Origin of the sequence: Vibrio penaeicida (assembly GCF_002933855.1) — a bacterium.
Taxonomy (GTDB): Bacteria; Pseudomonadota; Gammaproteobacteria; order Enterobacterales; family Vibrionaceae; genus Vibrio; species Vibrio penaeicida_A.
On record NZ_BFAQ01000055.1, the window covers coordinates 1 to 57671 of the forward strand.

Consider the following 57671-nt stretch of genomic DNA (forward strand, 5'->3'; position numbering starts at 1 on the left):
CAATTAAAGTAGGAAGATGATTTCATTGGATTAAATAATTAATTGTCCTACCTACAATTAACACTCTATTGGCTCGATTTCCTGTGAATTGAGTTTTAATAGCCTTTTTCTTCATTTAAAACTTATTTCACGAATTATGCCGATTTCATTACTTTAATTTTTCTACGTAAGTGACATCCAACTGTCTCGATACGCTTTCGCGCGCTTTTCTAATTCTGAAGGCTTAATGCCTTTCTTATATAAACCGGACCCTAAACCAAAACCATCTACCCCTACATCTCGGTAGGATTGCATTTGCTTAGAGTCGGCTTCAATACCGCCAGTAGGACAGCAAATCGTTTCGGGTGGTAGTACCGATTTGATCGCTTTTACACCTTGCGGCTGTATTAATTCTGCTGGGAAGAATTTCAGGGCTGTTGCGCCATGCTCTATGGCAGCAAAGGCTTCTGTGGGGGTCTGAATCCCCGAAAATACCACACAATCATGTGCCCGAGCTGTATGAATAACGTCTGGGTTCATATTGGGGGTCACAATTAACTTGGCACCAGTCTCAATAACAGGCATCAATTTATCTACTGTCGTTACTGTTCCTGCACCGATAAACGCTTCTTCTCCAAAGGTTTGCATGAGTTTATTTATGCTTTGAATAGCATTTGGAGAATTCAGTGGTACTTCAATAAATCGGAATCCATGTTTCAATAGAATACGCGTAACTTCAATAACCTCGTTTGGTTCCACGCCACGTAATATTGCGATGAGAGGTAAAGTCTTAAACCATTCGTGCTCTCTTAATTGTTTAGTATTCATAATTGTTTCCACTGTTATAGATTTTAGTCATACCTTTTAAGAAGCATTGGTCACCATCTATTAATTGGTGTTTCATGTTTAAATGATTTAATGCGTCTGAATAAGGTTTACTTAAACTCTTTGAACCAATTAGGTACAATTTTTCTTCTTTTATCAAAGATAATTCGTGGCCAATTAATATTCCTGAGATAAAGGAATGAACATGTTCTTGTTTTATTTCATTTGTTAAACGGAATGTTCTGGCGCTAAATAAAACGTGATTTAACGGGTCGTTTATTCCTACATCAACGCCTTTGTTAAACACATCTTTATTGTCTTTTTGTTTTGGTAAAGCTTTGCCTAGCAAACTATGGTCGACCAGTATCGAATATAATTCTCCAGTCATTACAGTGGAAAACTGGACTAACTTGTTGTCTTTCCATTTGGCGTGTTTGCTGTGCGTGCCGTAGAGAATGGCGCTAAAATCTTGGTTGAGTAATTCACTTAATCCAATCAGTTGGACTTCCTCCCCACGCATAACATCGGGGTAGCCAAATGCATTCTGACAACGGATACCAGGAACGATTTTGGCACTGTCACCAGACAATAACGAAACGGTTTTGATCCCGCTAACCATGTCGCTAACGGATGCGGGCGCAAAGGTGTAAGGCACTTCACACCAACCTTGTTGAGAGCCTACCATTCCAGCCATGAGCACGGGTAGTTGACCTGATTCCTTTACCCAACCACCGATAAGGTGGTCGAATTCAACTGAAAACTGGTTGTCTTTAATGGAAAGCAGCCCTTTCTTGGCATGGATTGAGTCTAGGCATTCGCCAGTTTCTGCCATCAAAAATGCTCTAAAGTTCGTTGTTCCCCAATCTACGGCGATCCAGTTTCCATTCATTACTCACCTCATGTATCACTTTATTGTCAATCTTGTATTACAAGGTGAAGGAAGTAAACACTTGTCTGATCCATTCTAATGATATCTCAGACTAGCGGATCAAATTACTGCCTTTCAGGTTCTTAACTGTCTTGCTTATTGCATCCAAAACAATGTCACGCATTAATTCTCGGGCTTGCTCTGGGTTTCTCATTCGCACCGCGTCCATGACCCGATAATGCTCTTCAAGAGCTGGCTTACTCAGTGTGACGTTTTGTTCTAACGTTTGTGAAAACGATACTGCCATGGTTGTTGTGAGCGCATCGCCTAAAGAAATTAAAAATGGATTTTTAGTTGCCACGAGCAATTGCTTGTGAAACTCCATATCACCAGTATTAATCTGTTCTCTATCACTTTTTTCTACCCCATCTGCCATCATGTTGTAACTTTTTTCAATAGCAGCTAGGTTATCGCCAGTAGCGTTTAATGCTGCAAGCGCTGCTGCATTCGGTTCTACCATTAAGCGAACTTCTAATAGATGGGGGATAAAAGTGTCGGATTCTTTGTACTGTGTAACCCAACGGAGTACGTCATGATCCAACCAATTCCACTTGTCTGGTGTATTCGCTACACTGCCCACTTTTGGGGTTATGGTGATTAGCCCTTTACTCGCCAATGTTTGTAATGCACTTCTTACTGATGTGCGAGACACTCCCATCGTTTGTGCTAATTCATTTTCCCCTTTAAGGAAAGATCCAGCTGGAATATTTTCCCTCAAAACGTCGTAAACAATTTGATCTATCGCTAACGTAGATTTTGATTTTTTCATTTATGAATTCATGATTTCAGTTCTTGTAATACATGATAGGTCAAATAGTAACCATAAACCGTGAGTGGCTTCTCATTACTAATTGTTTTGTTATTAGGTGTTAGATTGAGAAGCGATATCATTCTTACATCTTGATATATATAGAAATATTGAGATTTTTATTTCTGGCTATGTAAAATCTACACTTTCGGTGGAAGCGTTAAAATAACCTCACATGCTTGATGTAACTTGCGTATGAGGTTATTTAACTAATAGATAATAAAGAAGTTATTGAGGAAAGTCGGTTTAGCTCGCAATTGGCGAGAGAGTAATAATTTTGATTTCTTCTGAAATAAGGTCGTTCACATTTTCAATAAGGTGAGCGAAATGGGCGGTTGCCTGATGTTCCTCAAATGCGCTTTGATCAACAAAGCATTCGTTGAAAATAAAATGGCCTTCTTCGCCGTTATCTTCAAACAATTCATATCGTAGACATCCGGGTTCTGCCTTAGTAGGTTCAACCATTGCACTTAGCATTTGTTGAAGTTCTGTTTCTTTTCCCGGTTTGGCTTTAAAGCAAGCAAGTAAATGAATCATAGTGTTTCCTAATGGTTATTGTACGAATAGTTATTGTATGGATGGTTATTGTATAGAAAGTTACCGTGTTGAACGTTGCGTTTCATAAATTATCTAATGATAAATAGAATATAAAAAGAAAAAGGGGCAGTTTAATTTTCCTCGACACATATGAGGGTTGGAGTGTGCCGAGGGGGTCTGAAAACTAAACAGCCAAAGACAAGGATGAGAGATGAACCCTAACTTTTTACGAAGTGAGGCTCTTTATTATTCGCACTTCTGTGTGACCAGAAATGACATTTCTTATTCGAATCGACCGTCCCGCTCTATGAACTCAATCTTGTACCCATCAGGGTCTTGCAAGAAAAAGAACTTAGCCAAACGCTCGTTATTGTGGAAAAACTCTTTAACTGGCGTCGGATCTAATCCAAACTCAGTGACTTTATGATAGTGCTTATCGATGTTTTCCACTGACACTGCTAAATGACCATAACCTGAACCATGAGTATAAGGTTCTTGCTGATCATGATTGTAAGTCAGCTCGAGCTCGAAGCTGGTTTCTTCATTTCTAAGATAGATAAGAGAAAAGCCATCGAAGTCAAAGCGATCTTCAACAGATAAGTCAAGGGCTTTGTTGTAGAAGTCGAGCGATTTTTCTAAATCGAAAACCCGAATCATGGAGTGTATTGCTTTTGTCATGTATCGCTCCTGATCGTTGTTGGGGTGCTATTGCTAGTAACGCTAGGCCGGTATTATTCATGGGTTTTGTGATTAAGTGGTGGTATTGGAATACTACATTTCAAATTTATTGCATGGTTATTGGGATGACGAGTGTATAAAATCAGTTTCATTGAGTTTGAAGCCTCACTCTTGGGTATATGCGACAGTAAACCAAGCACACAAAAATGAGAAAGGAACGTACTATGAAATACATTTGGGTATTGTTTGATGCTGATGAAACTCTGTTTAGTTTTGATGCATACCAGGGCTTACAAACAATGTTTTCCCGCCTTAGTGTTGAATTCGATAGAGAAGATTTTGAAGAATACCAGTTGGTGAACAAGCCACTTTGGGTAAAGTATCAGGATGGGGAAGTTTCTGCACAACAACTTCAAGAGGATCGATTTGTTGTTTGGGGAGAAAGGCTTAACATTCACCCATCTGAATTGAATCGATTATTTCTTGATGCTATGGCTGATATTTGTAAACCACTGCCTTTCGTTGAAGAAGCTTTGGAGCAAATCAGTAAACATGCACGCCTTGGGATCATCACTAATGGGTTTACTCAATTGCAAAGCATTCGCCTAGAACGAACTGGGTTAAGTCATTTCTTCGATCACGTCATCATTTCTGAAGAAGTTGGAACGGCAAAGCCCGATGTCGCTATTTTTAATGCTGCTTTTGAAAAGATGGGGTACCCAGAAAAAGACCGAGTTTTGATGGTGGGGGACAACCCTCATTCAGATGTTTTGGGTGGCCTGAATGCTGGAATAGAGACGTGTTGGTTGAATGTTGACGGAACACCGACACCAGAAGGTATTACTCCGCACTATGAAGTGAAATGCTGGAAAGAGTTACAAGCGCTATTACTGAGCTAAATTTGGATTGCACTTCACGATTTTAAGCCGCGAATAGTCAGTATTCGCTTTCTTTGTTTTGAATCAGTATTTTCAGAAAAGCGCCGAATTACCATAGCCTTAGATTACTAAAGAGGGTTATGTTATGAAGCGCTTTTTTCCTTCGTCTGTCATGCTTACGCCGTTTGTTGTCCGATACTACAATGGCGATAATTCTTTGTTCGAATCGGAACACATCAATTCAGATAACGATGAAATTAATGAAATAGAAGTGGAACGTAGAGAAACCAAAGAGCCAGATCTCTCGGTTTCTTAACCTTTGCAGGCTTCAAAGGCAGAAATGCCGCAGATAAACGCTGCGGCATTATAGATTTCTATAGTTAGGCGTATTAATAAAAGCTAGGTTTATTAACAAAAGTAGGCGAGATTGATTACGCGAATTCTTTCTGGAGATACGCAACGATATCGCCAGATTCATACATCCACTTCGTTTCACCGTCTTTTTCAATACGAAGGCAAGGTACTTTCACTCTGCCTCCGCCATTTTCTAACTCTTCTCTGTGAGTTGCATTATTTTTTGCATCACGCAACTCAATGTTCAGTGATTGTCTTTTCATTTCACGACGAACTTTCACGCAAAATGGGCAAGCATCGAATTGGTAAAGAGACAGCTGCTTGGTTTTTTGGTTGATGATTTGCTGTTCATTCTGATCTCGTTTTACACCCTTTGGTGAGAATACAAAATTCAACCCTAGAATGATCTTACCTAAAAACCAACGTATCAACTTCATTGCTTGCTCCTTACTGCAGGTGTTGCATTGATAATTATATCGAAACGACAACAGAACTTATCCTAAATCCAACTCAATGCCAACCAATTGAGGGGTTAAGTGGTACAGATAACAGCGATCCATTTTCCAGTTTGAGGGGCTAGGAGCTTCTATCTCTTTAGAAAAGCGCAAACGCTTGTGCAAAAAAGTAAATATTGTATCGATGACTAGGATTTTAATTGAGGATGGTATATTTTAAGTCGTTTTTTGAATAAGAATGATTACTATTGGGGTTACAGCCTGCTGTGTTTAAGTTAGTTTTTGTTTTACTTATATTAAGTGCGGGTTCACTGTTTGTTGGTGTAGCCGACTTGAGCTTGCAAAAGTTGCTGGAAGGCGATGAAGCAGCATGGGAAATATTACTGATTAGCCGCATTCCACGTTTGCTGGCAATTTGGCTGGCAGGGGCAGGTTTGAGTATTGCTGGTCTTATTATGCAGCAAATTAGCCAAAACCGTTTTGCTGCACCTTCTACATCGGGCACCATTGAGTGTGCAATGTTGGGGTATTTACTCAGCATCCTAATTTTTGGTCATGGTGAGAATCTATTCCTGATCTTTGGTACATCAATTCTTGGCACGTTACTTTTCGTAAGGTTCATCAACACCATTCAGTTTAAGAATGCGATATACGTTCCCTTAGTGGGTATCATTTTCGGTAATGTCGTGTCGGCTGCCGCTACCTTTATTGCTTACAAATTTAACCTCGTCCAAAGCTTATCGACATGGGCTATAGCGAACTTTTCTACCGTTCTTCAAGGCAATTACGAATTACTCTATATTGCCGTTCCTGTTGCCGTCTTTAGCTATTGGTATGCGGCGAGGTTATCTGCCGCTGGAATGGGCAAGGATTTCGCAACAAACATAGGGCTTAATTACCAGCAGGTTGTAGTTGTGGGCGTTATGTTGGTCTCCGTTACTTCTGCCAGCATTGTAATGATTGTTGGTGAGTTGCCGTTTTTAGGCCTGATAATTCCTAACCTCGTTGCCGCCTATATGGGAGATAACATTCGCCGAAATATTCCATATACGGCACTGTGCGGGGCGATTCTCGTTCTAGTTTGTGATGTTGCTGGCAGGCTTATCATTTTCCCTTATGAAGTCCCCATTTCAATGATCATTAGTATTCTCGGTGGTACGGCTTTCTTGTTCCTCATTTTGAAAGGAAAGCATAATGCGTGACAGAATCGTCTTAACCGGTTTTCTAATCGTCGCTTTGTTATTTGTTTTTCTTTTTATTGGGTTGGGACTTAACGCAGATAACTATGAATACTTTTTATCTCGTCGAACCCCTAAAGTGATGGCGATTGTTATCGCCTCTATTGCGATCGCACAGTCTTCCTTGGTGTTTCAAACCATTACACACAATCGGATATTGACGCCGAGCATCATGGGGTTTGATTCACTGTATGTACTCATTCAAGTGTGTATTTTAGTGGTATTGGGTGGTGTGGGCTCTGTGTTGTTAAGTTCATTCATTAAATTCTCGATATCCGTTGCCGTTATGGTGGGTTTTTCGTTAGCTCTTTTTAGTTTTTACTTTCGTAGAGAAAACCCGAATATCATGACGCTTCTACTTACTGGCGTGATTTTTGGGCAGCTGTTTTCCAATATCGCGGGCTTCTTTATGATGGTAATGGACCCGACAGAATTTTCTTTCCTTCAAGGTGCCATGTTTGCGAGCTTCAATAACGTAAACAGTGACCTAGTCTATTTGTGCTTAATTCCTCTATCCATTGTTATTGGGTGTTTGTATTTCTTACATAACAAACTGGATGTTTTTTGGCTGGATAAAGATAACGCATTAAGCCTAGGTGTAGACGTAAATAAAGTAACGAAACAAGTTTTGGTGTTGGTTTCTATTTTGATTGCCGTTTCAACAGCATTAGTTGGCCCAATTCTTTTCTTTGGTTTGTTGGTGGCTAATTTGACTCGGCAATGCTTTAAAACCTATCGCCATAAGATTTTGATGACGGGTGCCTCGCTAATGGGAGTTTGCATGTTGTTAAGTGGGCAGTGGGTGATAGAGCGCGTATTTGAATTTGAAACAACGTTGAGCGTCATCGTGAATTTTGTTGGTGGTTTGTATTTTCTTTCCTTATTGATTAGGCAGAAAGTGTAAGTGTTCAGGCAGAAAGTGTAGTTGATCAGAAAGAAAGCGTAGTGGTTGCATCATGATTAAAATTGAAAAACTTACCAAAGCATTTGGTAACTATAAAGTCGTCGACCAAGCTAGTGCATCCTTTGTGAAAGGAGAGGTCACGTCAATCATTGGTCCTAATGGTGCAGGTAAAAGCACACTGTTGTCCATGGCGAGTCGCTTGTTGCAAAGAGATGAGGGACAAGTCTTCATCGACACGAAAGAAATCGCAGATTGGGATACGAAGGAATTGGCAAAATGCTTGGCAGTGCTAAGACAATCTAACAATTTGAATATGCGATTTACAATTCGTGAGCTTGTCTCATTTGGTCGTTTTCCCCACAGCGGCGGAAAACTGGGGAAAAATGACCTCGAAGTGATTGATAAAGCGATCAACTACCTAGATCTTAGCGATATACAAGACAAATACCTTGATGAACTGAGTGGCGGACAGAGGCAATTAGCATTCATTGCCATGGTAGTGGCTCAAGATACCGATTACGTATTTCTTGATGAACCTCTTAATAATCTAGATATAAAGCACTCACTTCAGATCATGAAAAATATTCGAACGTTAGCGCATGACTTAAAGAAAGCCGTAGTCATCGTTATTCACGATATCAATTTTGCGTCCTGCTATTCCGACAATATTGTGGCATTAAAAAAAGGAAAAGTGGCTGCTCGTGGAACTGTAAGCGAAGTTATTGACTCCAACGTGTTGGCGGAAATCTATGAAACTGACTTCCAAATACATGAAGTGAATGGTCAGCGTATTTGCATGTATTACCAATAAAGATATATACCCCAAATAAAGGACAAATTAATGACTCAGGTTTTATCTGTTAAATCAAAATCGTTCATTACCCCATCCATGCTTAGAATCACCTTCAGTGGTGATTGTGTTCAGACATTTACTGATGATTTTGCGGGCGCCTACATCAAGCTAGAGTTTACTGAAAAAGGTAAAAGCCATGTTGAAAATGGCTCACTTGGCAACCCAACACTAAGAACGTATTCCATTCGTCGCCTTGATAAAGAAAACAACGAAATCGATGTGGACTTTGTGACGCATGGAAACAGCATTGAAGCCGGTCTTGCTTCTTATTGGGCACAGCAAGCTCAAGTCGGAGAGCGTCTTTCTGTTCGCGGTCCCGGCAGCGTTAAAGCGATAGAACCTAATACCGATTGGTGTTTCATTGTGGCAGACATGACGGGCTTGCCTGGTGCGTCAACCGTGCTTGAGAGCCTAGATCGCAATCTAAAGGGATACGCAATTTTTGAAGTAAATACCCAAGAAGACATACAAGAGATTGATGCCCCCGAAGGTGTAGAGTTTCACTGGGTTATTAAAGGTGATACTGAATCACTGGCTTCTATGGCTGAAAAACAGCAGTGGCTTGAAGGTAAACCTGGCATATGGTGTGCGACTGAGTTCTCAACTATGAGACAGCTTAGGAAATACTTCAGGAACGAGCGTGAAGTTGAAAGAGATGAAATTTATATCAGCAGTTACTGGAAGCACGGGCGTACAGAAGATCAGCATAAAGTCGACAAGAAAAAAGACGCTGAACAGCAAGCAAAATAAAACACAATAATATTAAACAGATCACATTGATTTTGCTTTTTAATAAGATGATAATGATTCTCATTATAGTTAGATTGGATATGGAAATATGTTTGACGCGGTCAATAGTTTTGAGCTTTCATCAGCATTTGAAAGCAGTACCAATGAGAAAGAAATTAACCTGTTATTGGTAGAGGATGACCCAGATCTTAACTCTCAACTCTCGGCATTATTGTCGTCTCAGCAATACAATGTAACAAGCTTTGAATCCGGTTCTTTGGCATTAGAATGCATGAAGACGAGTTCGTTTGATTTGATTGTGTTGGATGTCGATTTACCTGATGTTGATGGCTTTGAGTTATTGAATTTTGTCCGCGAACAGTCAAGCACACCAGTCATTATGCTGACTGCGTATGGAGCAGAGGAGCACAGAATTCGTGGGTTACAATTTGGTGCCGATGATTACATCTCTAAACCATGCAGCTTCACCGAGATATGCTTGCGAATAGAAGCCATTTTAAGACGCACGCAATCGCGTAGTAAGCCCATAAGCAGTTCATCTCAACTCTCCCATGAAGAACTTATCCTAAACAAGTACACCCAAATCGTAACGGTTCAGGCAAAAGAAGAGCCCGCCGATGTTCAACTGACGCCTATTCAGTTCAAACTGCTATGGACGTTAGCTCAAAACAAAGGGCACGTGCAATCTAAGCCTTACCTATATCAAGCCGTACTGGATCGTGACTTTTGCCAATACGATCGAAGCCTAGATATGCACCTGAGTCGAATTCGTAAAAAGCTTGTTGCTGAAGGTATGCCTTCAACCCGCATAAAAACCGTTCACGGTAAAGGTTATTTGTTTGTATGAAGAAAGTGCTTTTTTGGCGACTGTTTATCATCCTTTCATTAGGCGTCGTCATTTTTTTCTCATTACTTCACAGTGTTGCGATTTTATCTGAAGAGAAAATGAGCTACATCAAGCAGTCGCATCGAGATGAAATTCTCGCTTGGGGTAGCAAAGCACAAGATTTAGTAGACGAAAACCGATTAGACGAGTTGGATCTTTGGTTAAAAGAACTGGCCGCTCAAGAAGACACATGGGCGACCCTCGTGCGTTCACAGGTGGATGTAATCGGTGGGAATGCGCTTAACCAACGATTTTTTGAAGGGTATGGGATCGGTCGAAATGTTGATTGGAAAATACACCTTTATTTTCCGGACAATCCCATTATGGAAGTGGCTCTTAAGCAAGGGAACTATCACTTTTTAATCATACTACCTGATCGAATGAGACCGGGTACGTATATGTCTCATGCGTTTTGGTTGTTCCGTTTTGTTATCCCATTTATGGCCTTACTCGCTTTAACGGTTTATATCTACCGCTACGTGATGAAACCACTACAGCGTTTTCACAATGCGACGCAAGAATTTAGCCGAGGGAACTATCAGGAACGAATAGGGAACTCAGAAATAAACAGTAACGACGAGTTTGGTGAAATCGCCAAAACGTTTGATGAAATGGCAGAGCGTACGTCGACGGTTATTGAACACCACCGAAACCTGATTAGCGATATGTCTCACGAGATTCGAACACCAATTAGCCGAATAGAGCTGGCGCTGAGCTGTATCGAGCGTGGTATTGACGTAAAAGGCATGTTCAATCGGATCGAAACTGAAGTGCGCAACGTGCGTCAATTAGCGGAAGATACGCTAACTCTTGCTTGGATAGAGAACGAACGACCTGATCTTCGAAAAGAAACGTTCGACCTAACGGAATTAGTAGACTCAATCATTGAAGACGCATCGTTCGAATACCCAAATGCCAAGATATCAGTATCGCTACCCGATCATTTAGTCCTAAGCCATTCTAGCCAACGCGCCTTAGGGCAAGCAATTGAGAACGTAATCCGTAATGGTCTCCGATATACGCCAGAGCAGGGAAGTTTTCATGTATCTGCGGAAAGAATGGGAAATGAGGTTGTTTTAAAAATTCGGGATTCTGGTCCTGGTGTTCCTGAGTCGATGCTTTCTCAAATCTTTAAGCCGTTTTTCAAAGTAAAACAAAAAAACAACGAAGGGCGTAGCGGATTTGGTGTTGGGCTCGCGCTAGCTAAACGACATATAGAATCTGTTAAAGGAAAAATCATAGCGGTAAACAATGCAACTGATGGTCTAGAAATGATAATTACATTGCCACATGATGCATAAGTGTTTGATATGTAACACTTGTAAAAGTGATTTACTCAATAGGGATGGGTAAGCAGAATTCACGGCGATAATAGTTCTCATTACCAATGGAGTTGTCCGTGAACTCAATTTCTCAATTTAAATTAACACCTATTGCAAGTGCATTGTTACTGGTATCAACCGTAAGCGTTGCACAAGACGATATCGAAGTTATCGAAGTAAAAGGAAGCCAACATCAACCGGTAGATATTTCTATCGATAAAAGTGCGTTGGAAAATGCCCAAGCGAATGATTTAAACGACGTATTTCGTAAAGAATCAGAAGTTAACGTTGGTGGCTCTTCTTCCGTTTCGCAAAAAATTTACGTTCGTGGCTTAGAAGACACGATGTTGAACGTTAGCGTAGATGGTGCTGAACAGTCAGGTAACCTGTTCCACCACCAAGGACGTTTATCCATTGAACCTGAGCTCTTAAAAAGAGTAGAGGTTAATGCAGGCGCTGGTCGTGCGACAGATGGCCCTGGAGCACTGGGTGGTGCGATTAAATTTGAAACCAAAGATGCTCAAGACCTACTTAATGGTGGAGAGCAATTCGGCGGTAACGTTAAAGCAGGTTATTACAGCAATAATAGCGCATATAAAACGTCTGCAAGCCTTTATGGAAATGTAACTGAAGACTGGGGTGTGTTAGCAAGCTTTAGCTATAAAGATTCTAAGAACATTGTTGACGGCAATGGTGATGAGCAAGATTACAGTGGCTCAAAACAAAAAGTAGCGTTGGTAAAACTTTCAGGAAAGCTAACGGATACACAGAAACTTTCTATTAGTTACGATTTCAGTGACGACAGTGGTGAAAAACTAAATCGACCACATTGGGTTCCTAGTAAGAAAAATGCTGCATTGGAGCAAGAAACGGGTCGTCAGACTTTGACTTTGAAGCACCAACTTGCGATGAGCGATTACGTCAACGTTGATACAACGATATACACCAACGAACAAACGCTAACTCACAAAAATCATCCGCGTTGGGGAACCAGTGCAGGAAGCATGAATACGTTCGGCGGTAAGGTGTTTAACACTAGCCTCTTAGGTAATCATTCACTCGTGGTTGGCGCAGATTTTAGGCAAGACAATGCAAAACTAAGTTCTGGCGGTAAAGATGGTACTGAGAAAGGTACGGTTTATGGTTTGTTTGTACAAAATGACTGGCAAGCAACAGAGCTGTTATTGCTAACAGCAGGTGCTCGATACGACACCTACAAACTTACCGATAGCAAAGATGTTGAATTCGACTCCAATGGTTTTAGCCCAAATGTAGGGGCAACATATACCGTTATTGATGGGCTGGATGTATTTGCAAGTTACGCCAAAGCCTTTAGAGGACAACAAACCAAAGAGTTGTTTGTTTTGGATGACAGATACAACGATCCGAACCGTAAGCCAGAGAAAGCAACGAATGCTGAAGTTGGCGCAAAATACTACAACAATGGTTTTAGCGCCGGTATCACCTTATTTGATAGTGAAATCGAAGATGTCGTGAGCAACAAAGGCAAAGAGATGACCAATGTTGGCAAATTAACCAATAAGGGTGCGAATGCTTTTGCAGGCTACGAAGTGGGCGACCTATCGACAAGACTTAGCTACAGCCAATCCAGCCCTAAGTTAGATGGTGAACCACTGACTGACGAAAACATGACTATCGGAACATCTGTCGGTGATACATGGATTTTAGATTTCATTTATCAGCCACAAGACACGATGGAATTTGGCTGGAATACGAAGATCGTAGAGCGCTTAACTGAAACAGGTAACACGGCTACTGAAAACGAAAAAGCAGGCTACAGTGTGCATGATCTTTACGCTCGCTGGATGCCGCTAACGGATGAAGAATTAGCATTAACATTGTCGGTGAAGAACGTGTTCAATGAATACTACTTTGACCATGCGTCTTACTACATTTATGGCGATAGTACCGTTGCACGTGGCTTCGCGAATGCTGGAAGAGACATCAGATTCAACGTGAGTTGGTCATTCTAACCAACTTTTTTAAGGCAAAACTAGAATTAGTGAATTAAGGAAAGACAATGAAAACATCGCAAACCTTGCTGAAAAGTGCACTTATTGGATTAAGTGTACTGTTTGCCAGCGTCGCAACGGCAAAGTCCATTACGGTTGAGCATCAAATGGGTAAGACGACCTTAGAGTCTAAACCTCAAAATGTTGTGGTTTTAGGTCAAGATAGCCTCGATGTTCTTGATGCAATTGGTATTGAACCAGTAGGGGTTGTGAAGGGGCATTTGCCAACTTATCTGAGTAAGTATAAAGACGATAAGTATAAGGCTGCAGGGTCATTGTTCGAGCCTAATTTTGAAGCTATTTACAGCATGAAGCCTGACCTGATTATTGTTAGTAACCGTAGTTCAGGTTCTATGGAAGAGCTTTCTAAAATTGCACCTACAATCCTTTTCTTAGCCGATTCAAAAGACTACTGGGGTTCAACAAAGAAAGCTTGGCGTATGCTAGGAGATGTTTTTGAAAAACAAGATGTCATAGAAGCACTTATCCAAGACAAACAAAGACAAATCGAAGGGCTTCAAGAGTTATCAAAGAATTCTGGTTCTAAAGCGTTAGCTATCATTACTAGTGGCGGTAAAATTGGTGCATTTGGCTTAGAGTCTCGTTATGGTTACATTCATACGTTGTTTGGCTTCCAGCAGGCTGTCGAAGACATCAAAGCTAAGTCACACGGCGACAACATTAGCTATGAGTTCATTGCGAAGGCGAACCCTGATGTACTTATTGTTTTAGATCGTGATGAAGCTATCGGTGCATCGAAAGGTGACGCTAGGAAGCAACTTGATAACGCTCTTATCAAGAAAACCAATGCGTTCAAAAACAACAATATTACTTATGTTAGTGCACCTGTCTGGTACATTTCGGCAAGTGGTGTGACAGCAACTCAAATCATGATCGATGATATGAAGAAAGCGCACAATTAGCAGTTTTGATTTAAATAGTCGTTATTAATTCGATGCAGAAAAGTATAAAAAGACCGCAAAATGCGGTCTTTTTTTATGTCCTTTGATTTTGCCCTAATTTTGAAATGATTGATTTAGTTAGTATGAATTCTATATCGGTAAATTGAAGGTGCATGAATGTCCACTGAAAAAGAAAAGATGCTGGCGGGTGAATTATATGAGCCTTGGGATGATGAAATTCACAGCGAGCGCATTGCTTGTCGACGTTGGCTGCAAAAGTTAAATCAGAGCCTGCCAAATAGCAAAGAGTGGCAAGATGCTATTGCAGCACTGCTACCTGAAGCAAAGGGCGAGGTTTATTTAGAACCCCCTTTTTACTGTGATTATGGAAGTAATATTGTGGTGGGGGAGAACTTTTACGCAAACTTCGGCTGTACGATCTTGGACGCCAATTCAGTCGAAATTGGTGACAACGTTATGTTTGCGCCAAGCGTACAAGTGTATACCGCGACACACCCTTTAGACGTGAAAACACGCATAACCGAGGGCTTAGAGTATGCGAAGCCAATTCGTATTGGCGACAATGTATGGGTAGGGGGAGGCAGCATTATTTGCCCTGGCGTTACGATTGGAGATAACTCTGTTATTGGGGCTGGAAGCGTCGTAACGAAAGATATTCCTAGCAATGTTGTTGCTGCAGGTAACCCTTGTCGGGTTATTCGAAATATTGAACAATAACTGTTTATGTCTGTAGCGGAATAGCGCTGTGGAACGGTATAGTTTTTTGTTCTTTCTATCTTGAACACAGAAACAGAAAGGGAGCGTTTGCTCCCTTTAGATTTCTCATGGCAAATTGGAATGTTTACGTTGGCGTAAACTCACGTTACCCAGTTACCCAGTTACCCAAAGGTTTTCGAGAACCAAGAAGAAACCTTGGAAAATACCGAATGTTTCGCAACCGCCGAATTGTGAGACTTACCTATGTAGAAAGCTTTCATCAAATCGGTACGTGTTTTCTCCGTATTGGAGCCCTCTATCTTTGTTAGCACTTCACTGGTCTGAGTGGCGTGATCATTGGCTAGGCTGAAATCCATTTGCAGATAGCCTTGCAGCAACAGCCATAATCGCGTACAGCAAAGTAGATCTTTCGGCAGTTCAACACTGAATTTATTGGAATGCTCATTACCCAAGGTATTTTGAATAATGTCCCCCATACTTTTTAGTGTATCGGCTTGTGTTTCAATATTAACCATTAGCTCCATCTGAGCTTTTGTTAGCGTCCCAAGAGCCATATCAAAAGGGCTTTTCTCTGGGTTATTTTGACAAGCCTGGCTGAATATTGCGTCGCATGTTTTGATGATACTACGGCTTCTGACTTGGTCTTCATCTGACAGTGTTAACTCATTCATGCCAGCAGACGATAAAATCTCAGTTAGATTGGTCATTAGGATGCGTCTTTTAGCGTTTCCCAAACAATCTCGCAATCACCGTTATCTGCGGTAACAAACACAGAGTTACCTGTTAGCATTACCGATAAGTCCATAGTGCGAGTGACCAAAGAGGCGAGTTGTTCAATGCCATCCCAATCGAGTCGGGTGACAGAGGCATCTAACATACCAATCTTGCCTTGGTTTTGATTCCACCAAACATTCGACTTGGTGTTAAAGCTGTATACGTGCACTTTTTTTGCCAAGCGTGTGGATTTTTTGATTCGATCTACGTCTGGTTCGCCGACATCTATCCAAAGTTGGATTTGGTCATCTAAGCTTTTTTGCCAGATATCCGGTTCCTCAATACTTGATAGACCTTTGGTAAATTCAAGCCCTTCCTGAGCATTCAAACAAAACGCGACGACTCTAGCCATCATGCGCTGTTCATTTTCAGAAGGGTGTTGAGCAATCGTTAGGTTTAAAGAGTCGTAATAATCTCTGTTCATATCCGTTAACGTGATACGAAATTTGTAAATGGTAGGTTTAAGAGCCACAGTTTTTGTCTTTAAGAGAGGGTATGAAGGTATTGTACTCTAATATCTATGCTTTAACGCGTAAAAATGGTCGTCAGTTGATTTTGCTAACGTTTACCAAAATAGTATTCAATACTGAGGTTGAAAGAGCTAACTAATGTGCGATACCAATGAGTTAACCGGAATTTATGGGTAGTGTGATTATGAATGTTGTGCCCTGACCAATTTTACTTTCTACATCAATATTGCCTTTATGATTTTTTATAATGCCATAAGATACGGATAGACCTAGACCGGTTCCATCTCCAACGGGCTTTGTCGTGAAAAAAGGATCAAATATTTTGGAAATAATCTGATTTGGGATACCGTTTCCATTGTCGGAAATGGAGATTTTTACGTTATCATTTTTCTTTTGAACTTTAATTGATATTTTTCCTACATCATCAATCGCTTGGCTAGCATTCATTAGGATGTTGAGAATGACCTGATTGACTTGCATTGGCTGGCAATACACCTTGGGGAGATCGCAGTCGTAGTCTGTTTGAACTTCGATATTATATTTTATTTGGTTGTTCATGATTTTCAGCGTTGCTTCAATGCCTTCTTTGATACACGACTCTGTCCATTCAGCTTTGTCCACATGTGAAAAATCTTTCAAATTCTTAACTATCGACATCACTCTCGATGCTCCTTCAAGGGACTCACTAAGTAAGTCGGAGACATCGTCTTTTATAAAGTCGACTTGATAGTCATTTAATATGGACTGTATCTTTGTATGCAAATTTGGTGTTGAAGTGGCTAGGGTTTCAATTTTGCCTAATGCTGAAAGTAAGTCATCAGTGTACGTTTTTAGTGTTTGTAGGTTGGAATTAACAAACCCTACTGGATTGTTAATTTCATGGGCAATCCCTGCGGATAACTGACCAATTGAAGCCATTTTCTCTGATTGAATCAATTGGGTCTGCGTCTCTTCAAGCTTTTTAATCAAATGCACTTGCTCTTCGTGCTCTTGCTTTATCTTATTTTTTGCAGAAACAAGTTGATGTTGCTGACTTGCCTGAATTGTGGCGTCGTGGACGCATATACAAACATGGTCAATTTCACCATTGTCACTGTGAAATGGAATGACTTCGATGTTTTGGAACATTTTGTCTTCTTGACCCGAAACTGGTCTAGAACTTTTAAAAGGGAGCACATGTGGTTTTTGTTCCCACGAAGAAAAACTTGGGCTTTCAATAACAAGGGCTGTATCTATTTTTCTTTTTAAAAACTGCGCAGCATCAGGAAATATTTTAAGGATATCTGACCCTGCCAACTGAAGCGAGTCGTAAACCGCTTGCGTCGAAAAGTAGTCATTAGCTTTTACTATTTTGTATTGTCGATTCACTATGCATATGGCAAATGAAAATTGATCAATTAAATCTGATAGTAACAATTTTCCTTTCATTGCAACTCTCCTTACATTAACTCATCAAGTTGCTCTATAACATTTTCTAAATCGTTATCTGCAAAACATACGACAGTCTTTGCCTCAAATGATGCTTCTTCTACGATAAAAGAAATCTCCATAATTAAAGCGAGATGCCAATCTGAAAGGGGGAGGGGTTGTTTAGATGGTTCAAAAATAACAGGAGAATGAATTTTCGTAGTGAGTTCCATCTGTTGACTTAACCCTTTCAAGCTAGCTCCAGATAAAATGTTTGAAACATCTAAGATGGAGTCGGCAATGAGATCGACGCTGGCGCTTTCCGTCTCTTCATTTAATGACAACACCACTTTGTGGCAACCTTCTTTCGAAAGGAGTGTTATCAATTCACCATCTATACCACCAAAGAAAGATTGACGTGTAAAATAGTGTGTGGACTCTAGCTTCTCGATTTCTAACAAATCGTCATCGTTTGCTACACGAATATTGGGAATAGAAAGAGTGACATGAAGGTCAATTAGTGTTGCAAGCTTGCTAGCGGCTCTTCCCATTGAGATATTCATGAGCTCTTGAAGCGCGTCTTTGTGATCGGGCGTAAATTCACTGTTCATAATAAGCCCACCTCATGTAAAGCTTCGTCAAGAAGATTCTTATCAATCGGTTTTTTCAAAAACTTTGCAGCACCGAGTCGATTCACTCGCTCTTGAGCTTTGGGTTGGATATCTGCACTAACGACAAATATAATGCTTTTTGCGTCTTGTTCATGAAGATATTCGAGAACTTCAAAGCCATCCATTTCAGGCATAGTGAGGTCAAGGAACAGTATATCCGCCTTTCCTTGTTCATATAACTCTATTGCTTCTCTGCCATTAACGCCTTCACTTATATTGTCAGTCCAATGTTCGGGGAGTACACGTATCACAGATTTTCGGGATAACTTTGAATCATCGACTACGGAAACTTTCATAGCCTACCTCCATATTTCGAGAGATTTGTTAATGGCTTTATACTAATGTTAATGTTTTATATGCTATTTTTTTCAATTTTAAATTATCAATTGTCATTAGAAATTTTGATGCATCGTTCTTTTCCATCTGAAATATTTTTTGTGAGATATACAATATGTTGCTTAAGGTGCAATTGCGATCATTTGTGTCTCTATATTTGTCGCAACGTATAAGGGTGTCACTGATTTCCAATTGCATTCCCCATAAAGTTGACAGGTAAGATGAAACTAAAGCGGTGGTCGTATAGCCAGAAATTTTTTCATCTTGTTGCTTAAGAAAATCAGAGTGATTACAAACGATTACACCTAGTGAATGCATAAGAGCTGCTGTAAACAAGTTGCTTTGAGTGTCTACTGGCAAAGCCATATTACTAGCGATAGATTTTGCTAATGTTGCGATTTGAAAGGCTTTGTCGGCTTCCTCTTTGTGATCAGCTCTGTTTATCAAATAGGAACCTTTAAACTCACATAAAAGTGTCATTGCTATATCGATTAAATTATCGGTTCCAATGCGGGCAATGGCTTCACTTAGATCGGATGTGGAAACGCGAAAACCAAGATAGGCTGAATTTGCAACTTGGACGATGCGAGCCGCAAGGCTTGGTTCTGCTGCAACAATGGAAGCAGCATCTTGAATGGTACAACCTTTTTTAAGTTTAGTTTTGAGGCGCCTAACGGACTCTGTGAGTATGGGCAAATCAATTTTTCCCAGATGTGCTCGGAAGTCGTCATTTATAGGAAGTTGAAAAAGTCTTTCCGTACATTCCAGTAATTTTAGGTAATCATCATCTTGGCAAGGCTTCGAGAGTACAAAGTGAGAGTATTTGTGGGCAAGTTGATAGGTCTTTGTATCAACGTCACCTGTTAGTAATGCACGAATACAATGGGAGTGATTCGCTTTAAAATGGTTTAGGACTGTTTCTCCATTTGTGTGGGGCATCAGCATATCTGTTAACACAACATGTATTGGCAGCGCTTGCTCCCTATGCGCTAACACCGCTTTTGAATCGACCTCGGAGTATATCTTCCATTCTGGGCGTAGCCTTCTTAGAGTTCTTACGGTTGCTCTTAGGGAAAGCTGGTCGTCATCAATGCATAATATGTTCAATTGAGTCATTGCATTTCCTAAATATTTCTGAAAATAACTGAATTTCTTGCTTGTCCACTAGATGAAAAACGCTAATTGGATTCCAGCTTGATTCTCAATATCGCGAAGTCTAGCTATGGTTGCCTGATTTATTTCGCTGCCTGCAGTAAGCACTGTTGTACCATTTTGGAGCGTAAGATCTTGCTTCAATATGTCACCATCTTTTAATTCATTGGAACTGACACAATACTCTATTTCATGCATATCATCTTGAGGTCTTACCTTCATTACTTCACTAAACGCCTTAACAACGTTACGGTCATACACCTTCCCACAGTGATTTTCTAAATATTTAGCAGCCGCAAACGGTGACTTTTTTGAAAGATTGTTTTCACCAGCAATCATATATTCATAGTCTTTTACTACTCTTATTATCCGAGAGGAAAGCGGGATATCTTCGCCTTTCAAATGGTCTGGAAAACCAGTTCCATCGTAATTTTCATCTTGAAATCTTATAACGGGTGCTAGGCTTTGAAATTTTTTCAAACTGGTTAGAATTTCTGCACCGAGCTCAGGATTGTTAGAGGGCGCTATGTGAGTGTGCTGGAAGTTTTGAGTCGATTGATTGTTGTCTTTTCCTATTAGTCCCAGCTTATGCATAATTGCACCGAGATAAGTTTGATTGATTTGTGTTTCATTGCTATCAAGAAAAATTGCGACTTGTTTACTTAGATAAGCGATTCGATCTAAAGACTGAGAAGTTGTTCCAACTCTATGCCCAACAAGCGATGTAACTAGAGAAAGCACATCTTTGAGTAATGTTGATCTGGTTTTCACCGAAAGTTCTAATTTCTTGTGTGAGTCTTTTAATGCGGCTGTTCTGGCTTGAACTTTTTCTTCTAAAGATGAATTTGCCTTGTTTAGCTCTTCATTTTTCTCTTCTAACTCAGATGCAAGCCTTAATCGCTCCTCTTGAAGCTCGTAAAACTCATGCGAACGAATCAAAGTTAGCTTAAGGTTTTCATTATCCCAAGGTTTGCAAAGGTAATTATTCACACCACCTTCGTTGATTGCCCGCATTGTTGCATCAATGTCGGCATAACCGGTTAGAAGTACCCTTACGCTATTGGGCTGCATTTTTTTTGCCTGTGCAAAGAAGTCGGCACCATCCATTTCGGGCATTCTCATATCAGAAACCATTAAGGGAACTGGATGGTCTTCTAAGTGAGCTAGAGCATGGTGAGGGTCTGTAAAAGAGATGACATCAAAATCTCGTCGCAAAACTCTAGTTAGAGCTCTAATAATATCTTCTTCATCATCTAACAGAAGTAGTTTGGGCTTTTTCTTAAATGTTTCAGCATTTATTCCATCCATGGTGATCTCCACTACTTGTTAATTTTTCATTACTTTAAGAGTAGTTGATATATAGTGACTGGCAAAGAAAACGGTATTTTCTTGAGCTGAATTTGATATGACTATTTGAATACTGCAGATCTAGAACAGTCCCTTAGGTATAAGCAAAAGTACAACTCGTCTTACATCCCTGGAAGCAAAATAGTAAAAGTCGTACCTATGCCAACTTCACTCGCTACTTCTATAGAACCTTTGTGATTTTTTATTATTTCATAACTTATTGATAAGCCCAGCCCAGTACCTTTTCCTACTTCTTTTGTTGTGAAAAACGGTTCAAAGATATGAGCAAGATCTTCTGCCTTTATGCCTTTTCCTGTGTCTTTAATACTTATTTTTACCCAATCTTTGTCACCCATATCTATGGGTTCTGTTGTGATAGTGAATACTCCTTTATCTGGTGTCGCGTGTTTTGCATTTACAAAAAGGTTAATGAATACTTGCTGTAGCTGAGAGTATGAGCCTTTAACACTGGGTATATTCTGTATGTTTTTATTTACGGCAATAGAATGTTTGAGTTCGCTATGTACCACATTAAGAGAGTTTTCTAAGCAATCTTGAATATTGACCTCTGCGTATTCGCTAGTACCTTTGTGCGAGGCTTTTTTAAACGTAAGAGAAATTTCTTTTATTCTGTTTAATCCCTGTATCGTTTCGGACAACAACTCTTTTATGTCTACGATAGTTAGGGTAATCTCTGCCGACTGACGATGAGCTAAATAAGCCTGCAAACCTATAGCGCTGTCTTTATTCTGCAAGGCCACCTGATCGAGGTCGATCAAGTCTTGAATGTATGATCTGAGTTGATTCAAATTAGACATGGCGTAGCTAACTGGGTTATTTATTTCATGAGTGATACCAGCTGCTAGCTGTCCAATGGCTGCCATTTTTTCACTGTGGATCATTTGATCTCGTAAATTTTGAACGCTCAGCAGAGTTTCTTGTAGTTTCCCAAGACTTTCATACAGCTCTCTAGACTTAGTTTCTAAGAGTTTTTCAGCTTCTTTGCGTATTTTTTTTTCACGAGAATAAGCGCGCTTGTAATACTCAAGCTCTTCGTTTTTTGGTCCGCTTTTTTCATTCATATCAAATGATTCCTGTGAATTTTATAAAGATGCTTTTGAACGTTAGGACAATCATTTCTTATTGGGCATTCTCCACTTTGATTCAGTTTGTTGAATCAATAAAAGCTAGGGTCAACAAATCTAAGTAACTAAGGAGCATTTGTTCCCGTTTTTAATTCATTTAGTGGGCTCACGTGGTTTGAAGCATCAGCATGCTTAAAAACTTTTGGTAGAGTAATCGTTATGGTTGTACCCCGCTGAAGCTGACTTTCTACCTCAATACTTCCTTTGTGTTGCTCTACTATGTTGTGAGCAAGCGTTAAACCTAGCCCAGTTCCTTCACCGATGTTTCTAGAAGAAAAAAATGGATCAAATATTTGTGTTAGTTGTTTAGGTGCAATTCCAACACCACTATCTCTCACCATAATTTTTACTGATTGATCAACCAATTGTGTTTCTACTAAAACATGTTCTAAGGAATCTCCTTGCATAGATTGAAGCGCGTTTTTTAATACAGCATTGATGGCCTGTTTAAGTTCCGTCTGATTACACAACACAACACTTCTGATCGGAGTCTTCAAATCAATTTTGATTGAACTAGGGTACTCAAATTTGACTTGCTCACAACATTGTTTAAGTACCTCTTCTAGATTGGATTCTGTTTGGGGAGAATCTTTTTGGTACATCGAATAGCTCTTAAGCCCTAGAACTATATCTCTTACTCGGTGGGTATTCGTAATGGCATCCTTTAGTGCTTCTCCTATATCTTGTTCAATAAAATCCATATCTTGATAGTCGATCCATTCTTTCAAGGATACTATTGATTTCTCTCTTTTAATCTCATCTATTTCACTTAAGGCGTTAGACTGTAAGGCAACTAAATTTCTATAGCAGTCTAGGTATTCTCGAATCGTTTGAAGGTTGCTATCAACAGAGCCTATGGGGTTGTTGATTTCGTGGGCGAACCCTGCGGCCATGGTTCCGATTGAAGCCATCTTTTCACTTTGTATTAATTTGCCCTGAGTTTTTTTAAGCTTGTTGTTGGTATCAATTAAGTCTTCATTGTTCTGCTTCAATTCTACTGTTCTTTCTCGGACGGTATCCTCCAGTGAACTGTTAAGAGTTTCCAATTGCTGTTGGTAATTTTGACTGGCATTTTCTGAATTGGTCAGTTTTGTAACCATGGAGTTGAAAGCTTTAGCAAGATGCGATATTTCGTCGCTTCCAGAATCATCCACTTGAATATCTCGGCGCCCTTTTGCTAGCTTTTCAGCTGCTTTCTCTAATAGGGTTAACCGCTTTGTTAAAAAAGCTCCAAGAACATAAGAAAACAAAGCAACTAGAGCCATTTCACCTAGGACAATAAAAAAGCTCCATTTTTTGGCTTCATCTATTTGCTTATTTAAGTAAGTCATATCTAATCCAATACGTACTGATCCGTATTTGATTTCAGATTCTTGTATCGGATACGCTACGTCGAATACACCATCTGTTACATGCTCTGCAGTGAGCTCGGGTGAGGATTTTCCTTGAAGGTTATCGTGACCGAGTTTTGCGAGTGGACTGCCGTTTTCCCCAATTACCTCTACATATACAATGTCTGGATTAGACATGAGTTCCTGAGTGAATGATTCTAATGAAGCAAGATCCCATGATAAGACCGCATCTTTAACTGAACTTGCGAATAGTCTCGCTGTAGTTTCTCCGCGCTTAGTCAACCCCTCGTAGTTTGTTGTTTTGAGGAAATCTAAAGTGAGCGTTATCAGCATCGCAAGTAGTACTGCTTCAATCAATGCGATCCCGAGTATGGTTTTCAGCCGGAGAGACATATTGTTATTGCTCCAAAAAATGGCTCAGTAATTTAATATCAAGTGATCTTACGTCATCCCAATCGCTGTCCTTAGCTTCTGAAATCGCTTTAAAGTTAATGGTTTTCAAAAGTTTTAACCCTTCTGGGCTGTTATTCATCTCGAGTATTACGGAACGTATATCGCTAATCACTTGTGGGTCTAAGGTAGGTAAAGCGGCAAAGGCGTGAGGGGTATACTCTGGAGTATCCCAGAGAACTTTGAGTGACGAGCGAACTTTTGGTGATGTGTTGTTAAATGTTCGATAAACTCCGCCTCCTGCTGGGAATATACCTTTCGATACAGCGAGATAAACAGAATCGTGAGATGAAACATAAGTGGGTTTGAAGTTGATCCCATCTTGTGCCATTTTGGCTCGTGGCAAGACGCTTGCCGCAAAGGCTGCTGGTGATGGAAAAGCAAGATTTTTCTTGTTTAGCTCACTTAACTCTTGTATTGGGCTGTCGTTCTTAACAACAATTATCCCTTTTATTTTTTTGTCTTTCTGTTTTGCGAATGCTTCATAGCCAGGACGTACACTGAAAACGGTGTAGTGATAAGGATTCATGTAAGCGAGATCGTATTGACCTTCAAGTAGGCGCTTTTCAAACGTAGGTATGTCTTTTGCGGTAGCAAACAAAATAGTGTGACCAGTTTTTTCGCTTATGTATTTAAAAATAGGTCCCCATTTGGCGGCTAATTTTTTTGCTGATTGCTGCGGTACTATTCCAAATGTTAACTCTGCAGACCAAATTGATGAAGAGAACAAGAAAGCAATAAGTAGAAAATAAGTGCGAGTTGTATACATGATTGACCTTACGAGTTACCTAAATGTTTAATACTAAAAAGATAGTACATAACTTTTAGATTGGAAATTTGTAGAAGAAATCTGCTTGTAACTATTTCAAGTTTAACTGTGATAATTAATTCTGAAGCTCGACAGTAATCCGCATAGCGTTTTCAGTAGAATCTATTGATATACAGTTAGTTTATTAAAAAAAACGTTCACATGTTTCTTTGATAGAAAACACGTATCTAAGATAATGGGGAACAGCTGCACATGTTTTTGCTCTTAAGAAAGCAGAAAACTCTGGATATTCAAGAGTAAGATCAGCTTGAACACCATCCCAATGGATGCAAATTACATTTATCAAAAGGAAAGGTAATGGGAGAAAAAGGCGGTCAGGGAACTCTATTCCAGTGGCAACGAATTCAACGGTTTAACTTCACTATCTGGACAGTGCTCAGTGGCACTTTACTAGCAAGAACCAGCTACTTCATGGCTTGGCCTTATTTAATTGTATTTCTATATCAAGACTATAATGCGACGGCTTTAGAAGTCGGCGGGATGCTTGCAGCTTCCGGATTAGTTGGTGTGTTCACTGGGCTTTATTCGGGTTACCTTTCTGATAAGTTTGGGCGAAAATGGGTCATGATTGCTGGCAGCGCGATTGCGGCACTAGCGTACAGCGGCATAGGTGTCGCGAATGAAATTTGGCAGTTTTTTGTGTTACTCACTCTGTGTGGGTTAATGCGCCCTATGATTGAAGCGCCAGCCAAAGCGGTAATTGGCGATAACTTGAGTGATGTTAAAGATCGCGAGCTTGCTTTGAATATTCGTTACTTCATTCTCAATCTTGGTGGTGCTATCGGGCCGCTTATTGGCATTACGTTAGCACTCGCTGCTCCGCAGCAACTTTTTATTGTTACAGGGGTGACTTACCTATTATTCGGCGCTTGGTTGTGGTTAAGCTTTTTGCGTTGTCCTGAAACAACAAAAAGTGAAGGTGGTGAGATGCCTGATTTTAAAGCAACGGTGAAAGTCATCGCACGCGACAAAATCTTTCAAATCCTATTAATCGCCAACCTGATCATGATGTTTGTTTATGCTCAGTTAGAATCCTCTTTGCCTCAAGTTTTAGTGCGAAGTTCCTTACCAGATGCGGCAACGCTAATCGCTACTCTAGTGTTAGTGAATACTCTTACGATTATTGTATTTCAGTTCCCCATGCTTAAATTGATGGAGCGTTTTCCATTATTCATGCGAACACGAATCGGCATGCTTTTAATGGGATTGGGTCAAGTTGCTTTTATCTTAACGCCAGAAAACTGGGTGCTTGGTTGGGCTTTAGGTTGTTTCATTGTCAGCCTTGGTGAAGTCATCGCATTCCCAACCTTGAGTGTGCAAATCGATCAGCTCGCGCCGGAGCATTTAAGAGGATCTTACTTTGGGGCGGCAGCCATTTATTCTTTAGGTTTTGCCATCGCGCCACTAGTAGGAGGGGCAATGCTGGATACACTCGATGCCGACTGGCTATGGGCTCTTTGTATTGGTTTGTGTGGTGTTATGATTTGGTTGTACAAACGGGTAGAAGCTCGGTCTTTTGAGCAAGACGCATTAAAAGAATCCTTAGCAAGATCATGAGCAGGTGAACCGAGAGCAAAAATAGCTTGTTCGAAAATCAAAAACGGGGCTTTAAGCCCCGTTTTCATTGTATTTTCAATAAGGTTCTACCTATCCCAATAGGTTTCTTCCAAGCTGTCTTCTCGTTCAGGTAATGCGCGGTTTAAGCGAGGAGAATGTTGGGTAAGCACTTCATAACTCACTCGGTTGGCGTATTTACATATTTGTGAGAGGGAAGAGTAGCTTAAGAAATTTTGCTCATGCTTACTCGAATTGGGCACATTAGACTTGTGATACTGATTAGCAGCCATATCGTGCAACAAAGAAGAAAGTGCAGCATCACCTGCTCCGTTGGTATTCTTGATTTCAAGAGGACCACCGAGGTAAGGCGCAATATGAGAGTACACCTTTAGAGGGTTACGGCATTCTTCTTTTTTAATCGAGCGGCTAAATTCGTATTTATTGAATTCAGCAATATTGCCCGGTAACAACGGGAAAGTTGTTTCGCGTTTGCTTTCATCTTCCGTATATCCCGCCATATATAAGCCCACAGGACCAGCAGTACACAAAACAAGGTCGACCCACTCAAGCGCTTTATCGGCAGCCAGTAGAGGATCTTTTTCGCCAGTTAGTGCTTCACCTTCATCTTCATTCATGGCAACAACAGTGACGTTTTCTTTTAGGTATTCTTGCCACCACGTCTCGTTACCCTCGATGACGTACTTCGTCCCCAAAGTCAGAACGACAGGAATATCATGCTTTTTCGCTAGCTCAACGGCTCGCTGAACTGCTTGTGGCATTGGATCCGTTGGCTCTCCTCTCATCAAGTAAGAAGAAACCACCAACGCGGCTGACTTTTTGAATACTTTTTCAGGAATGCTTTCAGGTGACAACTGATTCATTTGCCCGACGTTTAAGGCAAATGTTCGCTCACCGTCATCTGAGATCAATGTATAGCAGCGACCAATAGGGCCATCTACCGTTTGAAGATAATTCAAATCCATACGAGAAGACGTATTGCATAAGTAGCGATAAGCATAAGAGCCGACTTCGATGTTTTTGCTCATTACGCCTAATAAAACAGATTTGCTATCCGCCAATACAGAGTAATTGTGAAGTGTGTTACCGATAGTGTCGCCAGGGTACTCATGAGTAATCAGGTTTTTCTCGGTCAGTTCACGGTATAAGGCATCCGCCTTTTGTTCTTCCAATACCAGAGAATGACCTTTGCTCAAGTCATACCGTTCAAGAAAGTCATCATCAACTCTCGCTTCGATATCCACAATGGTTTGACCTACGCCAATAATGGTAGGGCGACTTAACTTTGGTGTTTGGCGAATCTGATTAACAAGTGGATCACGAGAATGGGTAGGGAAATAATGTTTGGACTTACGCTGACCGGGAAATTTCATGCTGATACAAGCGACATTTGAAAAACGAAGCGCGGATTCTACACAAATTTAAAACTCAAGTCACCCCAAGTTGAGGAGGTTGAATCCCTACTTGGGGTGACTTCTATATATGGTTGTTTTTATTGCTGAATATCGGTTTTTTCAACAAATGCCTTTGTTCCCCAAAGAGGAACGGTCGATAAACTGTGCTTGAAGCTACCCGTCGTTTCCTTTGTTGAATAGGAAAGGTACATCAAAGTCTGAGTATTTGGATCATAAATACGTCGAATCTTCATGCTTTTAAAAAAGATGCTTTTTGATTTTTTAAATACCACCTCACCAGATTTTGATTTATCAATTTGTGCAATCATTTCCGGTGTAATATCACCCGTTTGGCGACATGAAATCGAGCTGTCACTTGGATCGGATAGGCTCAAATCTGCTTCTATACTCGCAACATGGCAGGTAACACCTGTAACCACAGGGTCCGCCCATGTATTTAGCTTAATGTCTTTCAGGGTGAACCAGCCCAGTCCTACATCACCGACTTCGTCGCTGCTGTCACACGCCGTTAATCCAAAAGCGAGTAGGGGAACAATCGCAAGTTTTTTCAACATATTAGATCCCAATTATTTAACCATTAGTTATCCATCAACCTACAACATTAAGCGGATTCCTGCGAGCAATAAATACCCATAAGGCTAACAAGTATTGCTTTTTGAACACGTTAAAGGAAGCTAGGGTGCATAAGTTATTGTGGTTGCTGGTGGTGGCCTGTATGCTCTCTGCATGTAGTTCATCACTCAATGGCACTTGCAACACGTGCATTTGCGTAATTTGGGGAAAAGGCATAAGCATTTGAGTAATCAAAACGAAGAACATCAAGCACTAGTAGAAAGAAAAAACCAGTGGTTGTACTCGCAAGTCGACGTAAAGTATCCAACAAAAGAAAGTTTGGCTGGGCGTAAACTCTATCAGCATTTTCAATCCAACAAAGCTTATAGCACTGAATCATCGAATCCGTCTTTTACTAGCAACATTGCTGACGACCTTTTTATCGTCGATTTTCACCGCCTGACGATTTGCTTCGCAACGTTATATTCCAACCTCTGGGAAGACAAAGATTCTCAATCTCTCATCATCGAGTTTTTAACTCAAATAATATTAGAACCAGACTTTCCCATTATTATTGGGTTTAAGAATGGTGAACCCATTGGGTGCGCTTTAGGTACGATTTGGGATAAGGAAATATTGATCTCCGACATATATTTGTTGAATGAGAGAAAAGACAGTTATCTTAATTTTGTTCAGCAAATTGTTAATTTTACAGGTAATAATTTTGATGTTGATAAATACATAGTTGAACATCGCGAATCTCGGTTGATTACTTCATAGACAGTACTTTTCATTATGTGATATGTTTCGCATTGTTTTGCAGATATATGCACGATTAGCTTATGAGATGTTCTTTCTTACTGACGTTGTTGACCTATTTAACCTGCTTGGTTTCTGCTCAGCTCTTTGCAAGTGAGCAGATAACCTCGGAGCAGATGAAGCTAGCCGCCGAAAGGGGAGAGCATGCACAGCATGTTCTTATATTGCATTCATACGCTCCCTCTTATGAATGGACAGCAGATATTCAGCAAGGCATCAATACCGCCTTTAAACATAGTGACGCTCTCATTGCTCCTTCCATCGAATATCTAGATTCCAAACGTATTCATGAAAAGTCTTATTATGAATCGTTTAAGCTGTTTCTTAAGCTTAAATATGAAAATTACCACTTTGATGGAATTATCGTAAGCGATGATAGAGCGCTTAGCTTTATTAAAAGCTTTGATGGTGAGCTTTTAAAAAATGTACCGATAGTTGCAATTGGTATTAATAATAAAAATGCATATTTAACTTCACTATCTGAAGCCGGTCATATTGTATACGAAGAAGATAATATATTAGATAATATTAAATTAATTATAAAAATAAGACCAAATATTAAAAAGTTGTATCTTCTTTCTGATAATAGTATGACATCGTCAATTGTTAGAGGCGAAATAAAGGCGCATATTCGACAGTTTAGAAATATTGAGCTAATCGAACTGACTGCGGAAACACTAGAACAAGCACAAAAAGTCCTAATGCACGCGTCTGAAAGTGACGCTGTTCTCTTAACACACTTCAACAGTGAACTAGAAAGTGGTGTGTTTCATAGCTACGATAAAATCGCGAGAAAAATCAGTCGTTCGAGTTCCGCCCCTGTATTTGTTCTTTGGCGACATAACATAAAAGGCGACATTCTAGGTGGTCGCGTCCAAGACCCGTATTCATTGGGTATCTATGCCGTTAAGCTGCTAGGAAAAGAGCTACCGTTGTTACTTTCTCCCTCTCTTCCAGATTCAAAACCGTATCAAGATCTATTCAATTACGACGCTCTCAATAAGTTCAATATTTCAAAATTCATGTTGCCCAAAAATGCTGAAATAGTGAATGAGCCCACTTCATTTGTCGAAGCGAACCTAAGAATACTTTTCATTTCGGGCAGTATCATTACCATTTTAGTCGTCATTATTGCGATGCAGTCTGTTTCAATTAGGCAAAAAAGGGAGCTTGCGAAGAAGAATCGAAAAATTTATGAACTGCAGGACAAAACGCTTAACGTTCAAAAGGACATGATTTATATCTTAGGTGAAGCAATTGAATCTCGTTCAGGGGAAACAGGCAACCACGTAAAGCGTGTTGCCAGCCTTTCTAGTAAGCTTGCCCAACTTTACGGTTTGGATAAATCTGAATGCGATCTAATAGAAGTAATTAGCCCAATGCACGACGTAGGAAAAATAGCCATACCAGAAGCGATTCTAGACAAACCTGGCAAGCTGACGGAGCAAGAATGGCAAGTGATGAAGACTCATACAATAAGTGGGTTTAATTTGCTCAATTCATCTGAGGGAGATGTTATGGCCCTTGCGGCTGTCGTAGCGCTAGAGCATCACGAGCATTGGGATGGTAATGGCTACCCAAATGGCAAGAAGGGGAAGGACATCCATATTTACGCTAGGATCACGGCAATCGCAGATGTATTCGATGCGCTTTTGAGCCAGCGGTGTTATAAAAGTGCATGGCATGCTTCTGACGTAAAAGAGCTGTTTATAGAAAAATGCGGGAAGCAGTTTGATCCGGAGATTTGCATGTTACTTATTGAAAATATAGAAGAATTTATAGAGTTGCGCCGCTACCATCCTGATAATGTTGTTCCTTTAGAGTATGCCATATAGTCTAAAATCACACTTAAACAAGACTTCGAGATACATAATCATAAGCATCGTGATCAAGATGCCACTTTAGATAGAAACTCGCGTTGCTAATAGCAGTTTTTATCAATTGATCTTTTCAAAAAAGAATGTCTGTACAACACTGAAATTTCTCTCAGAGGAGTTGGGTGGAATATGGATAAAATACGTTGCGTTATTTTTGATTGTGAAGGCACCTTGGTTGATAGCGAAACATTATGCTGTCAGGCGATTGTCGATGTATTCGCCCATTTTAACAAGCCTATATCGCTTGAAGATTGCCTCAGTCATTTTCAGGGTGGGAAGCCCGCCGATATCTTGTCTGAAACTTGCCATCGCTTAAACTGCAACTTATCTCTCGACTTACTGGAGCCTTTATATAGAGATAGAAAACAGACTTTGTATGAAGCTAAGCTCAAGTCTGTAAAGGGAGCGAGCTACCTGCTAAAACAGCTCCAACAAATGGGTATAAATGTCTGCATAGCGTCTAATAGCGAAAGTGACAGAATTGCACACGCTCTTGAACTCACAAATTTAGATGGTTTTTTCCACAACGCCATTTACAGCGCATTTGATGCAAACAGCTGGAAACCAGAACCCGATCTACTCCTCTATGCGGCTCTGAATATGGGGGTTTCTCCAAAAGAGTGTATTTATGTTGACGACACACTGAAAGGGGTGGAAGCAGGCATAAAAGCGAGGATGCAAACATACTATTACCGTCCGAGTCAGCCAGAGTATCAAGTTGATCATGCTCTGGTACACACCATATCCAACATAGAAGAACTGCTAAAATCGCTGGAAGAAAAAGACCCTCAATTTAATTTGAATTTTTCAGCACTTTAAATGGTAAATCACATCAGTTCTAATGCTCTGGATTTCAATTTCAACTAATAGCAAAAAGGCACCTTTCGGTGCCTTGTTTAAATCGATCTAACTGATTATTGCATCTTCATTAATGCACTGTTTCAGGGTTTTTCTCTTCGGGTGCTTCTTCCTTCGAAACCTTTCCACACTGCTCGCATATTAACGTTTTACCATTTTCGGAAATCAAATAATCTTCACTGCCACAATTTGGGCAGGAGCAAACAGGTTTAGTCTCATATTGGATTTGAGTGAAGCTTAAAAATTTCAACGGCATATCAACCTCACTATAAACTGGAAGTAACGTCACACAAAAAAGGTTTGGGTTGCATTAACCGCTTGCTGCAACAACGTTTTTGAATATAGCAGTCGAGTTTTTAGAAATCTATTTGCGTTTCCGATATGTTACCAGATTCACTTGGAAGTGCGCCAAGATTCAAATTTTTTGAATGTAGTTTGATAAAATCAGCGATCTAGCTTGCAAAACGAAATCAGTTTGCAAGCGTTTGTGATCGAAATCTATCCAGTGGATGCTAAAAATCCGAAAGAAATTAAAAGTTGTGTCGTGATAATAACGATACCGGCTATCGTACATATAACAAGGCTTAACGAGCCGCCCACTACTTTATATTCAAACTCTTCTGAGTGAATTTTCCTCGCTCTATGAGCCATATTGACAGGAAGGAAAATAGCGAGCACAACGAGTGCAATTGCTGCATAACCTAATGCCATAATGAAACCTTGGGGGTAGTACAAAGCAAATGCCATTGGTGGAATAAATGTAATGGCTGCTGTGCGGGTTCTTGATGCCTTGACGACCGATTTAAGGCTGTCTCCCAAAAACTCAAACAACCCCAAACTGACACCCAAAAATGACGTGAGCAGCGCTAGGTCGGCGAATACGGCAATGGCATTTTTGATGGTTCCCGATTGAGAAGCATTAGTAAGCGAAACCATAAGTGCACTTAACCCACTTTGATTGGCAAGATCACTCTGGCTTAACACACCCAACGTCGAGATTTGCCAGAGTATGTACAAGAGCAAGGGTAAAGATGCACCAATAACCAGCGCTACCCTTAAGCCTTTTATGTCTTTGTTTAGGTATTTTACGATTGCGGGGATACTGCCGTGAAACCCAAATGACGTGAAAATAACTGGGAGAGCAGAAATTAGTAAGCCCTGTTGTAAGGGCATATTCACCAAGTAACCCGTATTTATCCCTGGCGCTAGAACATACAAAGCCACACCCATAGCGATAATTTTCACTGAAAACAACACTCGATTAATTTTATCGACCGACGCCGTGCCCATGGTGACAATCGCCGCTACGATGACAGTAAACAAAACGGTAGATGTTTCTTGGCTGATTGAAAAATTCACATTGGATACTAAGCGTTGATGAAACTGCCCACCACCTCCAGCAATATAGGCCGCACAAAGCGCATAGAACAAAAAGAGCATTGCACAGCTCGCGACCCATTTCCCTTTTTGTCCAAGGAACTGCTCAGCAAGCGTGTGGAGAGTGGCATCATGATCGGCAAATTGATGTACTTCCAGCATAAGAAGAGCGGTGTAGACCATTAATAGCCATATAAAAAGCATGATGACTAACGACGCCAAAAAGCCAATGCCTGCTGATGCAAGGGGCAGGGCTAACATTCCTGCTCCTATTGTTGTTCCAGCAATAATCAAAGTGCTGCCAAAGATCCGAGATTTTTGTGTGTTCATTATTTTTTACAACTTAGTGTTTTTAGGGCAAGTTGAGCAGTCAGAAATGATGAAATAACCAACTTTATTAGATTTTTAGGAATGTGCCAGAACGTGGTTAATGATACAAATATGCATGTAAACTAAAATAAACTTTAGTTGTATTGATATGTTTACAGTGGCTGTTTGAAGGTAATTTCTAGAGGTAAGTCAAAATTTCATTGAAGCAGCAACGAATTTTAATATGAATTTCCGGTCTATTGATATATAGCTGATTGATAGAGGACGATGGTACTACACCTTTGAGACTCACGATGGGTGCAGTAACCGGTTAATGGTCCCTTTCCGAATCCTGTGGCTACGCAGGATATAGGTCTATATTCCCATTCAGAGGAAGATGTATGATTGAAGAACGTAATGAAGAAGAAAGCCTTGAGCTTCTAGATGCAATGGAGATCGGGCTAAACTTGTCAAGCTACTTACTGGAAGAACTATCGGAAGACGAATGCTGATCGCTCAGTAACTTATTTCCTCTTCATGAACTATCTCGCCCATCTTCATATTGCCGATCATTGTAAAAGCAATTTGTTAGGAAACTTATTAGGAGACTTTGTTAAAGGGTCTCCCGAAGGTCGTTATAACAAAGACATTGTTGATGGCATCAAGCTTCACCGATTTGTTGACTCATATACCGACACACACCACCTGGTTAAATCGCTAAAACCACTTTTCCCTTCAGAATTGCGGCGCTATTCTCCCATTGCACTTGATATGTTTTGGGATCATTGCCTAGCAAATCGATGGGAAGAGCATCATAGCCAGTCACTTCAACAATTCTGTTCACACTCGGAGCAGCTCGTTAAACTAAACCAGCCTAGTACGCTGCCTTCGCGTTTTGTCACCATGTCTTCACATATGTGGGAAGGTCGATGGATGGAATCCTATGCTGATCTTGAAAACATCCAGTTTGCGTTATCTCGCATGGCGATGCGCAGACCAAAGCTAGAAAAGCTGAGTCAATGCTCGCAAGTGTTGGCTCAACAATACGATCCACTTATTGAAGCATTTGACACGCTTTACCCTGATGTTCTTGCGCAATCAAAACAGTTTTTCCACCGGCTTATGATCAAAAGCTAGTTGCTGGCATCTTTAGGCAGTTTGGGTATACAATCCGCGCTTCTTGTTACTGCTCCCGGATTTTGTGAACCATGTCTTTCGAACAACTCGGCTTACAGCCAGCCATTCTTTCTCGCCTTTCTAAACTCAACTTCAAAGAGGCCACACCTGTCCAAGAGCGCGCGATACCGCTTGTTCTGCAAGGAAAAGATGTTCTGGCAGGGGCACAGACAGGAACCGGTAAAACGGCCGCTTATGGTTTACCCATCATTCATCGACTCATCGAAAGCCCTAAGCCACTAAAAGACAAACTCGTACGTGGGTTGGTTCTGGTTCCAACGCGAGAGCTCGCGCAGCAAGTACTGGATAACCTAACCGATTACGCAGAAGAGCTCGATATAAAAGTACTCGCTGTTTATGGTGGAACGAGCATGAAAGTGCAAACCGACAATCTAAAGGGTGGAGTAGATATATTGGTTGCCACCCCTGGAAGGCTACTGGATCATGTGTTTACGAAAAACATTCAGCTGGCAGAGACAGAAGTTCTCGTTTTAGATGAAGCTGATCGTATGTTAGATATGGGTTTCATGCCTGATATTCAGCGAATACTCCGCAAGCTGAATGATGCTCGTCAAACATTGTTTTTCTCTGCTACTTTTGCAGGCAACGTAAAAAAAGTTGCCTACAAGATACTAACTGATCCTGAAGAGGTTCAAGTTACGCCAAGCAATTCAACGGCTGAAACTGTAAAACAGATGGTCTACCCAGTAGATAAAAAGCGCAAAGCTGAACTTTTGGCTTATTTGATTGGATCGCGAAACTGGCAACAAGTGTTGGTGTTTACTAAAACCCGAGAGGGATCAGATTCATTGGTGAAAGAGCTTAAATTGGATGGAATCAAAGCGGCATCTATTAATGGAGACAAAAGCCAAGGCGCAAGACAAAAAGCACTGGATGACTTTAAATCGGGAAAAGTCAGAGCGTTGATAGCGACAGATGTAGCCGCAAGAGGTTTAGATATTCACCAGTTAGAGCAAGTCGTGAACTACGATATGCCCTATAAAGCGGAAGACTACATTCACAGAATCGGTAGAACTGGCCGTGCGGGTAGCGATGGATTTGCTATTTCACTGATGAGTAGAGATGAAGAATACTTGCTCAAGGCCATTGAGAACTTGTTGGATAAGCGTTTACCACAGGAGTGGTTAGCGGGTTTTGAGCCTAGTTTGGTTGAAGAGCTTTCAGAAGATAAACCAAGAAAGCGTCAAAGCCGAAGTGCAGAAAAGCGCAAAATGAAAGCAAAAATGAATATTCACAAAGGTCGTGGTAAATCTAAGAAATAGAGCGTTTGATTAAGAATTGGTTTAATACTGAGTTTTTTATCACCTACATAAAAGTGCCATAAGTTATTCACTCGTTTGTCATTTCAGGTAATTAACGTGTCTTCTTCAAAACAAGAAATAGCTGACAGGAGTCACCAAATGAAGAGTTTATTTAAGGCGATTACAGCAGTGGTATTGCTTGGTTCGTCGGTTAATGCCAATGCACACGAAACAGTACAACTTGGACCTCGCCCGTTCTATTTGATAGAGGACATGGACAGCGGAGCGCTTAAGCGTAAGCTACAAAACTGCAGTTCAGGTCCTTTTTACCGCAGTGATTTCTCCATTGGTCACCGCGGAGCGCCAATGCAGTTTCCAGAACACACCAAAGAATCTTATCTTGCCGCCATTCAAATGGGGGCAGGAATACTTGAATGCGATGTTACCTTTACCAAAGATAAAGAATTGGTATGTCGTCATTCACAAAGCGATTTGCACACCACTACCGATGTACTCGCGCACCCAGATCTCGCTAAAAAGTGTACCGTACCATTCCAACCTGCCAACCCAACAACGGGTGAAAAAGCGAAAGCTGAATGCCGCACCTCAGACTTCACGTTAGCTGAATTTAAACGCCTAAAAGGAAAAATGGATGGTGCTAACGCTATGGCGACAACCGTAGAAGAGTACATGAATGGTACAGCCGGCTGGAGAACGGATTTGTATTCCAGTAAGGGTACATTGCTCACACATGCAGAAAGTATCACGTTGTTTAAAAAGCACGGGGTAAAGATGACGCCTGAACTAAAATCTCCCGCGGTTGAAATGCCGTTCAATGGTTTTACCCAAGAAATGTACGCAGAGAAGATGGTGAGTGAATATCGTTCTGCGAACGTTCCCGCAAGCGATGTCTTTGCTCAATCATTTAATCTTGATGACGTGAAATACTGGATTCAGAACAACCCAGAGTTTGGTAAGCAGGCGGTGTATTTGGATGATCGCGTCTACAACGACGAAAACTTCAAGCCAACATTGCAAGGAATGAAAGATCTAGTGGCTTCGGGTGTGAAAATTATTGCACCGCCAATGTACGCATTAGTGACATTAGATTCTTCTGGCAAAATTGTCCCGTCTGAATATACCAAATTGGCTAAGAAAGCGGGCTTAGACATCATTACTTGGACACTTGAACGTTCAGGACCATTAGGAAATGGTGGTGGTTGGTACTACCAATCCATCAAAGACGCGACCAACAATGATGGCGACACCATGGTGCTGCTGGATGTATTGGCGAAAGAGGTGGGTGTACTGGGCGTGTTCTCAGACTGGCCAGCAACCACGACTTACTATGCGAACTGCATGAACATGTGACTCGTTGCTATTACTAGGTCAACCGACCCTAGAAGTTTAGGTTTATACTGAAAGGTAGGATGGATATAAAAAGGGAAGACTACACTCTTCCCTTTTATCGTTTTTCGCCAAAAAGAAATGGCAGCAAAAACGGTATTTGAAACGACAACTTACTTAAACTTGCGGTGTTCCGACCAAATCAGAAATGTGTTTTGTCAGTATTTCAATATCTTGCGAAGACACATCTTTGTGAGTCACAAATCGAACAGGGTTTCCGGGGCTGATTGTAATGCCTTGTACTTTAAGTTTTTCCGCAATGCCAACAATATCGACATGCTCATCCAGCTTTGCAAACACGATATTGGTTTGTACCAATTCTGGCTTTACATGAAACCCTGGGATCTCGGCTAAATTTAATGCCAATTGTTTCGCATGCTTATGATCCAACTTGAGCTGTTCAACTTGCTCTGTCATGGCCAGCTTTCCGGCAGCCGCGAGCATACCGACTTGGCGCATTGCGCCCCCAAGCATCTTCCGAATACGTCGCGCTTTATTGATCAACTCTTTATCGCCGAGAAGAAGCGAACCAATAGGGGCAGACAAACCCTTAGATAAGCAAATGGTCATAGAGTCGAAGTGTTTGGCTATCTCTTGAATATCCACATCCAATGCAACAGCGGCATTGTAAACACGGGCACCATCGAGATGGAGTTGCAATCCGTGTTGGCGTGTAAAAGCCCGAGCTTCTTCTAAATAGCTTAGTGGAAGCACTTTTCCGTTAATGGTGTTTTCTAAGCTCATCAATTTTGTTTGAGCAAAGTGGAAATCATCCGGCTTGATTACTGCCGCCGCTTTCTTAAGGCAAATGGTTCCGTTTGGTTGATTCTCGATAGGCTGAGGTTGAATGGATCCTAATACGGCTGCGCCTCCACCTTCGTACTTATAGTTATGCGCTTGCTGACCGCAAATGTACTCGTCTCCACGTCCACAATGGCTCATTAACGCGAGTAGGTTGGCTTGTGTACCGGAACTCGTAAATATTGCGGCTTCAAAGCCGTGTCTTTGCGCTGTCCATTGTTCCAATTCATTTACCGTTGGGTCGTCCCCATACACATCGTCGCCCAGTAAGGCTTCCGACATGGCTTTTTTCATATTTAGAGTAGGTAGTGTTACGGTGTCAGAACGAAAATCCATTGTCATTGATCCTTCAAATATCCACACAATTTGGCTTTGTAAATGCAGGCGATGGTTTTGGCGTCGGTGAGTTCGCCTTGTCGAATAGCAGCTTCGATTTCGCTCATGGAAAAAGGAAGAAGCTCAATAATTTCATCTTCATCGCAGGCTAGACGATTGGTTTGTTCAAGTTGTTTCGCGACGAACAAGTGTTGAATTTCGTCACAGAAACCAGCGAGCGGCGTCACTTGTCCTAATGAAAACCATTCAGATGCGCTGTAACCAGTTTCTTCTTCAAGTTCTCTTTTTGCACAGGTTTCAGGGGATTCGTTGAGTTCCTTGGTACCAGCGGGAACCTCAAGCAACCATTTTTTCAAAGAAGGACGATATTGCTTAATCAGTAAAATTCGGTTGTCCGAAAAAATGGGCAGTATAACGGCAGCGCCGGGGTGCACTATGGTGGTATGGGTAATGTCATTTCCATTCGGAAGTTGAACATCCTCCTCGCAAAGCTCTATATTTTTCCAACTGTGGATCGTGCGGGACATAGCTTTTCCATCGCTTTTTTATTGATACTGCCTGCCAGTTGATTGTTTTGTAAAGCTCCAATAGAAAAAAAGTCCAACTTTTGACGTTTCTATTACAACCATCAATGTGTATTTGATGAAAACCTCATTTACGTAATCATAGATTTCCTTTCCATGGTTTTTCTGTAGATCTGCTATAAGAGTCTAATAAAACAAGATATTACTTGTAACAAAGTGATAACAAATGTATAAAAATGCTAATATGCTTATACCCATGTTGCCTAATACAGAGGTGCCTAAATGTTAGGTTCAAATCATCCCAGCCATGCTCAAAAGGCACTGCTTTCAGAACGAATTAATAAACTGGTTCATGCACTTTCCGATGGAGTATATGAAAGAGAGCATACTATTAAGCTGTGCTTACTCGCCGCATTGTCTGGCGAAAGTGTTTTCTTACTCGGCCCTCCTGGGATAGCAAAAAGTCTTATTGCGAAACGCCTTATTCAAGCGTTTGATAACAGTTCCTACTTTGAATACCTGATGACACGTTTTTCCACACCTGAAGAGGTGTTCGGCCCCCTTAGCATTCAGGAATTGAAAGACAACGGAAAATACGTTCGCTTAACGAAAGGGTACTTGCCGACGGCGCAAGTCGTTTTCTTAGATGAAATTTGGAAAGCGGGACCAGCAATATTGAACACTTTGTTAACGGTGGTGAACGAAAAGACGTTCAAAAATGGTAACGAGATCGAAAAAGTGCCGATGAGGCTATTGGTTTCTGCTTCGAACGAATTGCCCGATGAAGACAGTGGATTGGAGGCACTCTACGACCGGATGTTGGTTCGTGTGTTCGTTAACCGAATTCAAGACAAGCAAAACTTTCGCTCCATGCTAACCGTGGGGACAGCGCAAGAAGCGCAAGTACCAGAAGGCCTTGCCATCACAAACGATGAATATCATTTGTGGCTAGAAGAGCTTGATAAGCTCTCGTTATCCGAATCGTGCTTTGAAAAACTTTACCAATTGAAGTCGATGCTTGAACAGCGTGTCGATGAAGCGGTCGATATTTCTGAAACAGATATGTATGTGTCGGACAGGCGTTGGAAAAAAGCGGTTAAATTGTTGAAAGCCAGCGCGTATTTCAATGGTCGCGATACCATTAATCCATTGGATCTTTTGTTGCTTCAAGACTGTTTATGGAATAGCCCTGATTCACGAGATATTGTTGAAGAGGTTGTCCGTGAGTTCGCCATTCATTCGGCGTTTGATCAAGGCACCATTAGCCAGCAAATAGAAACGTGCAAAGAAGAGTTGGACGATATTCAAGAAGAGCTTGAGAGCCAATATGCGATGCACCTTTCAATGGACAGCACGGGCAAGTTACTGAAAAAAGAAATTCACCATTTCGATACGAGCAACGCCAAGCGTTACCAAGTCGGTCGTGACTCTGGGCTCGTCAAACTGGCACTCCTTCAAAGTAACATGTCTGTTTGGGAAGGAGAAAAAGGTAACACTCGTTGGGTTTACCTTTCTATGACGGAACTAGAGCGTGTCATCAAAGAAGGAGGTGGTGATGCCTATGGTTACGTGAACCAAAACACCAACCTTGGACGGCTTAAATTTGGTTTAAATGCCGATGAGCAGCTGGTGGTTAAGGACATCGCCAATCGCTCGGTACTGGTGACTTTAGTAACGAAAGACGGGTTAGATAACGGCGTGTTCGAAGAGTGGAGTGCGAAAGCCAGCCATGCTTTGGAACAACTTACTCACGCCGAGCATCACCTACTTCAGGTTAAATCTGATTTCCATGGCGCTTTACCGCACAGTTTTATCGACCCTGAATTGCCTACTCAAATGGAAGCCAGCATTCAATCTATTAGTCAGCGTCTAGAATCAACTAAAGCGCAGTGTGAAAAAAGCGCATTTCGGATTAAGCACCTGAATGAGTATTTCGAGTAGGTTAGGGGTGAATCATGTTAGGAGCAGATAGCTTAAACCTCGCATTGATGATTGCAGAATCCGGTTTAATCGATACTGCGGTCAACGATCTAATGGCTCGATCTCAGGTAATGATGGTGGTCGATAACAACCGGGGTGTAAAAACCTCCATGAAAAACCATCTATTGAAATGGCGGGGTAAAGTTAAAAAGAAAATGACGAAGGTGTGTGAAACGGAGCACTTTCGTAATGAACTTGCCCTCTATCAAGAAGTCATTCATTGGACTGAAGATGAGTTCTTTCTAAAGATAAACGATGTATTAAAACGCCTAGAGTGGCATTCGGCGTTTTATTTGCCGGCCCGACGTTTACTCGAAAAGAATAAAGGGGTGAACAACCCTATGTTCCCTCATTACTTTTGCGACCAGTGGTACAAAAGCTTGAGTGAAGCCCTGCAACAGGCACAAGTAACAGAACTGGAAGCCGATAAAGAAAAGCTACTGCTCGACCTGTATCAACGCATCGAAACCATGAAAAATATGGATAAAGTGTCTGAATCCGGTGATGAAGGGCAAATTGGTAAGCTGTGGGACATGGCGTCGGCTAAATTGTCGAAATCTGACATTTCTACCATGAAGCACCATGCCGAATTTTTGAAGAAAAACGGCACGTTGCAAGACATCGCCGAGCAACTTGGCCGAATGGCCAGTGAAGTGTCTGATCCCGATTTGAACAAAGCGCCTAATGAAGAGTTGAAAGTTGTAGAAGAGAAAAGCGACGAAGCAACAGACGATATTGTCGGCATTCACGAAAGTGACGATTTAAATAAGCTGTTGCCCAATGAAACTATGTTTTTGGCTTATCCTGAATTGGAAGTAATTTTCTACAAACATTTGATCGACAAACGTTTGATGAACTACAAAACACAAGGCAAGTCTCGCAAGCTCCGCAAAGTCAGAGCAAAAACGCCAGACAATGCAGAGGTAGAGATAGAGAAAGGTCCGTTTATTATTTGCGTCGACGCTTCAGGATCAATGAGTGGATTCCCTGAGCAATGCGCAAAAGCAATGGCGTACGCATTGATGCAAATAGCGCTAGCAGAGGGAAGAGAGTGCTATGTGATCATCTTCTCTACCGAGCAAATCACTTACGAATTAACTAAACAAGATGGTTTGCGTGAGGCAAGTGATTTCCTTTCTTATACGTTTCATGGTGGGACGGATATCGATCCTGTTATCGAAAAGTCCATAGATTTAATGTCGACCGATAAATATCGCAATGCGGATCTGGTGGTCATTTCGGATTTCATCGCTCCGAAGCAACCGGAACATATCTTGGAAAAAGTAAATCAGCTTAAGGAAAAGTCAAACCGCTTCCATGCCATTAGTTTGTCTAAGTATGGCAACCCACAGCTGATGTCGATGTTCGATCATTGTTGGTCGTATCATCCAAATTTAGTGGGTCGAATGTTTAAGAAGTGGTAAGAGGTCGCGTCTTTTCGATTTTTGATTCAGTTTGTGGTTAGTGATTTTTGGGCAAATAGAGATCAAACCATCATCGCTTTGCTTTATTAATCAGCAACCGAATGAAAAACATAAATTTTTATTTGACTCCTGATGATGAATCCGTAAAGTGTGCATCGAACGCAACGGAGCAGATAGCTTCAGCGATTCAATTGGCGCCTTGGCAGAGTGGCTATGCAGCGGATTGCAAATCCGTGGACCTCGGTTCGACTCCGGGAGGCGCCTCCATTCAAATTGAAAGATATGGTAAATATTACGATATCTTGATGGTGTCTTAACTCTTCAGTTAGCAGCATCGCAACAAGTTTGCGTGCCCTGGTGGTGGAATTGGTAGACACAAGGGATTTAAAATCCCTCGGCGTTCGCGCTGTGCCGGTTCAAGTCCGGCCCGGGGCACCATCAATATGAATTTTTTAGTGAACTGTTATTGAGATTTATAATCTCAGCGCTCGAACTGACCGGCCGAAATGTCGGACCATCAATTCCGGTCCGAGGCACCATCATTTTAATTTTGATAATAAATTGTTATTGAGATTTATAATCTCAGCGCTCGAACTGACCGGCCGAAATGTCGGACCATCAATTCAGGCCCGGGTCACCATCATTTTAATTTTGATAGCAAATTGGTATTGAGATTATATATCTCGAACTGACCAGTTTTATCTGCTATCAAAAACCTCACATAAAAAATCAGAAATGGCGCCTTGGCAGAGTGGCTATGCAGCGGATTGCAAATCCGTGGACCTCGGTTCGACTCCGGGAGGCGCCTCCATTACCTTTTTTATTGCCCCTATCGACTCTATCAACGCAATCTAAAGCTTATACATTCTCGCACTGCGCGCAGGCAGCTCGAATGTGTGGTAACGAGAATCTACTGTCGTCTGAGCACCCGATAACGTATCGGTGTAGGGCATATACCAATTAAATTCGTGCTGGTATGTATCAACAGTTACATTGCGAGATTCACCACATTTGTTAATGCCCACCACACCCACTTTCCCACGTTTAAAAAGTAACGAGCACGCATCGCTATGCAGCATGGTCATTGGTTGTCCTTGCATCGCATTATGAAAACGCAGCATGTTCTTCATGGTATTATTGTTCCACACGTTCGCCCAGCGACCATTATCTCTGTCCTCATGATCAGGCAACTCATCACTGTAGATAAGTGGTGTTCCACCGTCTCTTCCCAACACGTAGGCATACGCGAGTTCTTCATCCTTCGGATCCATTATTTGATGGCGAAATCCGTCGTTGTTCGGAATATCGTGAGTAACGGTAAAGGTGATGGCTCGTGTCCCTTCCAACGCTTGTCCGTATGCGAGCGGATCGTGCAGCAAGTTCATGCTGCCATTAAACGAAAACGCTCTGCGTATCGAAGCAAATAGGGGGAAATCGTATGCCGAGTGGTAGGTATCGTTCAGGTAGGGGGCTAAAAAACCATCGTAGCCTGCATTTCCTCTGCCGCCATCGGTTATGACTTCGCCGAAAACATGCATGCCTGCCGTAATCTCTTGGGTAAAGATCTGGTTTATATGGTGTGGGCTCATGTGCTTAACGGCATCAACTCGAAAACCTTTCACCCCCATATTTTTCAAAGCTTGTAAATATTGGCGCTGTTGATTCACGACCCATTGATTGGGGGTCAAATCGGGTAATCCTGTATCGCCGCTCGCACCACACAATCGCCAGTACTGAACGTGACCTGGGTTATTCCAATCGGTGATACACCCAGCTGGGTGAAAGTCGGAGGAGGAGTACTGGTTATCGCTTAGATTGCCAAACAAGGTTTGGTTTTGATAGTACGCGGGTTGTGATGCATAGTCTTGCAGAACGTCACTACCGGGATAGTTTAGCCCATCGACTTTTAATGACTCGTTCGCCATGTGATTCATGACAACATCGGCGTAAACCGCCACCTGATGACGGTTGAGAGCGTCAATCATTGCTTGAAGATCTTGTTTGTTTCCAATAGGCGAATCAATCACTCTAAAATCGAGTGGCTGATAGCGAGCCCACCATTGATCGCCACGTGATTTCATAGCCGGGGAAATTAAAACCTTCTTATAACCCGCTTGCGCAATTTGCTCTGCCTTCGCGGTTACATCGGAGTATTTCCAGTTAAATGCATGGAGAATAGCTTCTGCAGAAGCCAATTGAGGTACAGAGAAGCTAGCCAAAGCTGCGAGGGTCAGTGTCGTTATTTTTTGCATAGGGTTTGTCTCTTATTGTTGGTGAATGCAAAAAATATATTTATAGATACATAAGTAAAGATGGCTGAGATATAAATTTGAAAGACAATCAACATGTGTATGGGTGAAAAATACCAAATTGTGTATTTGTTAAAGTTTTGCTTCAGTATCGAGGGAGATGGATAATACTATCTTAATGTGTGACGGTGTCACATTTTGAGCTATTTAAATTAGGCAAAACTTAAATTAGGCAAATACACAAATTAATCAGTGCTTTTGGCATATCTGAGTAGTAGGGCGTTCAATCGGCTTGTATTAACCCTATGAGACTATTATATTTTCTGCACTTTGACGTTATTTGAGTATTGTAAGGAATTAACGCCATGAAAAAACCGCAAAAACTCGCTCATGAGTTGAAGAAACAAATAGAGCATAAAATCTGGCAGAGCGGTGAAAAAATTCCTTCAATACGAGAAACGTGTAAGCGCTATGGTTTGAGTATTGAAACGGTTTTGCAGGCCTATCAGTTGTTGGAAAACCAAGGTTACGTAAAATCGAAACCCAAATCTGGTTACTTCGTTTTGCCAAGAAGAACGGTAGAAGTTCAAAGCCAAAATGAACGTAAAAAGCTTCAGCCTTTTCCTGTCAAAATCAGTGATCTTTTGTACGATGTGGTACAAAGGGCAAAAGACCCAAGTATTATTCCACTCAGTTCAGCCTTTCCCGATCCCGCCCTGTTTCCGCACCAAGCGTTATCCCGAAGCCTTGCCAACGCAAGCAGGCAAATGCCAAGTAACAGTATGCTAACCAACCTACCGCCGGGGAGCGAATCTTTACGTAGGCAAATTGCCCAGCGATATCAGCACCGGGGTGTGAATGTTTTGCCCGACGATATTGTGATTACCTCGGGTGCGATGGAAGCACTGAGCTTAAGCTTGCAGTCGTGCACTGAGCCAGGCGATCTGGTTGCCATCGAATATCCAGCGTTTTATGGTGCGTTGCAAGCCATCGAAAGGTTGAACTTAACTGCAGTTGAAATACCTACAGATGCCGTGAATGGTCTTGATTTAGGGGCTTTGGAATCTGCGCTTGCTACCATGGATATAAAAGCGTGCTGGTTTATGACGTACGCGCAAAACCCCGTTGGTTACAGCTTGTCTGAAGAGAAAAAGAGAGATCTCGCTACTCTCGTTGCTCAATATCACGTCCCAATGATTGAAGATGATGTGTATGGCGAGCTATACAGTGGGGCAACCGCACCATTACCTGCTAAAGCGTATGATGAATCTAACCACATAATGCTATGTGGCTCGTTTTCTAAATCGCTTTCTCCGGGGTTTAGAATCGGCTGGGTGGTTGCTGGGGATCGAGCGCTATCTATTCAACGTTTGCAGCATCTTTCAACGTTATCCACCAGTATTCCTATTCAATTGGCGCTCTCTCATTATTTGACCTTCTACAATTACGACAATCATTTAAAAAAATTAAGGAAAATACTCAACGATCGAAAAAAAGCCTACATCGAATGCTTGAAGAAAACTCTCCCTAAGAGTGCGAAGGTTAAAGCGTTCAATGGTGGGTATTTTGTTTGGGTTGAATTAGAACCGAAAGTGAATGTAGAAACGTTGTATGAAGCGGCGTTGAAAGACAATATTTCAATCGCTCCTGGGATCATTTTCAGTAGCGATAAACTGTTTAGCCATCACCTAAGAATCAACACATCATATCCATGCGACGATAGGATTCTGGCGGCAATCACTCAACTGGGTACTCTGATTCGGGCGTTATCTGACTCTGTAAATAGGTAGCGAGTCGATAGGAAAAACTCACTCATTCCGCTTTTTGCTCAAAAAACTGTTCTATTTTTTGTTCCATAATCTGTTCTAGTTAGAAAATCCTCCCTTATGTTGGAATAGCCCGCGAAATCGAGCTTAGATTTGCGAGCTTTCCAATTCTAATTGTCTTTTAAAGCAAACAAGTTGGCTCGGTAACAATGTTAGCTGATGTTTTGGAGCTTTAATGTTTGATGTTATAGAGCTATCGCGTTTGCAGTTCGCCTTAACTGCGATGTTTCACTTCCTGTTTGTGCCACTTACCGTCGGTATGTCTTGCCTACTTGCCATCATGGAATCTGTCTATGTGATGACTGGTAAAGTCATTTACAAAGACATGACTCAGTTCTGGGGGAAACTTTTTGGAATCAACTTCGCGCTCGGTGTTTCCACGGGTTTAACCATGGAGTTCCAGTTTGGTACTAACTGGTCTTATTACTCGCACTATGTCGGTGACATATTTGGTGCCCCTTTGGCGATTGAGGCTTTAGTTGCCTTCTTTCTCGAATCCACGTTCGTTGGTTTGTTCTTTTTCGGCTGGGATAGGCTAAGCAAACGTCAGCATCTGGTTGCGACTTGGCTGGTGGCGTTAGGGTCTAGCTTTTCAGCACTATGGATATTGGTTGCTAACGGGTGGATGCAAAACCCCGTTGGTTCTGAATTTAACTACACCACCATGAGAATGGAAATGGTGAGCTTTGCCGAGGTTGTGCTAAATCCGGTAGCACAGGTGAAATTCGTACACACCGTCGCTTCCTCCTACACCTGCGGAGCAATGTTTATTCTCGGTATCAGTGCGTACTACTTGTTAAAGGGACGAGATGTGGCGTTTGCGCGTCGCTCTTTTGCCATCGCTGCCTCATTTGGTATGGCTTCTATCGTTTCAGTGATCATTTTGGGTGATGAATCCGGATATGAATTGGGCGATGTCCAGAAAGTAAAGCTTGCCGCGATAGAAGCGGAATGGCACACGGAACCTGCACCCGCAGCATTTACTGTAGTCGGTATTCCGGATCAAGAAAATATGCGTAACGACTACGCGATTAAAATTCCGTACGTCATGGGGATAATTACAACGCGTTCACTGACAGAGCAAGTGACGGGACTTATTGATTTGCGTGAAGAGCATGTAGAACGTATCCGCAATGGCATGCTGGCTTATGAGTTACTTGAAAAACTCAGGGCAGGCGATCAAACAGAGCAGTCATTGCAACAGTTTGACGCGCTGAAACAAGATTTAGGGTACGGGTTACTCCTTAAGCGCTACACCGATAAGGTGTCCGACGCCAGTGAAGAGCAGATACAACTCGCAGCCGACGACTCGATTCCAACGGTTTGGCCACTGTTTTGGTCATTCAGAATTATGGTCGGGTGTGGATTCATTATGCTGTTTGTTTTTGGCATGGCTTTCGTACAAACCTGTCGTCAAAAAATCACCCAAAAATCTTGGGTATTGAAAGCGGCTTTGTTCAGTATTCCACTGCCTTGGGTAGCAATTGAAGCGGGCTGGTTTGTTGCGGAATATGGCCGACAACCTTGGGCGGTTGGAGAGATTCTTCCTGTTGATGTGGCGGCCTCTGCGTTACCTGTTTCGGATTTGATCTTCTCTTTAGCCGTGATACTTGCGCTGTATACCGTATTTATGATTGTTGAAGCTTATTTGATGGTGAAGGTGGCACGAAAAGGACCAAGCAGCTTAAAAACAGGGCGATATCATTTTGAAAATCAGCAAGATGATGTTCAAACCCATATTTCTAAGCAAGTGATGGCGTAAAGGAGAATAAAGATGTTTGATTACGATACGCTTCGACTTATTTGGTGGGCATTGATTGGTGTTTTGCTCATTGGTTTTATGATCACCGACGGCTTTGATATGGGGGTAGGAGCACTATTACCATTTATTGGGCGCACTAACACTGAACGCCGAGTAATGATTAACTCTATTGCCCCACATTGGGATGGCAACCAAGTTTGGCTTATTACCGCAGGTGGCGCGCTATTCGCGGCTTGGCCCCTAGTTTACGCTACGTCTTTTTCAAGTTTTTATGTAGCGATGTACATTACGCTTATTGCGTTGTGGTTTCGCCCATTAGCATTGGAATATCGCGCAAAAATAGAGAGTGAAGCTTGGCGCCGCAGTTGTGATATCGCCATTTGTTTCTCGGGGACCATTCCTCCCATTATGTTTGGTGTCGCGTTTGGCAACCTTATTCAAGGTATTCCGTTTCAATTGAATTCCCTTCTTATGTCAAGTTACCACGGGACGTTTTTCGATTTGCTTAACCCGTTTGCCTTATTATGCGGTGTTGTTGGTCTGTTAATGGCGCTGATGCAAGGCTCTGCGTGGTTATCGATGAAAACCGGTGGTGAAGTGTATAAACGTGCCAATAAGATCTCCAAATGGGTTGGCGTTGTTTTGACGCTGTGTTTTGTTGCCGGAGGCTGGATGTTAACCAAGGTTAACGGCTACGAAATAGTGGAACAACTAGGTGCAAATGCAGATTCAAACCCATTGATAAAGTCGGTGGTTCAAGGTGAAGGGCTATGGTTTAAAAACTATGTTTTGTACCCAGCGTTTTGGATAGCGCCTATCCTAGGTATTACTTTACCTTTACTTGCGAGCATTATGTCTGGCTTTTCTAAAAATGGCTGGGCGTTTATGTTCAGCAGCCTTGCCAATGCCGCCATCATTGCAACAGCAGGTTGTACAATGTTTCCCTTTATCATTCCTTCCAGCCACAGCCCTAATCACAGCTTAACGTTATGGGATTCGACATCAAGCGAACTTACGTTGAATGCGATGACCATTGTGGCGTTCGTTATGGTGCCTACCATTCTTTGTTATACGGCATGGAGTTACTACAAAATGTTTGGTCGATTGGATACCCAATTTGTCGAAAATAACAGTCGGTCGTTGTATTAGGAGAGTATGTATGTGGTATTTCGTATGGATTTTGGGGTTACTGCTTGCGGCAGCATTCGGCATCATTAACGCGCTTTGGCTTGAATATTCCGATTCAATGGATTCTGACACTCACGATTAGCGTGTAACTCAGCGTGTTTCGCATTGAGCCCAGTAGGTATTGCTCTGTAAAAGAGGCACATACTGGGCTTCTTACCCAATGGTTAGAGGTGATGATATTAAGTTTATTTACGAGAAATGTATGAGCTTAATACTCAAAATTGGAGGTTACCCGAGCCGCTCAATTTGACTCGAATGGGTAGGTATACTCGATAAAAGGTCAACAAGCCTTAGTTAATAGTCTTGCATAATTACACTAATTGTCAGTTTGTTAATTGATATTTACGTAAATTAGTTATTTAAATGAAATATTGCTACATATTGGTGAGCGGTTAAATGTTGTTCTTAACATATTGTTGTTAAAGGTTTGATGGTGTTATTGCAATTAGATTGATGGATCTTTATCTGTTTGATCTACCACTTTAGGGTAGTTTGAAATCGTAATTGATTTACATCATGTCTTCATATTCGTTCACAATTAAGAATAAGCTCAGTTAAGAATAAAAACCGTCAGGAAGTCTTATGAGCAAGTTGAAGCTAGTCGTAATAGGGAATGGCATGGTCGGCCATCGCTATATCGAAGATTTAGTCGACAAAACGGACGTGTCAGAATTAGACATTACTGTGTTTTGTGAAGAACCGCGTGTCGCTTACGACCGAGTCCACTTATCGTCCTATTTCTCTCACCATACTGCGGACGAGCTTTCGTTAGTAAAAGAAGGCTTCTACGAAAAACACGGCATCAACATGCTGATTGGTGAGCGAGCGATCAACGTTAACCGTGAAAAACAAATGGTGTATTCCAGTACCGGTCGCGAAATCCAATACGACAAGTTGGTGCTTGCAACAGGTTCTTTTCCGTTTGTCCCACCTATTAAAGGTAACGAAAGCAAAGATTGCTTTGTGTACCGCACCATTGAAGATCTAAAAGAAATCGAAGCTTGTGCTAAGAAAAGTAAAAGTGGTGTGGTTATCGGCGGTGGTTTACTTGGCTTAGAAGCGGCAGGTGCACTAAAAGCTCTAGGCGTTGAAACGCATGTAGTGGAATTTGCCCCTGTTCTAATGGCGGAGCAACTTGATTTACAGGGCGGATTACAGCTGCGTAACAAAATCGAACGGATGGGCGTTCGAGTACATACCAGTAAAAACACCCAAGAAATTGCACCAGAAGGCGTCGACGCTCGCAACGTAATGCGTTTTGCCGACGACACTGAACTAGAAACCGATTTTATTGTGTTCTCCGCAGGTATCCGCCCGCAAGACAAACTTGCCCGTCAAATGGGATTAGGCGTTGCACCTCGTGGGGGCATCGAAATAAATGATCATTGCCAAACAACCGACCAAAACATTTACGCCATTGGCGAATGTGCTTCTTGGAATCAGACTTTCTACGGTCTAGTGGCTCCGGGTTACAAAATGGCAACGGTCGCTGTCGATCACTTGTTGGGAAACGAAAGCCAGTTTGAAGGTGCCGACATGAGCGCCAAGCTTAAACTGCTGGGCGTGAAAGTGGGCTCCATTGGCGATGCTAACGGACGTACACAGGGTTCGAAAAGCTACGTTTATCAAAACGAAGAAGACGAAGTATACAAGCGCATTACCGTTTCAGAAGACGGCAAAAAGCTATTAGGTGCTGTGCTCGTTGGCGACACGTCTGACTATGGTGATTTACTTCAGCTGAAACTGAATGAAATTGACCTACCTGAACACCCAGATACATTAATTCTTCCTGCTCATGCTGGGGCAGAAAAACCCTCTTTAGGCGCAGACTCATTGCCCGAAACGGCGGTTATCTGTTCTTGTTTCGATGTGACCAAAGGCAAAATTGCCACGGCGGTTGCAGAAGGGCACCACACTCTAGCAGACATCAAAGCCGTTACGGGCGCAGGAACAGGGTGTGGGGGGTGTATTCCGCTGGTTACTTCCGTTCTAAACGCGGAACTGGCGAAATCTGGCATTGAAGTGAAAAGTGATATTTGTGAACACTTTGCTTATTCACGCCAAGAACTCTTCCACTTGATTCGCATTGAAGAAATTAAAACGTACGACGAATTACTAGAGAAGCACGGTAAAGGATACGGCTGTGAAGTGTGTAAACCTGCGGTGGGTTCTATCTTGGCATCATGCTGGGGCGAACACATTCTTAAACCGCAATTGGTCAAATTGCACGATACCAACGACAACTTCCTTGGAAACATCCAAAAAGACGGTACGTACTCGGTTATTCCTAGAATGGCGGGCGGTGAAGTCACACCAAAAGCACTAGCGGCGCTGGCTCAGGTGGGCGAAGAATACAACTTATACACCAAAGTGACGGGTGCACAGCGTATCGGTTTGTTTGGTGCACAAAAAGACGATCTTCCAGAGATTTGGCGCAAGCTGATTAACGCCGGTTTTGAAACAGGTCAGGCGTATGCGAAAGCACTCCGCATGGCGAAGACGTGTGTGGGCTCGACATGGTGTCGCTATGGCGTACAGGATTCTGTCGGTTTAGGCTCTCGCATCGAAAATCGCTACAAAGGCATTCGTACTCCACACAAAATGAAGTTCGGTGTCTCAGGGTGTACCCGTGAATGTGCAGAAGCACAAGGGAAAGACTTGGGTATCATCGCGACTGATGCCGGTTGGAACATGTATGTGTGTGGTAATGGCGGTATGAAGCCAAGACACGCAGACCTGCTAGCCATGGATTTAGATGAAGAGACGCTGATCCGTTACATCGACCGATTCATGATGTTCTACATTCGAACGTCTGCACCGCTTCAGCGCACCTCTGTGTGGCTAGACAATCTAGAAGGTGGTGTGGATTACCTAAGAGAAGTCATTGTCGATGACAAGCTAGGTCTTAACGACCAATTAGAATCAGACATTGCCAAATTGGTTTCGGAATTCCGCTGCGAATGGACGGATACGATTAATGACGAAAACCAACTTAAGCGTTTCTCTCATTTCATTAACTCCGACAAGCGTGATGACAACGTATTGTTTGTCCCAGAGCGAGAGCAACATCGCCCTGCAACGTTTACTGAAAAACATCGCGATGCGAAAGGCGACATCTTGCATGTGGAACTGGAGGGGTAACCATGACGAAAGGTAAAGCTCAAATGTTTGAACAAATTTGCGACATCAACGACATCGTACCCGGCACAGGCGTTTGTGCATTAGTGAGCGGGCAGCAAGTGGCGGTATTTCGCCCTACAGAAGAAGAGGCGGTATTTGCCATCAGCAATACCGACCCTTTCGCGCAATCCAATGTGTTGTCACGTGGTTTGATAGGGGAGCACAAAGGGGAGTTATGGGTAGCAAGCCCTCTCAAGAAGCAACACTTCAACCTTGCGACAGGTGTTTGTATGGAAGATGAGCGTTTTAACGTGAAATCTTATCAAGCGCGAGTTAATAGTGGCATTGTTGAAATTTCCGCTTAAACTGCGTCGCGTTTCTAGAATCCCAAATACAACGGGATTCAAGCCTACAGAAATTTAATAGCAAAAAGGTTTCCCGCTCTCCAGCACGGTAAGAGAGCGAGGAAGTGCGAGGAGCCTTTGTCTATTCAATTTTAATTTTTAACTTTCTTAGGGAATAAGGTCGATTATGTCTTACGTAAAACCTGCTGAATTCGTTCAAACTATGATTGATGCTGGCGAAAGCAAAGTGTTCATGTCTACGCGTGATACGCTAATTCGCGGGATCATGGCTGGCGCTGTATTAGCGATTGCCGTTGCCGTAGCGATTACCGCTGCAGTACAAACGGGTATTCCAATTGTTGGTGCGTTAGTGTTTCCCGTCGGTTTTTGTATCTTAAACTTAATGGGTTTTGATTTGTTGACGGGCGTATTTGCTTTGGCACCGTTAGCATTATTCGAGAAACGTCCAGGTGTAACCAAAGCGGGCATACTGCGTAATTGGTTGCTTGTCGGTTTAGGTAACCTAATTGGCGCTTTGTCTGTTGCTTTCCTTGTCGCGCTTACCTTCACAATGAACTTCAGCATGGACCCAGGAGCAGTGGGGCAAGCGTTTATTAAAGCATCGACCTCTCGTACTCTTGGCTTTGCAGAACATGGTATGGATGGCTGGATTACCGTTTTTGTTAAAGGCATTCTGTGTAACTGGATGGTATCGCTAGGCGTTGTTGGTGCGATGGTTTCTAAATCCGTGAGCGGTAAAGTTCTGGCAATGTGGTTCCCAATTTTCATTTTCTTTGGCCTTGTATTCGAACACGCTGTAGTAAACATGTACCTATTCCCACTTGGCATGATGCTTGGTGCTGAGTTCACCATTACGGATTGGTTAGTATGGAACCAAATTCCAGTGACCTTGGGTAACTTAGTCGGTGGTCTTCTTATCACGGGTATGAGCCTTTACGTGACTCACGCAAAAACACTTCCAGCTCGCAACGCTAAATAAACTATCATTGAGCTCCTTACGAGGAGCTCTTTTTCTTTTTCTGATGTCACCAATGGAGCTGCCTATGTCTTCTTCTCCAATTGCTTTTGCTGAAAAAACGGTTATCGCTGAAAAAACAGCTGAGTTGTCTGATAAAAAACGTGTTTCTGCAGAAAACGGATTTGTCTCGTTGGTTGGCGCAGGTCCCGGCGATCCAGACTTACTCACAATGAAGGGGTATCGTGTTATTCAGCAAGCGGAAGTGGTTGTGTATGACCGCTTGGTATCAAAGGAGATATTAGCGTTAGCAAATGAAAATGCAGAAATGATTTACGTAGGTAAAAAGCTGGATTATCACTGTGTGCCTCAGGAGCAGATCAACCAAATCCTAGTGGATAAAGCGAATGAAGGAAAACGCGTGGTTCGCTTAAAAGGTGGCGACTCGTTCATATTTGGTCGCGGCGGAGAAGAGCTAGAAACACTGGCGGAAAACAACGTTTCTTTTGAAGTGGTTCCGGGTATTACTGCCGCTGCTGGCGCAACCAGTTATGCGGGTATACCACTCACTCATCGAGACTACACTCAGAGCGTTCAGTTTATTACAGGTCACATTCAAAAAAATGGCCAAGAAATTCAGTGGGAATCACTCACTCAATCCAACAATACGTTGGTGTTTTATATGGGCCTAAAGCAAAGCGGCAATATCGCGAACAATCTGATCACTCATGGGCTTTCAGAAGATACGTCGTGCGCTATCATCCAAAAAGGCACCACGAGAGATCAAAAAGTATGGGTGTGTTCATTAAAAGAACTCCCTAGCGTAGCAAAGCAAGCGGAAAGCCCATCGTTGATTGTTGTTGGGGAAGTCACCCAACTTCACCACAAGCTAAAATGGTGTTAACACGTTTCACAGGGCTCAGCGTTATACGCTTTTTGTAGAAGTGAAATGAGTGGTTCTGATTGACTGAACCTTTTGGTTTCAATCATAGAAACAGCGATACCTGAAGTCCAAGAGTTCATCACTGCGGCACCATTGAGCTGCTGTAAGCGTTCAAGCGTTATCGTTTCGCTACGTTGTGGAATTTTAAGCAGTTCGAGTTGCCTTTGAATCATCTGCATCATCGTCCCTTTTAACATGTTGGCTTGTGGCCAAATAACGGTTTCACCATCCCAAAAAACGAGATTCCAAATCGTCCCTTCACTCAAATGACCATACTTGTTTATAAAAATGGCGTCATCAAAACCACGCCGTGTAGCTTGGTGCAAATAATACGTTTTTGCTATTTCTCCCACATGTTTAATTTCAGCGAGCGGTCTTTCATAATTCACCGTTGCCAATCGGAGTGGACCGTTGGGGCCGTTTGAAGGTGACCCGGTACGAATGAGTACCTTTGGTAGGACATCCATACTGTCTGTTGTAAATTCTCCTTCCACTGAATACACCGTGATGGTGAGTGATTGATCCGCAGGTCCATTCTCTATCGCAGTTCGAACGTAAGAGTGTATAAGCCTATCTGGTACTGTTTTACCAAAAAGTTCGATTGAAGCCTTATGCAATCGGTTCAAATGTAAATCCATTCCCTTAACCATCTTGTTGCGGATTTGAAGAGCTGTGAAGTGTGCAAAGCCAGAAAAAGCCAATTTTGTTATTTCAGAGGTCGGCACCGATTTTTCATTCAACAGAGTTTGTTCAGCGATTATGTGTTTTGCCATGATGTAAGATCCTAATTGAACTTATGTTTTAGAGCGATTAGCATAAACCCTCACAGTACTGTCAGGGTCAAGGAGGAAAGGTGAAGATTGGTGAACTATCCAAGCAAACGGGAGTTATTGTCCGTATGCTGCGGTATTACGAAGAACATGGATTGCTTAAACCCAATCGAACTCATGCTGGGTATCGCGACTTTGACTCGAAAGAAGTTCGCACGATCGAAAGGATCAAGCTGCTCAGTGCAGCAGGCATGAATTTGGCTACAATTTTGCAGTTTTTGCCTTGTATCAGGGGGGATGAACCTATTTTTGAGCCATGTGACGAACTTAGGCAGCTTTTGCGAGAACAAATTAAAATCTCGCATAAGAAGTCTGAAGAATTGGCAGAAAGTCGTAAAACACTTGAGGGTTTCTTGTATCAAATTGAGAACAGTTAAAATTAAATAGCTCGTGCTTTCAATGTGAGCTTAAAGAATATAATAAAATACGCTAATCTGACGCGAATTTATTGGCAGGTTTACTCATGAAGAAAATAGAGGATATTTGAAAGAGAACCGAACAGTGGTTCTCTTTTCAATGCATCACCTCTGTTCCATTAATTTAGCTACACATAAGTTGCATCATAATCGCTGTCTGTGAAGACTTGGAATGTATCTGTTGATGTTTCAAAGGTAAGGGAAATAAATTCGTCCGAATTAAAATTGTGAGACTCCAAATATGCTGCTTCCTCAGGAGTAAGGGAATTGGCTTCTGTAATCAATGAGTATTGAAAACCGGGTGACCACTCTTCCATCCATGTACCTGCATTAGAAATAATGAGACCAAACCCTGTTTCATTTGCTGCATCGTTTAAGGTCAGCATTTCGTTATTCAATATGAGCCCACTATTTTCGCCACTCCCTATAATCGCCTCGAAATTTGAATACATGACATGATTACCGATGTTTGAGTACTCATTACGACCATTTCCTAACTTCAGTATATCGAAGCCAGATCCTCCATCGACAGTGCGAGTCATTGGGTCATCTCCAAAACCACCAAATATCTCTTCATAAGTCGCATCAGAAGGGCGCTCTATTCTTGCATTTGGTTTGTTGAGAGCAGAGATATCAACAATATCGTCGCCTGATCCTGCTGAGATTTCGAACTCGGTGAACTGTGAATTGTAGGAATGGGTTAAAACGATATGATCATTACCAGCGCCGGAATCGATGGTAAAGAGGTTGCTCCAGTTGGCGTTATTGCTGTACGCAGAGATAGAGATACTGTCAGCGCCATTTCCGGTAGTGATGTCTCCGCGTTTTGCATTTTCAATAATTACGGTAGAACCATCATGGTTGGTTAATGTTACGTCAACGTCTACAAAATTACTGATCGTTACCGACTGACTTTCACCTTCTACTTTAGCTTCTTTGTAACCTTGCTTGTTCCATGTATCGGAATAAAGAGAAACGGATTTGCTTGCATCAGGCGCATGTTCTGCTGTTACCCCGTTTTGTACCGAGCTATTGATACCTACAACTGATTGAGTTGCGTTTATATCACTTAGATTTGAAGCATTGCCTGTTCCATCAACGTTTGTTGTACCTAAGAATGAGCTGATCATATTAATAATTCCATTTTGTACTTGGGTATAAGACTTTACTTATAAAAACACTGGAATTATAAACATTTAATAAACCAATAAAATAACCAGAAATGAAAATAATAATAAATTAAGGCATTGCGTCATCGGGTTTATTATTTATCTTTACAAAATAGATGATGAGAAGTGGAAGAGTGTGGGAAAGGAACTAGAAG

Annotated in this window: 53 protein-coding genes and 3 tRNA genes; 32 read left to right on the forward strand and 24 right to left on the reverse strand. The window is 41.8% G+C overall.

What is annotated here, in order from left to right; genetic code table 11:
- Positions 1–162: 162 nt before the first annotated feature.
- The 5 genes from VPNCDNU1_RS25995 to VPNCDNU1_RS26015 all read right to left on the reverse strand — a co-directional run bounded on the left by VPNCDNU1_RS25995 (position 163) and on the right by VPNCDNU1_RS26015 (position 3755).
- On the reverse strand, positions 163–807 hold the full coding sequence (locus tag VPNCDNU1_RS25995) for a 2-dehydro-3-deoxy-6-phosphogalactonate aldolase (protein ID WP_104403068.1): 645 nt from the start codon (positions 805–807) through the stop codon (positions 163–165).
- The gene (locus tag VPNCDNU1_RS26000; RefSeq protein ID WP_104403069.1) at positions 797–1693 is read right to left on the reverse strand and encodes a 2-dehydro-3-deoxygalactonokinase; all 897 of its coding nucleotides are present in this window, start codon (positions 1691–1693) and stop codon (positions 797–799) included. The genes VPNCDNU1_RS25995 and VPNCDNU1_RS26000 overlap by 11 nt, the downstream gene beginning before the upstream one ends.
- A gap of 91 nt (positions 1694–1784) precedes the next feature.
- Positions 1785–2501, reverse strand: a complete 717-nt coding sequence (locus VPNCDNU1_RS26005) for a FadR/GntR family transcriptional regulator (RefSeq protein ID WP_104403070.1) — start codon at positions 2499–2501, stop codon at positions 1785–1787.
- Positions 2502–2786: 285 nt separating this feature from the next.
- Positions 2787–3077, reverse strand: a complete 291-nt coding sequence (locus VPNCDNU1_RS26010; protein ID WP_104403071.1) for a putative quinol monooxygenase — start codon at positions 3075–3077, stop codon at positions 2787–2789.
- 282 nt (positions 3078–3359) lie between these two features.
- Entirely contained in the window at positions 3360–3755 is a 396-nt protein-coding gene (locus VPNCDNU1_RS26015) for a VOC family protein (protein WP_104403072.1), read from the reverse strand.
- A gap of 224 nt (positions 3756–3979) precedes the next feature.
- Between VPNCDNU1_RS26015 and yjjG the strand changes: the two genes are divergently transcribed.
- Both yjjG and VPNCDNU1_RS28945 read left to right on the forward strand, forming a co-directional pair.
- The gene (gene yjjG / locus VPNCDNU1_RS26020) at positions 3980–4654 is read left to right on the forward strand and encodes a pyrimidine 5'-nucleotidase (RefSeq protein ID WP_104403073.1); all 675 of its coding nucleotides are present in this window, start codon (positions 3980–3982) and stop codon (positions 4652–4654) included.
- A gap of 124 nt (positions 4655–4778) precedes the next feature.
- On the forward strand, positions 4779–4949 hold the full coding sequence (locus tag VPNCDNU1_RS28945) for a hypothetical protein (RefSeq protein WP_167404896.1): 171 nt from the start codon (positions 4779–4781) through the stop codon (positions 4947–4949).
- 115 nt (positions 4950–5064) lie between these two features.
- On the opposite strand, the gene VPNCDNU1_RS26025 is transcribed toward VPNCDNU1_RS28945, so the two are convergent.
- The gene (locus VPNCDNU1_RS26025; protein ID WP_104403074.1) at positions 5065–5424 is read right to left on the reverse strand and encodes a glutaredoxin family protein; all 360 of its coding nucleotides are present in this window, start codon (positions 5422–5424) and stop codon (positions 5065–5067) included.
- A 284-nt stretch (positions 5425–5708) separates the two neighbouring features.
- Here VPNCDNU1_RS26025 and VPNCDNU1_RS26030 point away from each other — a divergent pair, with 284 nt between their 5' ends.
- The 9 genes from VPNCDNU1_RS26030 (at position 5709) to VPNCDNU1_RS26070 (ending at position 15068) form a co-directional block, all read left to right on the forward strand.
- Complete coding sequence (locus VPNCDNU1_RS26030) at positions 5709–6644, forward strand: ABC transporter permease (protein WP_104403149.1); 936 nt, start codon at positions 5709–5711, stop codon at positions 6642–6644.
- Positions 6637–7584 (forward strand): iron chelate uptake ABC transporter family permease subunit, encoded by a 948-nt coding sequence (locus tag VPNCDNU1_RS26035; RefSeq protein ID WP_104403075.1) that lies wholly within the window; start codon positions 6637–6639, stop codon positions 7582–7584. The genes VPNCDNU1_RS26030 and VPNCDNU1_RS26035 overlap by 8 nt, the downstream gene beginning before the upstream one ends.
- A 52-nt stretch (positions 7585–7636) precedes the next feature.
- Positions 7637–8395 (forward strand): iron ABC transporter ATP-binding protein, encoded by a 759-nt coding sequence (locus VPNCDNU1_RS26040; RefSeq protein ID WP_104403076.1) that lies wholly within the window; start codon positions 7637–7639, stop codon positions 8393–8395.
- A 30-nt stretch (positions 8396–8425) separates the two neighbouring features.
- Positions 8426–9187 (forward strand): siderophore-interacting protein, encoded by a 762-nt coding sequence (locus VPNCDNU1_RS26045; RefSeq protein ID WP_104403077.1) that lies wholly within the window; start codon positions 8426–8428, stop codon positions 9185–9187.
- Between the two features lie 88 nt (positions 9188–9275).
- Complete coding sequence (locus tag VPNCDNU1_RS26050; RefSeq protein WP_104403078.1) at positions 9276–10034, forward strand: response regulator transcription factor; 759 nt, start codon at positions 9276–9278, stop codon at positions 10032–10034.
- A complete protein-coding gene (locus tag VPNCDNU1_RS26055) occupies positions 10031–11374 on the forward strand; it encodes a histidine kinase sensor domain-containing protein (protein WP_104403079.1) in 1344 nt (447 codons plus the stop codon). The genes VPNCDNU1_RS26050 and VPNCDNU1_RS26055 overlap by 4 nt, the downstream gene beginning before the upstream one ends.
- 98 nt (positions 11375–11472) lie before the next feature.
- Positions 11473–13389, forward strand: coding sequence for a TonB-dependent receptor domain-containing protein (locus tag VPNCDNU1_RS26060; protein WP_104403080.1), 1917 nt, complete (start codon positions 11473–11475; stop codon positions 13387–13389).
- A 47-nt stretch (positions 13390–13436) separates the two neighbouring features.
- Complete coding sequence (locus tag VPNCDNU1_RS26065; RefSeq protein WP_104403081.1) at positions 13437–14351, forward strand: siderophore ABC transporter substrate-binding protein; 915 nt, start codon at positions 13437–13439, stop codon at positions 14349–14351.
- A 156-nt stretch (positions 14352–14507) separates the two neighbouring features.
- A complete protein-coding gene (locus VPNCDNU1_RS26070) occupies positions 14508–15068 on the forward strand; it encodes a sugar O-acetyltransferase (RefSeq protein ID WP_104403082.1) in 561 nt (186 codons plus the stop codon).
- A gap of 161 nt (positions 15069–15229) precedes the next feature.
- On the opposite strand, the gene VPNCDNU1_RS26075 is transcribed toward VPNCDNU1_RS26070, so the two are convergent.
- The 10 genes from VPNCDNU1_RS26075 to VPNCDNU1_RS26120 all read right to left on the reverse strand — a co-directional run bounded on the left by VPNCDNU1_RS26075 (position 15230) and on the right by VPNCDNU1_RS26120 (position 24941).
- Positions 15230–15775 (reverse strand): hypothetical protein, encoded by a 546-nt coding sequence (locus VPNCDNU1_RS26075; RefSeq protein WP_104403083.1) that lies wholly within the window; start codon positions 15773–15775, stop codon positions 15230–15232.
- Positions 15775–16314 (reverse strand): YaeQ family protein, encoded by a 540-nt coding sequence (locus tag VPNCDNU1_RS26080; protein ID WP_104403084.1) that lies wholly within the window; start codon positions 16312–16314, stop codon positions 15775–15777. Before VPNCDNU1_RS26080 ends, VPNCDNU1_RS26075 begins: the two co-directional genes overlap by 1 nt.
- 154 nt (positions 16315–16468) lie before the next feature.
- Positions 16469–17740, reverse strand: coding sequence for a sensor histidine kinase (locus VPNCDNU1_RS26085; RefSeq protein ID WP_104403085.1), 1272 nt, complete (start codon positions 17738–17740; stop codon positions 16469–16471).
- 11 nt (positions 17741–17751) lie between these two features.
- Complete coding sequence (locus tag VPNCDNU1_RS26090; RefSeq protein ID WP_104403086.1) at positions 17752–18330, reverse strand: chemotaxis protein CheC; 579 nt, start codon at positions 18328–18330, stop codon at positions 17752–17754.
- Positions 18327–18686 carry a response regulator gene (locus VPNCDNU1_RS26095; protein WP_104403087.1) on the reverse strand — a complete coding sequence of 120 codons (360 nt, stop codon included), beginning with the start codon at positions 18684–18686 and terminating at the stop codon, positions 18327–18329. The genes VPNCDNU1_RS26090 and VPNCDNU1_RS26095 overlap by 4 nt, the downstream gene beginning before the upstream one ends.
- A 37-nt stretch (positions 18687–18723) precedes the next feature.
- Positions 18724–19842, reverse strand: a complete 1119-nt coding sequence (locus VPNCDNU1_RS26100; RefSeq protein ID WP_104403088.1) for an HDOD domain-containing protein — start codon at positions 19840–19842, stop codon at positions 18724–18726.
- A 48-nt stretch (positions 19843–19890) separates the two neighbouring features.
- Positions 19891–21186 (reverse strand): HD domain-containing phosphohydrolase, encoded by a 1296-nt coding sequence (locus tag VPNCDNU1_RS26105; RefSeq protein WP_104403089.1) that lies wholly within the window; start codon positions 21184–21186, stop codon positions 19891–19893.
- 161 nt (positions 21187–21347) lie between these two features.
- The gene (locus VPNCDNU1_RS26110) at positions 21348–22307 is read right to left on the reverse strand and encodes a sensor histidine kinase (protein WP_104403090.1); all 960 of its coding nucleotides are present in this window, start codon (positions 22305–22307) and stop codon (positions 21348–21350) included.
- A 128-nt stretch (positions 22308–22435) separates the two neighbouring features.
- Positions 22436–24115: a HAMP domain-containing sensor histidine kinase gene (locus VPNCDNU1_RS26115; RefSeq protein WP_104403091.1), complete on the reverse strand. Its 1680-nt coding sequence runs from the start codon at positions 24113–24115 to the stop codon at positions 22436–22438.
- 4 nt (positions 24116–24119) lie between these two features.
- Positions 24120–24941 (reverse strand): phosphate/phosphite/phosphonate ABC transporter substrate-binding protein, encoded by an 822-nt coding sequence (locus VPNCDNU1_RS26120; RefSeq protein ID WP_104403092.1) that lies wholly within the window; start codon positions 24939–24941, stop codon positions 24120–24122.
- Between the two features lie 357 nt (positions 24942–25298).
- On the opposite strand from VPNCDNU1_RS26120, the gene VPNCDNU1_RS26125 reads away from it, so the two are divergent.
- The gene (locus VPNCDNU1_RS26125) at positions 25299–26558 is read left to right on the forward strand and encodes an MDR family MFS transporter (RefSeq protein ID WP_104403093.1); all 1260 of its coding nucleotides are present in this window, start codon (positions 25299–25301) and stop codon (positions 26556–26558) included.
- A gap of 86 nt (positions 26559–26644) precedes the next feature.
- Here VPNCDNU1_RS26125 and VPNCDNU1_RS26130 read toward each other — a convergent pair whose 3' ends face one another.
- Both VPNCDNU1_RS26130 and VPNCDNU1_RS26135 read right to left on the reverse strand, forming a co-directional pair.
- Positions 26645–27949: an inosine/guanosine kinase gene (locus VPNCDNU1_RS26130; RefSeq protein ID WP_104403094.1), complete on the reverse strand. Its 1305-nt coding sequence runs from the start codon at positions 27947–27949 to the stop codon at positions 26645–26647.
- Positions 27950–28068: 119 nt separating this feature from the next.
- Positions 28069–28545: a CreA family protein gene (locus tag VPNCDNU1_RS26135; protein WP_104403095.1), complete on the reverse strand. Its 477-nt coding sequence runs from the start codon at positions 28543–28545 to the stop codon at positions 28069–28071.
- A gap of 241 nt (positions 28546–28786) precedes the next feature.
- Here VPNCDNU1_RS26135 and VPNCDNU1_RS26140 point away from each other — a divergent pair, with 241 nt between their 5' ends.
- From VPNCDNU1_RS26140 to VPNCDNU1_RS26150, 3 genes are all read left to right on the forward strand, one after another.
- A complete protein-coding gene (locus VPNCDNU1_RS26140) occupies positions 28787–29323 on the forward strand; it encodes a flavodoxin (RefSeq protein WP_104403096.1) in 537 nt (178 codons plus the stop codon).
- 62 nt (positions 29324–29385) lie between these two features.
- A complete protein-coding gene (locus tag VPNCDNU1_RS26145) occupies positions 29386–31197 on the forward strand; it encodes an HD domain-containing phosphohydrolase (RefSeq protein ID WP_237324224.1) in 1812 nt (603 codons plus the stop codon).
- A 171-nt stretch (positions 31198–31368) separates the two neighbouring features.
- On the forward strand, positions 31369–32058 hold the full coding sequence (locus VPNCDNU1_RS26150) for an HAD-IA family hydrolase (protein WP_104403097.1): 690 nt from the start codon (positions 31369–31371) through the stop codon (positions 32056–32058).
- Positions 32059–32595: 537 nt separating this feature from the next.
- Here the strand turns inward: VPNCDNU1_RS26150 and VPNCDNU1_RS26160 are convergent.
- Complete coding sequence (locus VPNCDNU1_RS26160; protein ID WP_104403099.1) at positions 32596–33804, reverse strand: aromatic amino acid transport family protein; 1209 nt, start codon at positions 33802–33804, stop codon at positions 32596–32598.
- 516 nt (positions 33805–34320) lie between these two features.
- On the opposite strand from VPNCDNU1_RS26160, the gene VPNCDNU1_RS26165 reads away from it, so the two are divergent.
- From VPNCDNU1_RS26165 to VPNCDNU1_RS26175, 3 genes are all read left to right on the forward strand, one after another.
- Positions 34321–34920 carry an acyl carrier protein phosphodiesterase gene (locus tag VPNCDNU1_RS26165; protein ID WP_104403100.1) on the forward strand — a complete coding sequence of 200 codons (600 nt, stop codon included), beginning with the start codon at positions 34321–34323 and terminating at the stop codon, positions 34918–34920.
- Between the two features lie 71 nt (positions 34921–34991).
- A complete protein-coding gene (locus tag VPNCDNU1_RS26170) occupies positions 34992–36242 on the forward strand; it encodes a DEAD/DEAH box helicase (RefSeq protein WP_104403101.1) in 1251 nt (416 codons plus the stop codon).
- 138 nt (positions 36243–36380) lie between these two features.
- On the forward strand, positions 36381–37592 hold the full coding sequence (locus VPNCDNU1_RS26175; protein WP_104403102.1) for a glycerophosphodiester phosphodiesterase family protein: 1212 nt from the start codon (positions 36381–36383) through the stop codon (positions 37590–37592).
- A 153-nt stretch (positions 37593–37745) separates the two neighbouring features.
- On the opposite strand, the gene ltaE is transcribed toward VPNCDNU1_RS26175, so the two are convergent.
- Both ltaE and VPNCDNU1_RS26185 read right to left on the reverse strand, forming a co-directional pair.
- Complete coding sequence (gene ltaE, locus VPNCDNU1_RS26180) at positions 37746–38765, reverse strand: low-specificity L-threonine aldolase (RefSeq protein ID WP_104403103.1); 1020 nt, start codon at positions 38763–38765, stop codon at positions 37746–37748.
- A 2-nt stretch (positions 38766–38767) separates the two neighbouring features.
- Entirely contained in the window at positions 38768–39292 is a 525-nt protein-coding gene (locus VPNCDNU1_RS26185; RefSeq protein WP_104403104.1) for an NUDIX hydrolase, read from the reverse strand.
- Positions 39293–39571: 279 nt separating this feature from the next.
- Here VPNCDNU1_RS26185 and VPNCDNU1_RS26190 point away from each other — a divergent pair, with 279 nt between their 5' ends.
- From VPNCDNU1_RS26190 to VPNCDNU1_RS26210, 5 genes are all read left to right on the forward strand, one after another.
- A complete protein-coding gene (locus VPNCDNU1_RS26190; RefSeq protein WP_104403105.1) occupies positions 39572–41230 on the forward strand; it encodes an ATPase RavA domain-containing protein in 1659 nt (552 codons plus the stop codon).
- 14 nt (positions 41231–41244) lie between these two features.
- Positions 41245–42693 carry an ATPase RavA stimulator ViaA gene (gene viaA / locus VPNCDNU1_RS26195; protein ID WP_104403106.1) on the forward strand — a complete coding sequence of 483 codons (1449 nt, stop codon included), beginning with the start codon at positions 41245–41247 and terminating at the stop codon, positions 42691–42693.
- 193 nt (positions 42694–42886) lie between these two features.
- Positions 42887–42960 (forward strand) — tRNA-Cys (locus VPNCDNU1_RS26200).
- An 84-nt stretch (positions 42961–43044) separates the two neighbouring features.
- Positions 43045–43131: transfer RNA gene (locus VPNCDNU1_RS26205), tRNA-Leu, on the forward strand.
- A 299-nt stretch (positions 43132–43430) separates the two neighbouring features.
- Positions 43431–43504: transfer RNA gene (locus tag VPNCDNU1_RS26210), tRNA-Cys, on the forward strand.
- Positions 43505–43544: 40 nt separating this feature from the next.
- Here VPNCDNU1_RS26210 and VPNCDNU1_RS26215 read toward each other — a convergent pair.
- Entirely contained in the window at positions 43545–44945 is a 1401-nt protein-coding gene (locus tag VPNCDNU1_RS26215) for an alpha-amylase family protein (RefSeq protein WP_104403107.1), read from the reverse strand.
- Positions 44946–45307: 362 nt separating this feature from the next.
- On the opposite strand from VPNCDNU1_RS26215, the gene VPNCDNU1_RS26220 reads away from it, so the two are divergent.
- The 8 genes from VPNCDNU1_RS26220 to cobA all read left to right on the forward strand — a co-directional run bounded on the left by VPNCDNU1_RS26220 (position 45308) and on the right by cobA (position 55062).
- Positions 45308–46732: an aminotransferase-like domain-containing protein gene (locus VPNCDNU1_RS26220; RefSeq protein WP_104403108.1), complete on the forward strand. Its 1425-nt coding sequence runs from the start codon at positions 45308–45310 to the stop codon at positions 46730–46732.
- Positions 46733–46943: 211 nt separating this feature from the next.
- The gene (locus tag VPNCDNU1_RS26225; protein ID WP_104403109.1) at positions 46944–48530 is read left to right on the forward strand and encodes a cytochrome ubiquinol oxidase subunit I; all 1587 of its coding nucleotides are present in this window, start codon (positions 46944–46946) and stop codon (positions 48528–48530) included.
- 12 nt (positions 48531–48542) lie between these two features.
- Positions 48543–49679: a cytochrome d ubiquinol oxidase subunit II gene (gene cydB, locus VPNCDNU1_RS26230; RefSeq protein WP_104403110.1), complete on the forward strand. Its 1137-nt coding sequence runs from the start codon at positions 48543–48545 to the stop codon at positions 49677–49679.
- A gap of 10 nt (positions 49680–49689) precedes the next feature.
- Positions 49690–49800, forward strand: a complete 111-nt coding sequence (cydX, locus tag VPNCDNU1_RS26235; RefSeq protein ID WP_104403111.1) for a cytochrome bd-I oxidase subunit CydX — start codon at positions 49690–49692, stop codon at positions 49798–49800.
- Positions 49801–50300: 500 nt separating this feature from the next.
- Positions 50301–52859, forward strand: a complete 2559-nt coding sequence (gene nirB, locus VPNCDNU1_RS26240; protein ID WP_104403112.1) for a nitrite reductase large subunit NirB — start codon at positions 50301–50303, stop codon at positions 52857–52859.
- A gap of 2 nt (positions 52860–52861) precedes the next feature.
- Positions 52862–53203, forward strand: coding sequence for a nitrite reductase small subunit NirD (gene nirD / locus VPNCDNU1_RS26245; RefSeq protein ID WP_224055891.1), 342 nt, complete (start codon positions 52862–52864; stop codon positions 53201–53203).
- Positions 53204–53369: 166 nt separating this feature from the next.
- Entirely contained in the window at positions 53370–54182 is an 813-nt protein-coding gene (locus VPNCDNU1_RS26250; protein ID WP_101114313.1) for a formate/nitrite transporter family protein, read from the forward strand.
- A 64-nt stretch (positions 54183–54246) separates the two neighbouring features.
- Positions 54247–55062, forward strand: a complete 816-nt coding sequence (gene cobA / locus VPNCDNU1_RS26255) for a uroporphyrinogen-III C-methyltransferase (RefSeq protein ID WP_104403113.1) — start codon at positions 54247–54249, stop codon at positions 55060–55062.
- Here the strand turns inward: cobA and VPNCDNU1_RS26260 are convergent.
- Positions 55059–55874: an aminotransferase class IV family protein gene (locus VPNCDNU1_RS26260; RefSeq protein WP_104403114.1), complete on the reverse strand. Its 816-nt coding sequence runs from the start codon at positions 55872–55874 to the stop codon at positions 55059–55061. The genes cobA and VPNCDNU1_RS26260 overlap by 4 nt on opposite strands.
- An 80-nt stretch (positions 55875–55954) precedes the next feature.
- On the opposite strand from VPNCDNU1_RS26260, the gene VPNCDNU1_RS26265 reads away from it, so the two are divergent.
- A complete protein-coding gene (locus VPNCDNU1_RS26265) occupies positions 55955–56308 on the forward strand; it encodes a MerR family transcriptional regulator (RefSeq protein WP_104403115.1) in 354 nt (117 codons plus the stop codon).
- A 167-nt stretch (positions 56309–56475) separates the two neighbouring features.
- On the opposite strand, the gene VPNCDNU1_RS26270 is transcribed toward VPNCDNU1_RS26265, so the two are convergent.
- Entirely contained in the window at positions 56476–57477 is a 1002-nt protein-coding gene (locus VPNCDNU1_RS26270) for a hypothetical protein (protein ID WP_104403116.1), read from the reverse strand.
- Positions 57478–57671 lie beyond the last annotated feature (194 nt).

Bases quoted from the DNA above. Each gene is read 5' to 3' on its own strand.
- ltaE (WP_104403103.1), bottom strand. From the start codon at position 38,765: ATGGATTTTCGTTCTGACACCGTAACACTACCTACTCTAAATATGAAA.
- VPNCDNU1_RS26150 (WP_104403097.1), top strand. From the start codon at position 31,369: ATGGATAAAATACGTTGCGTTATTTTTGATTGTGAAGGCACCTTGGTT.
- VPNCDNU1_RS26005 (WP_104403070.1), bottom strand. From the start codon at position 2,501: ATGAAAAAATCAAAATCTACGTTAGCGATAGATCAAATTGTTTACGAC.
- VPNCDNU1_RS25995 (WP_104403068.1), bottom strand. From the start codon at position 807: ATGAATACTAAACAATTAAGAGAGCACGAATGGTTTAAGACTTTACCT.
- yjjG (WP_104403073.1), top strand. From the start codon at position 3,980: ATGAAATACATTTGGGTATTGTTTGATGCTGATGAAACTCTGTTTAGT.
- VPNCDNU1_RS26130 (WP_104403094.1), bottom strand. From the start codon at position 27,949: ATGAAATTTCCCGGTCAGCGTAAGTCCAAACATTATTTCCCTACCCAT.
- VPNCDNU1_RS26050 (WP_104403078.1), top strand. From the start codon at position 9,276: ATGTTTGACGCGGTCAATAGTTTTGAGCTTTCATCAGCATTTGAAAGC.
- VPNCDNU1_RS26260 (WP_104403114.1), bottom strand. From the start codon at position 55,874: ATGGCAAAACACATAATCGCTGAACAAACTCTGTTGAATGAAAAATCG.
- VPNCDNU1_RS26010 (WP_104403071.1), bottom strand. From the start codon at position 3,077: ATGATTCATTTACTTGCTTGCTTTAAAGCCAAACCGGGAAAAGAAACA.
- VPNCDNU1_RS26190 (WP_104403105.1), top strand. From the start codon at position 39,572: ATGTTAGGTTCAAATCATCCCAGCCATGCTCAAAAGGCACTGCTTTCA.
- VPNCDNU1_RS26035 (WP_104403075.1), top strand. From the start codon at position 6,637: ATGCGTGACAGAATCGTCTTAACCGGTTTTCTAATCGTCGCTTTGTTA.
- VPNCDNU1_RS26110 (WP_104403090.1), bottom strand. From the start codon at position 22,307: ATGAATGAAAAAAGCGGACCAAAAAACGAAGAGCTTGAGTATTACAAG.
- nirB (WP_104403112.1), top strand. From the start codon at position 50,301: ATGAGCAAGTTGAAGCTAGTCGTAATAGGGAATGGCATGGTCGGCCAT.
- VPNCDNU1_RS26100 (WP_104403088.1), bottom strand. From the start codon at position 19,842: ATGACTCAATTGAACATATTATGCATTGATGACGACCAGCTTTCCCTA.
- VPNCDNU1_RS26225 (WP_104403109.1), top strand. From the start codon at position 46,944: ATGTTTGATGTTATAGAGCTATCGCGTTTGCAGTTCGCCTTAACTGCG.
- VPNCDNU1_RS26145 (WP_237324224.1), top strand. From the start codon at position 29,386: ATGAGATGTTCTTTCTTACTGACGTTGTTGACCTATTTAACCTGCTTG.
- VPNCDNU1_RS26065 (WP_104403081.1), top strand. From the start codon at position 13,437: ATGAAAACATCGCAAACCTTGCTGAAAAGTGCACTTATTGGATTAAGT.
- viaA (WP_104403106.1), top strand. From the start codon at position 41,245: ATGTTAGGAGCAGATAGCTTAAACCTCGCATTGATGATTGCAGAATCC.
- VPNCDNU1_RS26125 (WP_104403093.1), top strand. From the start codon at position 25,299: ATGGGAGAAAAAGGCGGTCAGGGAACTCTATTCCAGTGGCAACGAATT.
- VPNCDNU1_RS26025 (WP_104403074.1), bottom strand. From the start codon at position 5,424: ATGAAGTTGATACGTTGGTTTTTAGGTAAGATCATTCTAGGGTTGAAT.
- VPNCDNU1_RS28945 (WP_167404896.1), top strand. From the start codon at position 4,779: ATGAAGCGCTTTTTTCCTTCGTCTGTCATGCTTACGCCGTTTGTTGTC.
- VPNCDNU1_RS26165 (WP_104403100.1), top strand. From the start codon at position 34,321: ATGAACTATCTCGCCCATCTTCATATTGCCGATCATTGTAAAAGCAAT.
- VPNCDNU1_RS26090 (WP_104403086.1), bottom strand. From the start codon at position 18,330: ATGAACAGTGAATTTACGCCCGATCACAAAGACGCGCTTCAAGAGCTC.
- VPNCDNU1_RS26040 (WP_104403076.1), top strand. From the start codon at position 7,637: ATGATTAAAATTGAAAAACTTACCAAAGCATTTGGTAACTATAAAGTC.
- cydB (WP_104403110.1), top strand. From the start codon at position 48,543: ATGTTTGATTACGATACGCTTCGACTTATTTGGTGGGCATTGATTGGT.
- VPNCDNU1_RS26120 (WP_104403092.1), bottom strand. From the start codon at position 24,941: ATGTATACAACTCGCACTTATTTTCTACTTATTGCTTTCTTGTTCTCT.
- VPNCDNU1_RS26215 (WP_104403107.1), bottom strand. From the start codon at position 44,945: ATGCAAAAAATAACGACACTGACCCTCGCAGCTTTGGCTAGCTTCTCT.
- VPNCDNU1_RS26015 (WP_104403072.1), bottom strand. From the start codon at position 3,755: ATGACAAAAGCAATACACTCCATGATTCGGGTTTTCGATTTAGAAAAA.
- cydX (WP_104403111.1), top strand. From the start codon at position 49,690: ATGTGGTATTTCGTATGGATTTTGGGGTTACTGCTTGCGGCAGCATTC.
- VPNCDNU1_RS26075 (WP_104403083.1), bottom strand. From the start codon at position 15,775: ATGACCAATCTAACTGAGATTTTATCGTCTGCTGGCATGAATGAGTTA.
- VPNCDNU1_RS26055 (WP_104403079.1), top strand. From the start codon at position 10,031: ATGAAGAAAGTGCTTTTTTGGCGACTGTTTATCATCCTTTCATTAGGC.
- VPNCDNU1_RS26250 (WP_101114313.1), top strand. From the start codon at position 53,370: ATGTCTTACGTAAAACCTGCTGAATTCGTTCAAACTATGATTGATGCT.
- cobA (WP_104403113.1), top strand. From the start codon at position 54,247: ATGTCTTCTTCTCCAATTGCTTTTGCTGAAAAAACGGTTATCGCTGAA.
- VPNCDNU1_RS26095 (WP_104403087.1), bottom strand. From the start codon at position 18,686: ATGAAAGTTTCCGTAGTCGATGATTCAAAGTTATCCCGAAAATCTGTG.
- VPNCDNU1_RS26175 (WP_104403102.1), top strand. From the start codon at position 36,381: ATGAAGAGTTTATTTAAGGCGATTACAGCAGTGGTATTGCTTGGTTCG.
- VPNCDNU1_RS26220 (WP_104403108.1), top strand. From the start codon at position 45,308: ATGAAAAAACCGCAAAAACTCGCTCATGAGTTGAAGAAACAAATAGAG.
- VPNCDNU1_RS26070 (WP_104403082.1), top strand. From the start codon at position 14,508: ATGTCCACTGAAAAAGAAAAGATGCTGGCGGGTGAATTATATGAGCCT.
- VPNCDNU1_RS26185 (WP_104403104.1), bottom strand. From the start codon at position 39,292: ATGTCCCGCACGATCCACAGTTGGAAAAATATAGAGCTTTGCGAGGAG.
- VPNCDNU1_RS26170 (WP_104403101.1), top strand. From the start codon at position 34,992: ATGTCTTTCGAACAACTCGGCTTACAGCCAGCCATTCTTTCTCGCCTT.
- VPNCDNU1_RS26115 (WP_104403091.1), bottom strand. From the start codon at position 24,115: ATGTCTCTCCGGCTGAAAACCATACTCGGGATCGCATTGATTGAAGCA.
- VPNCDNU1_RS26160 (WP_104403099.1), bottom strand. From the start codon at position 33,804: ATGAACACACAAAAATCTCGGATCTTTGGCAGCACTTTGATTATTGCT.
- VPNCDNU1_RS26000 (WP_104403069.1), bottom strand. From the start codon at position 1,693: ATGAATGGAAACTGGATCGCCGTAGATTGGGGAACAACGAACTTTAGA.
- VPNCDNU1_RS26045 (WP_104403077.1), top strand. From the start codon at position 8,426: ATGACTCAGGTTTTATCTGTTAAATCAAAATCGTTCATTACCCCATCC.
- VPNCDNU1_RS26085 (WP_104403085.1), bottom strand. From the start codon at position 17,740: ATGAAAGGAAAATTGTTACTATCAGATTTAATTGATCAATTTTCATTT.
- VPNCDNU1_RS26270 (WP_104403116.1), bottom strand. From the start codon at position 57,477: ATGATCAGCTCATTCTTAGGTACAACAAACGTTGATGGAACAGGCAAT.
- VPNCDNU1_RS26135 (WP_104403095.1), bottom strand. From the start codon at position 28,545: ATGTTGAAAAAACTTGCGATTGTTCCCCTACTCGCTTTTGGATTAACG.
- nirD (WP_224055891.1), top strand. From the start codon at position 52,862: ATGACGAAAGGTAAAGCTCAAATGTTTGAACAAATTTGCGACATCAAC.
- VPNCDNU1_RS26105 (WP_104403089.1), bottom strand. From the start codon at position 21,186: ATGGATGGAATAAATGCTGAAACATTTAAGAAAAAGCCCAAACTACTT.